Source organism: Nocardia sp., from assembly GCF_025465275.1.
Classification (GTDB): domain Bacteria; phylum Actinomycetota; class Actinomycetes; order Mycobacteriales; family Mycobacteriaceae; genus Nocardia.
In genome coordinates, this window is sequence record NZ_JAODNK010000137.1 from 1 (window position 1) to 57,671 (window position 57,671).

The window sequence follows — 57,671 nt, forward strand, 5'->3', positions numbered from 1 at the left end:
GGGACCTCGTTCCCAGAGCCGGCGCCCGGCTAGCTCTCGATCCAGGAGGCGCAATTGAGTAGGCAAAGTCTGACGAAGGCTCATGCGAAGATCACCGAACTATCGTGGGATCCGACCTTCGCAACGCCGGCCACTCGTTTCGGTACCGATTACACCTTCGAGAAAGCTCCCAAGAAGGATCCGCTCAAGCAGATCATGCGGTCCTACTTTCCCATGGAGGAGGAGAAGGACAATCGCGTATACGGCGCGATGGACGGCGCCATCCGCGGCAATATGTTCCGTCAGGTACAGCAGCGGTGGCTCGAATGGCAGAAGCTGTTCCTGTCGATCATTCCGTTCCCGGAGATCTCGGCCGCACGCGCGATGCCGATGGCCATCGACGCCGTGCCCAACCCGGAGATCCACAACGGGCTGGCGGTACAGATGATCGACGAGGTTCGTCACTCCACGATCCAGATGAACCTCAAAAAGCTGTACATGAACAACTACATCGACCCAGCCGGGTTCGATATGACGGAGAAGGCGTTCGCGAACAACTACGCGGGCACCATCGGCCGGCAGTTCGGTGAAGGGTTCATCACCGGTGACGCGATCACCGCGGCCAATATCTACCTGACCGTGGTAGCCGAAACCGCTTTCACCAACACGCTTTTCGTGGCCATGCCCGATGAGGCCGCCGCCAATGGCGACTACCTGCTGCCTACCGTGTTCCACTCGGTGCAGTCCGATGAGTCCCGCCACATCTCCAACGGGTACTCCATCCTGCTGATGGCACTCGCCGACGAACGCAATCGCCCACTGCTCGAACGCGATCTGCGCTACGCATGGTGGAACAACCACTGCGTGGTCGACGCCGCGATCGGCACCTTCATCGAGTACGGCACCAAGGACCGCCGCAAGGACCGGGAGAGCTACGCCGAGATGTGGCGGCGGTGGATCTACGACGACTACTACCGCAGCTACCTCATCCCGCTCGAAAAGTACGGTCTGACAATTCCGCACGATCTGGTCGAGGAAGCGTGGAAGCGCATCACCGACAAAGGCTATGTGCACGAAGTCGCGCGGTTCTTCGCCACCGGCTGGCCGGTGAACTACTGGCGGATCGATGCGATGACCGACAAGGACTTCGAGTGGTTCGAGCACAAGTACCCGGGCTGGTACTCGAAGTACGGCAAGTGGTGGGAGGAGTACAACCGTCTCGCCTACCCCGGCCGGAACAAGCCGATCGCCTTCGAGGAGGTCGGGTACCAGTACCCGCACCGGTGCTGGACCTGCATGGTGCCGGCCCTCATTCGCGAGGACATGGTCGTGGAGAAGGTCGACAACCAGTGGCGGACCTACTGCTCGGAAACCTGCTACTGGACCGACGCCGTCGCCTTCCGCAGTGAGTACCAGGGCCGCCCGACCCCGAATATGGGGCGGCTCACCGGATTCCGCGAATGGGAAACCCTGCACCATGGTAAAGACCTCGCGGACATCGTCTCCGATCTCGGATACATCCGCGACGACGGCAAAACCCTTGTGGGCCAGCCGCACCTGGATCTGGACAACCCGAAAAAGCTGTGGACCCTCGACGACGTGCGGGGCAACACCTTCCAGAGCCCGAACGTGCTCTTGAACCAAATGTCCGACGCCGAACGCGAGGCGCACGTCGCCGCATACCGCGCGGGCATCGTCCCGGCCTGACCCCCCGCTCGGTGGGTGGCGCCGAACTCGACGCCACCCACCGCCTCACCACCGATTCCCGAGCCCAGGAGACACCCCCGTGGCCGACCAGCACCGTATCAATTTCGAGCCCGTCGACATCGAGATGGAAGTCGGCGAAGAGGAGAGCATCCTCGATGCCGCGTTCCGGCAAGGAATTCACCTCATGCACGGCTGCCGCGAGGGGCGGTGCTCGGCCTGCAAGTCCTATGTCCTCGACGGCGAAATCCAGATGGAGAACTACTCGACCTTCGCGTGCAATGACGCCGAGGTGGAGGAGGGATTCGTATTGCTCTGTCGCTCACATGCTTTCAGCGACTGCACCATCGAACTCCTCAACTTCGACGAGGACGAACTGCTCAGCGGTATCGCCCTGCAGGATGTGCGCACCCAGGTGGTCGCGATCGAGCCGATGACCAAGGACATCGTTTCGCTGCGGCTGCGCCCCGTCGAACCAGCGGCGTACGAGTTCAAACCGGGCCAATACTCCGATCTGCGGATCCCAGGAACCGAGGAACACCGGTCCTTCTCCATGGCGACGACACAATCGACGCCGGAGCAGCTCGAATTCCTCATCAAGAAATACCCGGGCGGCCAGTTCGCCGGGTTGCTCGAGGACGGGATCTCCGTGGGCGACGAGATCGGTTTGACCGGTCCGTACGGGTCTTTCACCCTCAAGGAGGGCCACGTCCTGCCGTTGGTCTTCATCGGCGGCGGCGCGGGGATGGCCCCGATTCTCTCGCTGCTGCGGCATATGAGTGAGACGGGCAATACCCGGCAGGTGCATTTCTATTACGGAGCCCGCACCCCGCGGGACCTGTTCTACCTCGACGAGATCCTCGAGCTCGGCGCGCAACTGACGAACTTCACGTTCGTGGCGTGCCTCTCGGAATCGATGGACCCGCACCAGGTTTCGGGCTCGATCGTCGTCGAGGAAGGGAATGTCACCGATGTCGTCGCTCGCCGCGAACCGGCTATCGACAAAGCCGAGATCTACCTGTGCGGACCACCGCCCATGGTCGACGCCGCCCTCGAACTGCTCGAGGCCGGCGACACCCCGAAGGACCAGATCTTCTACGACAAGTTCACCAGCCCCGCCTTCGACAAGAACTGAGAAACGAGATGACCCCAACCACCGGGAACAAGCACCGCAGCTTCCCCAAGATCGAGTTCACCGACTCCGAGGCCGGAGCGCTGGAATTCCCCAGCTCCCGTAGCCGCACGTACAACTACTACAAGCCGGCCAAACGGCGCTCGACGATGTACGAGGACGTGACGGTCGACGTACAACCGGACCCCGAGCGGCACCTGACGCAGGGCTGGCTCTACGGCTTCGGCGACGGCCCCGGTGGCTACCCGCAGGAGTGGACCGCCGCGAAATCATCGAACTGGCACACCTTTCGCGACCCGAACGAGGAGTGGGACCAGACCATCTACCGCAATAACTCCAAGGTCGTCCACCAGGTCGATCTGTGCCTGTCGAACGCCAAGCGAGCGCGCGTCTACGATGCCTGGAACACCCCGTGGCTCACGTTCATCGCTCGAAACCTGGGTGCGTGGATGCATGCGGAAAATGGCCTGGCACTGCATGTCTTCACCTCTATCCAGCGTTCCTGCCCCACGAACATGATCAATACCGCGGTGGCGGTGAACGCCGCTCACAAGATGCGGTTCGCGCAGGACCTGGCGCTGTTCAACCTGGACCTGTCCGAGGCCAATGCCGACTTCGACGGCGCGGTGCATCAGGAAGTCTGGCAGTCCGCGCCCGAGTGGCAGCCCACTCGCGAAGTGGTCGAGCGGCTGACCGCGGTGCCGGACTGGTGTGAGCTGCTGTTCGCCTCGAACATCGTCTTCGAGCAACTGGTCGGTTCGCTGTTCCGCAGCGAACTGGTCATGCAGATCGCCGCCGGGAACGGCGACTACATCACGCCCACGATCGTGGGCACCGGCGAGCACGACTACGACCGCGATCTCGCCTACTCCCGCAACCTGTTCCGATTGCTGACCCGCGACCCCGAGTACGCCGAGTCGAACAAGGAACTGCTGGGCGCCTGGTTGCAGACCTGGGTGCCGCGCTGCCTCGATGCGGCCCGCGCGCTGCAGCCGATCTGGTCGCAGCCGGCCGATAAGGCAGTCACTTTCGCGACCAGTCTCGAAACCGCGAAGGACAAGTTCGGTTTCCTGCTCGAAGACCTCGGGCTGGACATCCCCAAGGAGTTGGACCAGTGAGCAGCATGCAATTCGGATCGTCCACGGAGTTCTCGAACATGTGCGGCGTCACCCTGATGAACACCCCCATCGGACGCGTCGTCGCGGAGGTGATGGGCGCGAAGGACGGTGTGGAGCTGACGGAGTATCCATCGATGATCCGCGTCGACGGCCTGCGCCTGCTCGACTTCGACTACGCCGAACTCAGTGACGCCCTGGGCGAGGAATTCGACGGCTCCACCTTCGAGGAGATCAGCTCCACGCACTACGGGCGCATGGTCCATCTCGACGAGAAGACACTGCTTTTCGCCAGCCCCGAGGACGCCGCCGAGTACATCGGATTCGACCTCACCGTTCACTGAAACAGATCGAATATCGGGAGTATCCACATGTACGAGAAGAACGGCGAAAAGTACTTCATCGTGGACGGCCATGTCGCCCTCTGGGATGGGCGCGCGTCGAATCACAAGAATGTGCACGGAAAGCAGTTCATCGACTGCTTCTACGACTACCACAAGAACCTCAGCCCCGAAGAATACCTGTGGGACTACGACACCTACACGTATTACGGCGGCGACCGTCTCGAGCGCGACCTCTTCGTGGAGGGTTACGTCGACCACGCGATTTTCCAGCCTGCCCTGCTGAGTGACTTCTACCGCAACGGATTCGGGCAGACCGAGGAAGCACTGGCGCTGGTCCGCAGAAACCCCGGCAAGCTCACCTACAACCATGCCTACGATCCTCGCTACGAGCAGGCCGGCCTCGAACAACTCCGCAGGGATGCGGAGGAGATGAATCTGCAGGGCGTCAAGCTCTACACCGCCGAATGGCACGGCGATTCCCGCGGATACAAGCTCGACGACAAGTGGTCACGTCGCTACCTGGAGGAATGTATCGCGTTGGGCATCACCAACATTCACGTCCATAAAGGTCCGACCATCCGACCGTTGGACCGTGATGCGTTCGACGTTTCGGACATCGACAAGGTGGCCACCGACTATCTCGACCTGCGTTTTGTCGTCGAGCATGTGGGCCTGCCCCGGCTGGAAGACTTCTGCTGGATCGCCACCCAGGAGTCGAACGTGTACGGCGGACTGGCCGTGGCCTTGCCGTTCATCCATACGCGGCCACGGTATTTCGCGCAGATCATCGGTGAACTCCTCTACTGGATCGGCGAGGACAAGATCCTGTTCGGCAGCGACTACGCGCTCTGGACACCGAAGTGGCTGATCGAGAAGTTCGTCGATTTCCAGATCCCCGAGGACATGCTCACCGACTACAACCCGATCACCGTCGAGCAGAAGAAGAAGATCCTCGGACTCAATACGGCGGCCCTCTACGACATCGAGGTCCCCGCAGACCTGCGACTGGCCGGGCAGGACGTCGCAGCCGCGGCCCGGGAGACCGTGTCGTCATGACCACCATCGCGCTCTGCACGGAAGAGGAAGTGCTCGAAGCCCTTTCGACGGTCATGGACCCCGAGTTGGACGAGGCGATCACCGAACTGGGCTTCGTGCGATCGGTGCTCCTCGACGACGACGGAGTCACCGTCCACCTGCGTCTGCCCACCGCATTCTGCTCGCCCAATTTCGCCTACCTGATGGCTTCCGATGCTCTGGATGCCCTTCGCCTGGTGGACGGAGCCGGTGCGATACGGGTCCTGCTGGACGACCACCACGACAGCGACAAGATCAATGCGGGTCTGGCCGCCGATGCGGGATATGTCGGAACGTTCGGCGCCGAGGCGGAGCAGAGCCTGGACGAACTGCGCGGCATATTTCGAGCGAAGGCGCACGCGGCGGCGATGGAACGCTGCGTCGCGGCGTATCTGAAGCGAACCGGCCTGGGCGCGAACGAGATCTACAAGCTCACGCTGAGCGACCTGGCTCCGGGCAGGGACAAAGCCGCGCTGCTGCGCCGCCGGATGAGCGTAGGGCTGAGCACCTGCCCGGCCAGCCAGGTGTTCGTCGACGACCAAGGGCAGCGAATACCACCCGAATCGGTGCCGATTCGGCTGCGCTTCGCCAAGTCTGTGCGCATCTCGATGGAAGGCAACGCCCACTTCTGTCGCGGTCTGCTCGCCACCCGCTACGCCGACAGCGAATCCGACGGCGCCACACCGCGAATCACCGATCTCAGAACAATCAGGAGCCACCGATGAAGGCCGTGCAGGTTGTGGGCTACCACACCAAGCTGCAGCTCACCGATATCCCCGAACCCACCATCGCCGGACCGCTCGATGTGATCGTGCGCATCGGCGGTGCCGGCGTGTGCCGCACCGATCTGCACATTCTCGAGGGGCAGTGGGCAGCGAAAAGCGGTGTCGCACTGCCGTACACGATCGGCCACGAGAATGCCGGATGGGTCCACGCCGTCGGTGACGCCGTCACGAACGTCGCGGTCGGCGACAAGGTGATCCTGCATCCGCTGATCACCTGTGGACTCTGCCGCGCCTGCCGCTTCGGCGACGATGTCCATTGTGAGAACAGCGAATTCCCCGGTATCGACGTCAACGGCGGCTATGCCGAGTACCTGCGCACCACCGCCCGCAGCGTGGTCCGGATCGACGACTCGCTCGAGCCGGCGGACGTCGCCGCTCTCGCGGACGCGGGCCTGACGGCGTACCACGCGGTCGCCAAGGTGGCCGAGACAACTCGGCCCGGCGATGTGTGCGTGGTGATCGGCGCCGGCGGGCTCGGGCACATCGGCATCCAAGTGCTCAAAGCGATCTCCGGAGTCACCGTGGTCGTGCTCGATCGCAATCCGGCCGCAGTCGATCTCGCGGTACAGATCGGCGCTGATCTCGGCATCGTCGCCGACGGTACGCACATCCAGCAGGTGCTGGAGCTGACCGGCGGGCACGGCGCCGAGGCGGTAGTCGACTTCGTCGGCGAGGGCGGCGCGACCCGGGAAGGAATCGCAATGCTGCGGCGGGCCGGAAACTATTACGTCGTCGGGTACGGCGAGAACATCGATATCCCGACCATCGACGTGATCTCCACGGAAATCAATTTCATCGGAAATCTCGTCGGCTCCTACAACGACCTGCAGGAGCTCATGACCCTTGCCGCCCAGGGCAGAGTCACGCTGCACACGACCGAATATCGGCTCGAGAACTTCCAGCAGGCACTGGACGATCTCGATGCCGGGCGGGTGCGCGGCCGGGCGATTCTCGTCCCCTAGACCCAATTCTCCGCAGAAAGCACGAAAGGAAGCATCAGCCATGGCAAAAGAGCTGCGCTACAACAAGGACGCACGATCCCGGCTCGAGCAGGGCGTGAACGCCCTCGCTGACGCGGTCAAGGTGACGCTGGGTCCCAAGGGACGCAATGCGGTGCTCGAAAAGCTCACCGGCCCACCAACTATCACCAATGACGGCGTCACCATCGCCCGCGAAATCCAGCTGCGCGAGCCCTTCGCCAATATGGGAGCGCAACTGGTCAAGGAAGTGGCGATGAAGACCAATGGCGTGGTTGGTGACGGCACCACCACCGCCACGGTGCTCGCCCAGGCCATGGTCCGCGAGGGACTGCGGGCCGTCGAGGCCGGCGCCAATCCGATGCGGGTGCGCCGCGGCATCGAGCGCGCCGTGTCCACCGTCGTCGATTCACTCCGCGATCAGGTCTCCGAAGTCGATGGCCAGGGCGATCTGCAGCGAATCGCGACACTCGCCGCGAGCGACGACGAAACGATCGGACAGGCTGTCGCACAGGCCGTCGACTACGTCGGCAAGTCGGGCATCGTCACCACCGAGGAGAGCGAATCCCTAGGGCTGTCGGTCAATATCGTCGACGGCATCGAGTTCGACCACGGCTACACCTCCGGGTACATGATCACCGATCCGGAGCGGATGGAAGCGGTGCACATCAACCCGCTGATTCTGCTGACCAACAAGAAGATCAACCAGGTACAGGACATCATGCCCAGCATCGAGGCTGCCAAACGGGCCGACCGGCCGCTGGTCGTCCTGGCCGAAGACGTCGACGGACCGGCGCTGCAACTGCTGGTCGGCGGCAATATGCACAAGACGATGCCCTCGGTGGTCGTTCGCGCGCCCGGCTTCGGACACCGCCGGGTAGCGGAACTCGAGGACCTGGCGACAGCGCTGGGCGGACACGTTATCGCGAAGGACACCGGCCTCGAACTGTCCGAAGTGACTGCGGCACATCTCGGTTCGTGCGACCGCATCACCGTGACCGAGAACGAGACGACCATCATCGGCGGCCACGGCGACCAGCGCCTGCTCGACGCCCGCATCGCACAACTCGAAGGACAATTCGAGCGTTCGAAGATCGACGCCGACCGCGACAGCCTCGAACTGCGTATCGCCCGGCTCACCGGTCGCGTTGCCGTCATCCGGGTCGGCGGCGCCACGAGCGTGGAACTCAAGGAACGCATGCTGCGAGTCGAGGATGCCCTCGCCGCGACTCGCGCCGCACTGGAGGCGGGCGTTGTCGCAGGCGGCGGCACCGCCCTCGCCCAGTCACATCGAGTGCTGACGGACCTCGACCTCACCGGTGACGAGGCAATCGGCTGCGATGTCGTACGTCGCGCCCTCGCCGAACCGCTGCGCTGGATCGCGATCAACGCCGGGTTCGACGGCGACGAGGTCGTCGAGGTGGTCGCCGGTCTGCCGCTCGGCCACGGGTTCAACGCACTCACCGGCGCATACGGCGATATGTTCGACGACGGCGTGATCGACCCGTTCAAGGTGACACGCGCCGCGTTCGAAAGCGCGGCTTCGATTGCGGCACTGCTCATTACAACCGAGACCGCGGTGGTGGAGGAAGTCATCGGCAACCCCGGTGCCATTATCGCCCCCGGATTCGGCGACCTCGCCGAAGGCATGATCCGTCCCTCGAACATCTACTGAAAAGGAGCCATTGTGCCTATGCACGTGCCTATGAAGTGTCTCGAATTGAGACGGATCTCAGATTGAGACGACGTACCCTGGTCCATGTATTCGATAGAAGAGCAGGGCGTAACCATGGCTGCCAGGGACATGCAGAAAGCACGTGAACGGTTCCTCGTCGATCACGATGTCGAGAACTCCGTCCGAGAGCCCATCGCGTATTCGTGGCAGCGGTCGAAAATGCTCAAGATCCGCCCGGATCAGCTCGAACTCCCGTTTGTGCGCGAGCCGGATCCGGACTCTCCGCTCGTGACGGCCGCCGCCCCGGTATTACAACAACTGGCCGAAGGGCTGGCGGACGAGCCTGTCAGTGTCATCCTCACCTCGGCCGACGGAGTCGTGCTGACCAGGATCGCGTCGAGCCACCGGCTCAACCGAACGCTCGACCAGGTCAATCTCGCGCCCGGCTACAGCTATTCGGAAGAATTCGTCGGCACCAACGGCATAGGCACTGCTCTCGAAACCCGCCAGCCCACCCTCGTCAGGGGTGCGGAACACTATGCCGATTGCCTGGGCGGCCTCGCCTGTGCGGGTGTCCCGATCACGCACCCGGTGAGCGGCGCCCTGGTCGGTGCGCTCGACCTCACCGGCTGGGTAGAGGACGGGGGGCCATTGCTGATCACCTTGGCCAAGTCCGCCACGGCTCAGATCGAAGGCCGTCTTCTCGCACAGTCCAGTGCCGAACAGATCGCATTATTGAACGCCTATCTGAAGGCCTGCCGCCGGTCACCGCAATCGGGAGTGCTGGCTCTCGGGGATGACGTCGTTCTGCTCAACCGGCGACTACGGCTGGCGCTGGACGCCCAAGATCAAGCCGCGCTGCTCGCACACGCCGTCGACCTGAGTTACGAGGCTGCTGCGAATCGGCACATCGTCGTCCTGCCCAGTGGGCAAACGGCCCGCCTGTCGTCGGTGGATGACTTCGGGTTCGGAGCTCGAAGCAAAATGGCCATGTTCCATGTACATTTCCTCGATATCCCCGCACCGTCCACAGTCTCGGCGATCGAAAGATCCAGCACCCTTCCCGGTATTACCGGTCGCAGCGCGTCATGGCGTATCAGTTGCCAGCACATCGCCCGTTGCACACGCGAACAACAATGGGTCACCGTTTCCGGGGAGCCCGGAAGTGGTCGGGCCGCCGTCCTCAAAGCGGCCGCCTCCGAATACATTCCCGGCCCCACCCGCGTATTCTCAGCGCCCGAACTGGCAAACAACAGCACCGAATTACAGTCTCTCGAACAAGAACTCGAACAAGAACGCTTCAGCGTCATCCTCCGCGACATCGATCTCATTGCCGAGCCGTACCAGCGGACCATCGCCGACCTGATCCAAGGGCGCGAGCACACGGGATGGATCGGAGCGACCATCGGCAGCGCCGACCACAGCACCGATGTCGACGCACTGGTTCTGCCGCACTTCAGCCATACGGTGCCGGTGCCCGCACTGCGCCACCGCATCGAGGACCTGCACGATCTGGTACCCCTGCTGCTGCGTCAACTCGGCCGCGGTGCGGAGCTGACCCTGTCACCGGCCGCAATGCGCCAACTCAGCAAATACAATTGGCCGGGAAATGTCGCCCAGCTCCGGCAGATTCTGCAGCAGGTGGTGCACCGGCAGCGTTCCGGCGTCATCGGGGTCGAGCAACTTCCGGCGGTGTGCCGCGCTCTGAGCCGGCACACACTCACACAGATCGAAGCCCTGGAACGAGATGCCATCGTGCGCAGTCTCGAAGAGCATCACGGCAACAAGAAATCGGCGGCAACAGCCCTCGGTCTCTCGCGCGCCACGATCTACCGCAAGATCAAAGAATTCGGCATCGACGTCTGAGCCGATTCATCACCGCTTCCGCACATAGCGATTGCTTACAGACCGATCAGTCTCGTCGGTGTCGGAAAATGAGACGGCCGCCACGGTCGACCCCGGGGACCATTGAGTCAGAGAAAGAGATGCATTCCCGATTCGTCTCTCCCGAGGTGAGGGCACTCGACGTCCTCGCTACCCGGCAACGGCGCCGGCAGTGGCTCACAACGGCGTGGACCTCTCAGTGAACGAAATCGCGATTTCATCTATGTTACCAATTGACCGAATCCATAGGGGTTGATTGTTAACGAGCCGACCGAAGGCCCAGGACAACGGTTTCACCGCAGCGACTTCACCCCGCTTCGTCATCGGATACTGCGGCCGTATTCGACCGACTTCCCTTGTCGCACAAACTGGTGTCCATCGGCGCCCCAGCGCTAGGGCGTCTTCCGGCCGTACAGGTCGGCGACGAACGCGATGTCCGCCTCCGCGCGACGGGATGCCGCCGCCTCGTAGAGTTGCCGGATCACTTCCGCCGACGGCAGTTCGACGCCGACGGCGCGTGCTGTTTCGATCGCCAACCCAGCATCTTTCGCCCCGAGAACCGTCGTCCACCACCCGTCCGGCGAGCTGGTCAGCACACCCTCGAAGCGGTTCCGCAATCCGGGTGCCACCACCGGGCTGGCGCCGAGCAGATCCCGCAATTGATCGTCCCCGAGTCCCCCCGATCGGCCGACGGCGAACGCCTCGGCCAACGCGACCACTCCCGACAGCAACAACAGATTGTTCGTCAGTTTGGCGGTGAGCGCCAGCGGCGCCGTGTCGTACTGCCGGACAGTCGCGGACAGCGCATCGATCATCGGACCGAGCTGCTCGATCCGGTCTGGTGCACCACCAACGAGCAACGCCGCCTGCCCAGCACTCACGGCGGCAGGACTACCCAGGACCGGCATGGCGACGAACCGATCCGCAAAGCTCTCGCTCAGCTCACCGGTGAGCGCAGGCGACACCGTCGAGCAGTCGACATAAGCGGTCTCGGAGCCCATCATCGGACGCAACTCCCCCAATGCCACCGCCCGGACCGCGGTGTCGTCCGCCAACATGGTGACGACCACATCCACACCGTCCACAGCGGCGGCAATGCTTTGCGCCTCCACGGCGCCCGCAGCCACGAGTTCTCCAGCCCGGCCCTTCGTCCGGTTCCACACCCGCACCTGGTGCCCGCCGTCCAGCAGACGCCCGGTCAGCGCCCGCCCCATCTTTCCCATGCCCAACACCGCGATATCCATCCCGGCCTCCTCGGCTCTCGAGTTCGTTGTGACAAGACGTCTCCGTCAACGGATTCCATTCTCACCACAACCTTCTCGCACTCCCGACAGCCCGTCATTACCGCTAGCCGGACAATCTCGACTCCCCTCAGCGGATTGCGAGTTTCCGCAACCGACGGTTCGGACATGCCCACCCGTCGCTGATCGGAATGTGTAGGGCCACACAGAATTCTGGCGTCGCCGGCGCGGGCCGAGGCCCGCCGCGTGGCGGCCGTTTCTCGCGAGTCCTGGCGCTCAGTACCTCACGTGCACTGCTATTACGCCGTCGGCCAGCGCCTCGACGCGGATCTGAGTCAGGTCGCGCACGTGAGCGGTCGGGGCGAGGGCGGCCGCGCGCTGACCGACACCGATGACACGCATACGGGCTGCCTTTCCGGCGGCTATACCGGCCTCCGAGTCCTCGAAAACCAGGCAGTCTTCGGGCGAAAGACCGAGCTCGGCGGCGGCCTTCAGAAAGCCCTCCGGGTCGGGCTTGCTGAAGGTGACCGATTCGGAGGTGACGCGGATCGCGGGTATGGGCAGACCGGCCGCGCCCATGCGGGAATCGGTGAGTGCGCTGTTGGCGGAGGTCACCAAGGCGTGCGGGAGGTGCGCGATGGCCGCCATGAACGATGGCGCACCCGCGACCGGCACCACACCCTCCACACTGGTGATTTCCTCCGCGAGCATGCGGGCATTGTCGGCGAGGTTCAGCTCCACGGGACGTTCCGGGAGGAGTTCGGCCATGGTCGCCCAGCCCTGACGCCCGTGCGCCACCGCCAGCACGTCGTCGGCGAGCAAGTTGTGCGCGGTGGCCCAGGACCGCCATAGGCGCTCCACGACAGCGTCGGAGTTCACGAGGGTGCTATCCATATCGAGCAGCAACCCGCGGGCGATGAGCGTGGCGTCAACTGTCATGTACTGGTTATAACCACGATTCACACTGTCGCGCAACAAGCCCTGAAACCAGTCAGATCCCACGACAGCGGGATACGCGACCTCACCGGTCTGGAATCCCAACGAGCGACGGCGTCACCCCCGAACAACATGATTCGTAGAGGTTTCTTGGAAGGGTGGCTGCAATTCAGTGCTCGGGATCGGCAGCGGGCAGGCGCAGAGTGAATGCGGCCCCGTGACCAGGCTCGCCATCCACGATGATGCTGCCGTGATGGGCCTCGACGACCTCCCGGACCAGCGCGAGACCGATGCCGTACGGCCGGGCTCCGGCACTGTGCCCGTCACCGTGTGCGAAACGGCGGAACAACCGCTCGGCACGGCGCGGATCGAGTCCCGCGCCGGTGTCGGAAACCGTGACCTCGATGTTGGCATCGGAACGGGCTACACCCAAGGTGACTGTGCCGCCAGGACTTTCGTGATTGAGCGCATTGTCGGTCAGGGCAAAGAGCGCCCGACGCAGCGCAGGCCGGACTCCGACGACGAGCGCGGGCTCCGACGAGATGACGACCTCGACCGCGATATCACGGGAGTTCGCGTGCGCGACAACACTTTCCCGAACTTCCCGGCACAGCTCGGCCAGGTCGACCCGTTCGGTCCGGGCCGGCTCACGCTCGGCGGCAGCGACAGTCAGCAGATCGTCGACGATATCGGAGAGCGCACGGGTATCGGCGACCAAGCCGTGCAACTGGTCGGCGACCACGGCGTCGAGATCCTCGCGTTCCGCTCGGCGGGCGAGCAGTTGTGCTCGCGTGTGCAACACAGTCAGCGGCGCGCGTAATTCGTGCGACGCATCGGCGACGAAACGCCGTTGTAGTTCCAACGCGGCGACCAACGGCCGGATCGCGCGCCGGGAGAGCAGCACCGACACGGCGCCCGCCGATACCAGGCCGGCAACCTCCGCGATCAGCAGCGCCTCGAGCAACCGGTCCCGGCTGCGCTGCCACGGTGTCAGATCCGCCAGCACAGCAACCCTGCGATTGTGGCGTTGGACCACCACCAGCGCTCGATAGTCCACGTCCTTCGCACGCAGGTCGTGATAGCCGGTGGAGCCGGTCACCAAGGCCGTCATCGGGGCTGGCGCGTGTGCGCTGAGGAGAATCGAACCGTCCGGTCGTGCGATGGCGAGCGACATCCCTGGTGGAGGGTCGTCCACATCGTCGACCTGCGCGGCCACCTCGGACAACTGTGCATCGATCTGACGGGACTGGATGTGCGAGTCGACCACGTAGAAGACGACACCGACGAGCAGCAGCACCGCGCCCAGCGCGAGCGTTGTCTGCACCGCCGCCATGCGCGTGGTGCGCCGCAGCATCACGGCCTCGGGCGATAGTGCGACGGGCAGGCGGCGGCCTGTCCTCATCGGGTGCCCAGCCGATATCCGACGCCGCGCACGGTATCGACCGCAGTGCGGCCGAGTTTGCGCCGCAGGTAATGCACATACGTGTCGACGGTGCCGCCTGTGTCGGCCCGATCGAACACCAACTCCAGCAACTGCTGACGCGTGAACACCTGCCGCGGCGACCGGGCCAGCACCGTCAGCAACGCGCATTCACGCTCGGACAGCGCCACCTCGTCTGTACGTCCGCCCGGATCGACCACGGTCCGAGACGCCGGCACCAGTAGCCGTGCGCCGACCGGCAGCGCGGCCACGGCGGTCAGATGCCGGCGATGCAGCGCCCGCACCCGGGCCAGCAGCTCGGGAATCTCGAACGGCTTCACCAGATAGTCCTCGGCGCCGGCGTCCAGACCCTCGACCCGATCGGCCAATGTGCCACGTGCGGTGAGCACCAGCGCCGGTGTATTGACGGCGCGCCCACGCAAGGCCCGCAACAGGTCCAAGCCCTCCAGCACCGGTATCCCCCGGTCGATGATCAAGACCTCGAATTCGAGGGTCAACGCCGCATGCAGTCCGCGCTGACCGTCGGGGGCGATCGTGACCTGATAGCCCTCCTCGATCAGCAGCGCCGAGAGCATCTCGGCCAACTGGCGATCGTCCTCGACCAGCAGCACCCGCGGCGCGGTGGTCTCCGAGGTCGTCATGGGAACCAGCCTGCCACTCCCGGCCCGAATCGGGCGACCCGCAGCTACCTCGCAGCCGAATTCTCAGAGCGCTCCAAGAACCATCGCGGATGCTGAAGCCATCGGCCACCGCAGACAACTCGTCCGAGCATCGAGGAACAGGTAGACATGGCCCAACTACATCCGCACCGGCGATCCGGCCGCACCGCGACGCTGGCATTGGCCGCGATCAGCATCGCGGGCACGCTCGGCGTCTCCGTGCTCGCCTACAGCAGCACGCACAGTTCCGCCGCACCTGCGACCTCGGACACCGGTTCCACCGCGCCGTCCGATTCGAGCAACGCACCCGACTCCGGTACCGCACCACAGGTCAGCAGCGGGTCCGGGTCGTCGCACGCGCGGTCGCACGGATCGTGATGACAACCCGAACGGGCGAACTCCGCACCGGCGAAGCTACTTTCGCCGACTGGTCGGTGTGGGGAACCACAGCACGGTTGGTGGTGACAGACCCGGATTCGCTGCCCGCCGCGCGAAAGCTGGTGTGCGAGCATCTGATTGCCGTAGACCTTGCCTGCAGCCGGTTTCGTGCCGACTCGGAGATCTCACAGCTCGCCGCCCACGGCGGCGGCCGGTTCCCGGTCAGCGAGCTGTGCGCCGAATACCTGCGTGCCGCACTGACAGTCGCGGCGCAGACCGCTGGGGACGTGGACCCGACGGTCGGCGCGGCGCTGGTGGAGCTCGGCTACGACCGCGATTGGGAACTCATCGCCGGCTCCGACACCGGTGCGCCGGTGCCGCTGACCATCACTCGCCGAGCCGACTGGACACAGGTGACGCTCAACGAGCGAATAGTCACAATGCCCGCCGGTGTACAGCTCGATCTGGGCGCTACCGCCAAAGCGGTTGCGGCGGACCGGTGTGCGCGTCTGGTCACCGAGCAGCTCGGCTGCGGAGTGCTGGTCGGCCTGGGCGGCGACATCGCCACCGCGGGACCCGCGCCGGCGAGCGGGTGGCAGATCCTGGTTCAGGACGACGCGGGCGAACCGGCCTGCCAGGTGCGACTGCCGGCCGGGGCGGCCCTGGCCACCTCCAGCACACTGCGCCGGCGGTGGTGGCGCGGCGGCCTCCCGGTGCACCACATCGTGGACCCGCGCACCGGTGTGGCAGCCGAAACCTGCTGGCGCACTGTGACGGTCGCCGCCGAAACCTGCCTGACCGCCAATGCGGCCAGCACCGCGAGCATTGTTCGCGGACGCGATGCACTGGGCGGCCTGCGCCGATCCGGACTGCCCGCGCGGCTGGTGGACCGAACAGGGCGAGTCGTCACTCTCGGCGCGTGGCCCACTGAACCGGAAGATCGGAGTATCTGATGGGGCAGACCGGGATAGACCAGGCGCTGTGGGCATTCGGACGCGGTACCGGAATCATCGCGCTCATCCTGCTCACCGTGTCGGTGGCGCTGGGCGTCGCCGCGCGCTCGGGTCGAGCCGTGCTGCTGCCGCGTGCCGGGCTCGCCGAATTCCATCGCGGCGCGGCGCTGACCGCGGCCGTGCTCGTTGTCATCCATGTGTCGAGCCTGCTGATCGACCCGTACGCACAACTGCGCCTGCTGGATGTCCTGGTGCCCTTCGCTGGGCAGCGCCGGGCGATCTGGCTGGGGCTGGGCACCGTCGCGGTGGATCTGCTCGTCGCGATCACGGTCACCGCACTTCTACGACATCGATTGGGCCCCAATGTCTTCCGAATGGTGCACTACGCAGCCTATGCGCTATGGCCGATCGCGTTCGCACATGCGCTCGGCACCGGCACCGACGCCGGCCGGCCGTGGATGCTGTTGATCGCCGCCGCCTGTCTGCTCACCGTCATCGCCGCGGTGATCTGGCGTCTCGGCCGCGAATTCGATGTGTACCACCGCATACCCGAACGGAGCTTCCGATGAACAGCGCCCGCACCGCTGCCCCACCACGCGGCGTACGCCGCCTGCTGGTCGCGGCGAGCCCCGATCTGAATGCCCACCTCGCCGCCTACGGACCGCTCCCGGCCGGTCAGGCCGCCACACTCATCGACACCGTGGCCGCCGCCGGATTGCGGGGTCGCGGCGGCGCGGCATTCCCGACCGCGCGCAAGCTGGCCGCGGTCGCCGCCGGCTCCCGCCCGATCGTCATCGCCAATGGCGCCGAGGGCGAACCCGAGAGCAGCAAGGACGCCGTCTTGCTCACCCGCGCACCGCATCTGGTGCTCGACGGTCTGGCGGCCGCCGCGGACGCGGTCGGGGCCCGCGAATGCCATCTGTACGCCCCGGAGCCGGCGCTCGTCTCGGTGCGCCGCGCACTCGCCGAACGCCGGGCAGCCGGGTACGACCGGCATCGCGTCGAACTCACCACTGCCGCAGGACATTTCCTCGACGGCGAGAAGACCGCGGTGATCAATCGGATCGCCGGGCGGGCGGCCCTGCCCAGCGATCACATGGTGAGTACCTCGCGGGCCGGACTGCGCGGTCGCCCGACCCTGGTCCACAATATCGAGACGCTCGCGCACATTGCGCTGATCGCCCGGTACGGCGCCCGCTGGTTTCGTGAGATCGGCACCGCCGACGAACCCGGCAGCATGCTCGTCACCCTGTCCGGCGCCGGCGTCCTCGAAGTACCGCTGGGCATGCCACTACTGGACCTGATCGCCTACGCCGGGTACACCGATCCGATCACCGTGCGCGCGGTGCTGATCGGCGGATACCACGGCGCGTGGATTCCCGCCGGAGCACTCCGGGGTACCACGCTATCGGCCGCCGCACTGCGTCCGCTGCACGCTTCGCCGGGAGCGGGCATCATCCGAGTGCTGCCCACCACCGAATGCGGGTTGCGCGTCGCCGCCGAGATCACGTCCTACCTGGCCGACCAGAGCGCGGGTCAGTGCGGGCCGTGCCGGTTCGGATTGCCGGCCTTGGCAACAACTCTCGCCGACCTGGCGGCAGGGCGGCCCACCGATGTTCACGAGATCGCCCGGCTCGCGGGCCTCGTCGACGGCCGCGGCGCATGCCACCATCCCGACGGCACCGCACGTTTCGTCCGCTCCACCCTCGCGGTCTTCGCCGACGACGTCCGCGCGCATCAGCACGGCACCTGCCGAATCGCCTATGCCGCAACGAGAATCCTGGTGCCCCGATGAACCACCCCGACTCCGGTCACCGCGACTCGGAACTGCACATCGACTGGACCCGCTGTGCGGGGCGCGGCTTGTGCAGCGACCTGCTCCCCGAAACTCTGTCCCGCGATGACTGGGGCTACCCGATCGCGCGCGACGGCCGCCGCCGGCCCCGCCTGGCACCGGCACAGACCGCCGCCGCCCGTGATGCCGTCGACCTGTGCCCCCGTCTAGCCCTTCGCTTGCTTCCGCCACATCGCGATTGAAGCTCACATCGGTCGGCGGATCTATCGGTGGGTCATCGCCTGGTAAAGCCACTCGAACCGGGGTACTTGCTCGGGGGTCACGGTACCGACCACGTCTACCCCCGCCTCGATGAACGTCCTGACAGCACGGGCAATGTGGTCGGCCGAAGTCACGACGACAGCGTCTCGTGCGCCGATCTCGCGAATGATCGCTGCCGAATTGTCGGCGTTGTCCACGGTTGATTGAGCGTCCTGCTCCAGATGGATTCGATTTGCCGAAATGCCATGCAAGACAAACCAATCCCCCATCGCCTGCGCTTCGGTGACACCGTTGCGCGCATTGCCGCCCGTGAGGATGACAGGTGAGGAAGGTGCCAGCAGTGCTTGGACGCATCCGGCTTGTAGCCGCTCGACGAGTTCCGGCCGCATCGCGCCGTCAGGCAGCAGACCGTAGCCCAGCACGACGATCGCGGTGGCAGGACCGCGAGGAGCGGGTAGCGGTCCGGACGGGAATTGGTCGGCCCAATCGGACGACCCGGATGCCGAGCCCGACGACGATCCTGCCGATCCTGACGACGATCCGGCCGACCCCGAGTCCGCGCTCGCGATCCCGGTGGGCAGGCTGATCAGAGTGACGGCTGTCGCGATCACTCCCAGCCACACGACGGAATGCCTCATTCGGTCCCCTTGCGCTAACGGTCGGATGGCTGGAGCCGAGCATTATCGCTACATCGCCGCTATCGTATGCGCTGTGAAAAAAAGCGCGAAGAGGACACGCAGAACGGCTGCTGGAGTTCCGCCGTTCTAATCACTGTGTACGTCAGAATCATTCAGGACAATACGATGTATACCGCTGGCGCCGCCCTGGCCTTGCTTATAAACCGCCTTGGTTATGTGGGATGGCAGTGTTCCCGGCGACCACGAAACCGTCTCGGCGAGCGCGGTATTCGCGGCGCCAGCGGATGAAACCGAGCAACACCAGCAGAAAGAAGACTCCGTAAACGGCGCCCGAGGCGTACAGCCCGGATTTCAGCGCCAGCGGCACACCGACCAGGTCGACCAGCATCCAGATGATCCAGAAGTCCACCAGCGCCCGGCTCTGCGCGAAGGTCGCAATGGCGCTGCCGACGAAGACATACGCATTGGCCCACGGCGACCACGCGATGTGCAACCACGAAAGATGCGCGAACAGTTCCGCCACCAGTACCGTTCCGGCCACGAGCAGTCCCAGCAGGGTCAGCCGCTCCCGGCGGGAACCCGGCCGCACCAGCAACTCCCGATGGTCCCGGGTCCCGCGGGTCCACGCCAGCCAGCCGTAACAGGCCAGCACGAGGAACAGCAACTGCTTGAGCACATTGCCGGGCACGTGCGCGTGCAGGGATGCCGACAACAGCAACAGCGCACCCGCCAATTGCACGGGCCAGGTCCACACCGTCTTGCGTATGGCCAGCCACACCACCGCCAGCGACAGCACGTTCCCGATCGCGTCGGTCCAGAGCACATGCTCCCCGAACAACTCGAAGGCGGCGTTCACGCCGCACCACACCGATCGGTCATCCCGAATTCCTCGGACTTCGCAGGCATCCGGACCTCCTTCACGGCTTGTGAATCAGCGCTGCCGAATTCCGGAGCGTACACACCTGTCGGCGACAACCGCGCCCCCACCACCGCGTATTCCATCACGATCGCCTGGTTTTCGATCCGGTCGGATTGCCCGGACCGACAAACTCCGAACGTGGCGAACTGGTCTCGGTCTGCGCGCTTGTCGAGAGTGGCTCGTGACCACAGTCATTCAGGGCCTACCCGGTCGTAGAAACGTCAACCGCTTCGACGCAGGCGTTGTCCTTCGTCGGCACTCGAAGCGAGGCTCACCGACCACACGGGAACGAAAGCGACGTCGTAATCCGCCATCGAGAGTCCGGAGTCGAGGTTGAGGCGGTGTTCTATGGCCCGGTCGAAGCGTCGATGCATCTCGGTGAACGCCTGCCACGCGTCTTGTTCCCGGGGGGTCAGCCAGCGCACATCGTCGTTCACGGTGCCGAAAGCTTCATCGTCAATGTCACTTCGTCGCCCCCGGCTTCCCAGAAGGTGGGCAGAATGCGGAACCGTTTCACCTGCTCGACGGCGGAGAGCTTGGCATTGCCCGCGGCGATTCCGGTGGCGATCTGTTTGACGGTGACCGGGTCGATGGACAACGCCGCTGCCGACGCATCGCTCAGATTGCGCTGTGCCGCATAGGGACCCGCGCTCTCGGCATCGAGCACGACCAGTGCCGTGTTGTACGCTCGGCCGTCGCCGATCGCCGCCATCACACCGATGAGTGGGGTCGCCGCCTTGATGGTGTTCTCGATATTGGTCGGCGACATGTTCTTGCCGGAGGCGTTGATGATCAGTTCCTTCTTGCGATCCACGACACGCAGGAAGCCCTCGTCTGCGATCGTCACGACATCGCCGGTGTGCAGCCAACCGTCGGCATCGACCGCCTCCGCGGTCTTCGCAGGCTCGTCGCGGTAGCCTTTCATCACCAGCGGACCGCGCACCAGCAACTCACCGTCGGCAGCAAGGCGTGCCTCCATGCCCGGCAGCAGCTTTCCGACGGTGCCGAGTTTCGCGTCGGCCGGATGGCTGACGCTGCAGATGCAGGTGAGCTCGGACATGCCCCAGATCTCGGCGATCGGAATACCCAGTCCGGCAAAGAATCCCAGGGTTTCCGGCGGGATCGGCGCGGCGCCCGACATGGCCCACCGCAGTTGGTCGAAGCCGAGTTTCGCGCGCAGCTTCGACAGCACCAGCTCATCGGCCTTGGCCCAGTCGGCAGCGACCTCGGCCGGCACCGGCTGGCCGGCAAGCTGATATCCGCTGCGCGCGGCGGCGACCGACAGCGCCCACTGCATCCCCTGCCGGCGGCTCTCGTCGGGTTCGCTGGCGACGACGAATTCGATTGCCGCCTTGAGCTTTTCCCATACCCGAGGCACCGCGCCCCAGATGGTCGGGCGGACATCGGCCAGGGCGGGGCCGATCTGTCTCGGATCCGCGACGACGGTCACCTGGGTGCCGAAAACCTCTTGCATATACAACGCGGTCAGTCGATCGGCGATGTGCGCCGAGGGCATGAACGAGGTGATGCGGTCACCGAATCGGAAGTCCAGCACTCCGGCGACCGTGTACGCCTCGAACAGCAGGTTCGCGTGGGTGGTCTCCACACCCTTCGGATTGCCGGTGGTACCGGAGGTGTAGATCAAGGTCGCGGTGTCTTCGGGCCGCACCGCCCGCCAGGTCGTGTCGAAGTCGAAATCGGCTGCGCCGCCTGCGATCAGCTCGGCCACCGACAGGGTTCCCGCCGGTGCGTCGTCGACACACACGATGTGGTCGAGTTCGACGCCACTCGCAATGATCCGCTCGACATACCCGGGTTCGCATATCACCACGCGCGCACCGGCATTGCCGAGTATGTACGCGAGCTGTTCGGCGGAGGAGGTGTTGTACACCGAGAACGAGGTAGCGCCGATGTGCTGAGCGCCGACTTCCAAGGGGTAGAAGTCGATTCGGTTCGCCATCATCAACGCGACGGTGTCGCCGGGACGCACACCCAGCGCGGCCAGCCCGGCCGCGACCTCGCGTACCTGCTCCGAATATTGCCGCCAAGTCAGTGTTTGCGTGCCGCCGGGAGTACGCAACGCCACGGCATCGGGATCGACGGCGGCGATGTGCTGGAACGCTGCGCACAGCGTCTCGAAGCGAGGAGTGGTCAGGATAGGACAGCCTTTCGAGTGTTCACGATGCTTCAGACCGCGACGGCGGAGGCGGCGTCGAGATTCGCGGTGATGAATCGGGCCGCGGCGCGGTACGCCGTGCGCGATTCGGGAACCAGCGCGGGCGTGGCCTGGGCAATGACTTGCCGCGCGGCCCACAGGCCGTACCGATTGCCCGGCGCCATACTGGTGACGGGGCGCACCGTGTACTCCGCCACCTGGCGAAACACCCTGGCACGCACCGAACCTCGATCGGTGGTCACGGCAGTTCCCTGGCGTCACGCCGCTCGATCGCGCGGGCGCGATCCTCGACCAGGTGGACCAGCTCGTGGATGCGGGAATCTCGGGCCAGCCGGCTGTCCAGCGCGACATTCACCAGCCCGCGCAGTAGGGAATAGGGCTCCCAGCCGATCGGTGCGATGGTGCGGGGCGCCCGGCGAGCAATGCCGTCGGCGATCGTCGCGGCCGCCTCGTGCGCGGTGATCCGCACACTGAGCGGCCAGGGCAGCATGTCGCCCAGTCGCCGGCCCAGTTCGTCATTGTCGAGAGTGTCGTGGGTCATCGCCGTTTCCACGACGCCGAAGTAGGCGACACCAGCGCTCGCCCCGTGTGCGGCCAACTCGACCCGCAATGCGCGTCCGAGTTGCTCGACCGCCGCCTTGCTGATCATGTACGGCGAACCACCCACACCGGGCGCGAACGCAGCAGCCGAAGACACCACGACCACATGGCCTTTCGCCGCGACCACATGGTCGAGCGCGGGGTGCACGGTATTGAAGACACCGGTGAGATTGACACCGATCACCCGATCGAAATCGCGTCCCTCGATGACACGCAATGTCGCAGGCTTCGGCACAATCCCCGCATTCGCGACGACGACATCGAGCCGGCCGAACTGCTCCACCACTCGCGCGGTCGCCCGCGCCATCGCTTCGCGATCGGCGACATCGGCGCCGATCGCCATGGCGCGTTTGCCGAGCGCATCGGCCGCGGCACATGCGGCCTGCTCGTCGATATCGGCCAATGCGACCGACGCGCCGCGCGCGTACAGGATCTTCGCCAGCTCCGCACCGATGCCCTGCCCGGCCCCGGTGATCAGCACCGCCTTGCCGCGCACATCGAAGGATCGCCCGGCGATCCAGCCGAGCGGATTGAGTGCTCCGATGCCCATCAGGCGTTCACCTCGTACGAGTCGATATCGAATTGGCTGGTGCGGCGGCGGTATTCGAAACTCCAGTTCGGATACAGGCCCGCATTGTGGCCGTCTGCGGTCGTGTAATAGCTCTGGCACCCGCCGGTGAGCCACACCGTCGAGCGGCTGCGCTGCTCCATCTCGTCGAGGAACGCCTCCTGCACCTCGGGCCGCACCTCGACGCGCTGCGCGCCACGGGACCGCATCGTCTCGAGTGCGTCCACAATGTAGGTGATCTGCGACTCGATCATAAAGATCGCCGACTGGTTTCCCGCCGCACCGAACGGCCCCAGGGTGCAGAAGAAGTTCGGGAAGCCCGCGAGCGCGGCACCCAGATAGCTTTGCGGCCGTTTCGAATACACCTCGGCCGCCGTGCGGCCGTCACAGCCGACGAATCGCTCGAATGCGCCCGGGACCGATTCGAAACCCGTTCCGTAGATGATGGTGTCGACCGGATGCTCGACGCCGTCGCGGGTCACGATGGAATGCGGCCGCACCTCCGCGATCCCGGCCGTGACGACCTCGACATTGTCCTGATCGAGGGCGGGAAGATAGGCGTCGGAGAAGATAGCCCGCTTGCAACCGATCATGTAGTCGGGCGTCAGCTTCTTACGCAGCTCCGGATCGCGGACCTGACGGCGCAACTGCATCTTGCCCAGCAACTCGTACGGGTGCCGGAACCGGTTGTCGACGAATCCGATGAGACCGAATCCCTCGATCAGTGTGTAGTAGCTGCCACGAATTGCCTTGCCTACCAGCGGGACCCGACGCAATAGGGATCGCTCCAGCACGGAAGTCGTGCGATCCATTCGCGGCACGATCCAGGGCGCCGACCGCTGGAACAGGGTGAGGTTACCGACCTTCGGCTGGATCTCGGGCACGATCTGCACCGCCGAAGCGCCGGTGCCGATCACCGCGACCCGCTCCCCCGTCAGGTCGTGCTCGTGATCCCAGTGCAGCGAATGAAATGCCTTGCCCTCGAAGGTCTCCAGGCCCGGCAGCGACGGATACTTGGCGGCGTTGAAGATGCCGGTCGCGGAGAGCAGGAAGTCCGCGGTGAGGGTGCCGCCCGCGGTCTCGATCCGCCAGATCGACTTCCGCTCGTCCCAGGTCGCGTTCACTACCTCTGCGCCGTAACGGATCTGGCGAGCCACATCGTGCTCGGTCGCCACCGAGCGAAGGTATTCGAGGATCTCCTGCTGCTTGCCGTAGGTACGCGACCAGTTCGGGTTCGGCGCGAACGAATAGCTGTAGAGATGCGACGGAACATCGCACGCGCAGCCCGGATAGGTGTTCGCCTGCCAGGTGCCGCCCAGGTCGTCGGCGCGTTCCAGGATCACCAGATCCTCGAACCCCGCCTCGCGCAACTTGATCGCGAGCCCGATACCGGCGAATCCGGAGCCGACGATGACGATGTGTTTGTGCTCGGTCTGTCCGGCCATGGCTATTGGATCCTTCCGTGCAGCACCGAGACCAACGTGTCGACAACCGCGTCGACGGTGGCGCTGCGCTTGAATGTGGTGAGCGCCAGCGGAGATGGAAAGCGTTGCTCCGTAGTCGCTTTGGCGTAGGTGAATTCGCGGAGTCCGTCGGGTCCGTGCACCCGGCCGAAACCGGAGCCGCCGACGCCCCCGAGCGGCAGTGTCGGGATGGTCGCGTGCGCGACAAAGGCATTGATCGAGGTGCCGCCCGCGCGGATCCGGTCGGCGATCTGCCTGCCGTGCCGGCGTGAGAACACGGTGCAGGTCGCCCGTCGCGGGATCGCGAACCTCGAAGGTCGCTTCCGTGTCCGCCACGCGAACGTCGGTCGGTACGGTCATTACTTGTCCTCCCCGTGGAGGATCGGGGCCGATCCGCCGAAAATGTGGCCGTAGCTAGGTGCCATGGACGACATTGTCCTTCCTTGGTTTTCGGTCAGAGGTCGAGCACGAGCGACTCGCCGGCCGCGCGGGATACGCAGGTGAGCATGTAGTCCTCACGCTCGGACTCGAGCAGGGTCCGGTCGCGGTGATCGACCCCTCCGGCGAGCACCGCGACCTTGCAGGTACCGCAGAAGCCCTGCTGGCAGGAATAGACGACGCCGGGAATCTCACGTCGAATCGCCGCGAGAGCGGGCTCGTCCGCGCCGACCCGGATTGTCGTCCCGGTACGGGCCAGCCGGAGGTCGAACTCTTTCCCGTCGACAACCGGCAGCGCCGAAAAGCGTTCGGTGTGTAGCGATCCCGTCGGGTTGACCACGAACATCGTCCGCTGCGCCGCCCCGAGAACCGGCGGCGGACCGCATACATACACGGCCGCACCGGGTTCCGCACGGCCGATCAAATCCGCGACCTGCGGCACACCGAATTCGTCGTCCGGACGGATCTCGAGCTCGCCCCCGGCGCACTCGCGTAATTCGTCCAGGAACGGCATAGTTTCGCGCGACCGGCCGAGATAAACCATCTTCCAACGAGCTCCGGCCGCATCTGCGGCTTTCACCATCGGCAAGATGGGCGTGATCCCGATACCGCCCGCAACGAAGAGATATGAGGGCGCGTGGATAAAGGTGAATGCGTTGCGCGGCCCGCGAATTCGGAGCGGATCGCCTGCGCGCAGGGCCTCGTGGACCTCGCGCGATCCGCCACCGCCGGCGTGGATCTGCCGGACGGCTATCCGGTACCGCATCCGGTCCGCCGGATCACCACACAGCGAGTACTGCCGCTGACGGCCGGAGGGCAGGAAAACATCCAGATGCGATCCCGGCGTCCACGCCGGCAGCCGCTGCCCGTCGCGGGCGACGAGGCTCAGGCTCACTACATCCTCAGCCTCCGCACGGACCGACTCGACGACGAGATCCAAGTCGAATCCCGTGCGCCGCAACGGATTCGATCGCGACAACAACTGCGCGGACTTCCTCTCGGCGAACACCTGCCTGTAGGCATCCATCACCGCACCGAGTACCCGCAGGCTCACTGGTGGCACGAATTCCTGCGCCGCCATGCCGTCCTCCACCACAGCGGTTCCCATCAGTGTCCGGCCGCGCGAGCTGCGGGCGACTGCGCCAGATACCGCACCGCCGCGTCCATCGGTCCCAGATGTGAGGGATGAAAGCCCGGGCGCAGATAGCGCGGGATCTCGGTGAAGAACACCGAAGCATTCGGGATGACTCCGCGCACAGTCGCATTCACGAACTGCAGCGGCCAGAACCTGCCCTTATCCGGTTCGGGATCCTTGCGATACAGATGGGCCGTCGACACGATGAACAAGGGCAGCAGCGCGGCACTGGCGAGCAGCGCGGTGCGGGCCTTACGTGCATAACTGCCGTCGACATACATATAGGCGTCGTAGACCACGCTGCGGTGCTCGACCTCTTCGGCGCCGTGCCAGCGCACCAGATCCAGCATCGTCGGATGCATACCCTTTTCCTCGAGGATGTCGGCCTGCAGCAGCCACTCCCCGAGCACGGCGGTGTAGTGCTCCATGCCGGCGAACAAGCCGAGGCGCTCCTTGAGCCACTCTTCCTTCGCGCGACCGGTCAGGCCATGATCACCCAGGACCCGATCCACCAGCCAGGTCACCTTGGCCACGTACGACTCGACATCCAGCCCGATCGACTGCAAATGCCGGCGCGCACCCTCGTGGCTGCTGGCGTGCATCGACTCCTGGCCGATGAAGCCCGCGACTTCCTCGCGCAGCCGCTCGTCCTCGATCAAGGGCAACGCCTCGGCCAGGCAATTGGCCATGGCCCGCTCGCCCTCGGGAAGCACCAGGTGCATCACATTGACGATGTGGGTGGCCAGCACCTCGCCGGGGATGTAGTGCATCGGCACCGACTCGAAGTCGAAATGGACGTCGCGAGCATTGATCGCATGCGCTTCGTCGCCGTAGTGGTGCCTCGTCGCACCAGCCTTGTCAGCCATAAATTCGACCGTACAGCGCAACAAATAACATTGCAATGTTGCTAGCAACAAAAGTGGACGAAATGTTGCAGAGCGCGCGCTCTCTGCTAACGTCGAGGTGTGACCACCACGTCGACGACCGCGAAAAACATGCTCGGAACAGCCGATTCTCTCGAATCGCGCATCCTCGACGCTGCGTTGGTCCAGTTCGAACAGGTCGGCATCAAGAAGACGACCATCGAGGACATCGCCCGCCAGGCCGGCGTCGACCGCGTCACCGTCTACCGCCGTGTCGGCTCCCGCGACGACGTCGTACAGGCCGTCACGACCCGCGAAGTCGCACATGTACTCGCCGAGCTCGCCGCGATCCCCGAACGGCACAACAACCTCGACGACCTCGTCGCCGACATCCTCGTCACCGTCACCACCCGCTGGCGCACCCATCCGCTGGTCAATCGGATGCTTACCCTGGAACCCGAACGGGTCCTGCCCCAGCTCACCACCGACGGCGGACCCATCTTCGCCATGTCGGCCGCGGCAACAACCGCCGCGCTCCGGCAAGCAGTCGAGAACGGTCTCCTCCCGAACTCCCCCGACCTGTTCATCCGCGCCGAAATCGTCTGCCGATTCGCACACTCACTCATGCTGCAACCCGACGGAGCCATCCCGCTCCACTCGACCGAGGAACTCGACGCCTTCGCACGAAAGTACCTCGTACCGATCATCACCGGCTGAGCCCCGGCCGACCTGCCACCGGACGTCGAAACGCTGTCACCTCCGACTGTTCCGGCGCGCAACCATGTCGAAGGCGATCTCCAGTTCATGGCAGTGGTGGCGGCGTTACTGGCCGGCGGGACATACCCTCCGCAACAGAATCTCGGCGCGTGACGGGGCGTGCACACCGCGGTCACCGAAACACGTCAGCGGTGTCGAGACCGGCCAGGGCGCCGATCTGATCGGCCAGCCCGTCGAGAAGTGCCGCACGTGAGATGGGTTCTCGGCTGAGCACATAGCGGACCGGAATAGCCAGGCACAGCTGGGTTGCCAGCCAGTATCCCGCCTCCAGCTCGGCCCGCGAAGCGGGGTACCGAGCAGGAGGAAGGCCGTGCGCATGTGGTCCCGCAGACGTTGCTCGATGGCCCGCGTGGACTCGGGCCGGACCAGCAGTGGCGCCTCGACGACCACCACCTCGAGTAGTCGGCGGTTCGCTTCGAGCACGCTGAGCATGGTCTCGGCAGCCTTCAGGAAACTTCTCGATCGGCCCGTTCGAGGCGGGCGGTCGTATTCGAGAGGGCGTCGCCCAGCAGCACGAGGAACCGATCGAGGACACAGCGGACCACACCGTCCTTGTCACTGAAGTAGTAGTACAGCGGGCCGGGGCTGATCCCCGCCTTCCTTCCCGTCCGGACCGGTACCTTTGAGATGCCCTGTTACGTACCACCATTCCATCTGCTTGCTGTGGCTTGATTCATTGGCAGCGACGAACTGGGCCGGCGTCACCGCTCCTGCTTGCCCGGACAGGCTGATCGACAACATGACCGTGATTGCCGCGACCAGTATCGCGCGCAGACCACGGCGACGCGGGTGACGTCTGGAATTGGAACTGAACACTTGAACCTCCTTTGACGAGCCCATGCAAAATATGGGCCGCGGAGGTTCGACTTCAATTCGCGTTTTCCGATCATCGAAGACTCGGGTCACACATCCGTAAAGCCCTGGTGGGCAGCACAAATCTTCACCGGGTGCGCTCTGACGACAATGATCGGTCGGACACTGCTCGGGTTCTCGTTCACACGAGCGCCCGTGGCAAAGCTGAAGCCGGTCATGAACCTCCGACCGCCTTCAGCAGCCGCCCACCGCGGCTTCGCGGATTCGACAATAATCTCGACCCATCCGCGACACCGGCGGCGACGAATAGGAGGAGCACTAGACCACTGCCGTTGCGCCCCACCAGGAAAGGAGCACGGTCACACACACGTGCGCGAGGTGCGTGTAATCCGCAGTGTTGTAATACCTTTCGACGTCAGAGGTGGTGGCATTCACGTGCCGACCGGCTCGGCGCAGTGGTCGGGTCCGGCAGATGTGGTCAAGTGGCCAATTGCCGGATGCGCAACTGACTAGTACAGAAGCAATTGCTTGGTGATGGGGATGCTCAATGTATCGCCGAAGTTCTGGTCGCCGAGGCCCACCACGGGAGGGACTTCGAGCGCCGCTCGGTCGATCGGATCTACGCGGGGGATGTCCTGCGCACGGAGCGTATCCGCACCGCTGCCGCGGTGACTTTCTGCAGGCCGCGCGTAACGCGTATCGCCTGAATATCGTTAATCCAGTGTAGCTAAAGCTGCTGACTCGGGAGGTCGAAGGTCGATGAGTTATGAACAAATATCAGGGCATCCGTCGACTCTGGCGGACATCCTTGTGAGTCGCGCCGCCGAACAACCCGGGCGAATCGGCTACACGTTTGTCGACGGTCGCGGTCACCGCGAAGTCGAGGACTATGCACTCCTTCTGAACAATGCGGTCGGCTTGGCGACTCGGTTGCAGGAAATCAGTGCGCCGGGTGATCGAATCCTGTTGCTCTGTCCACCGGGACTCGACATGATTCATGCATTCTTCGCCTGTCTGCTGATCCGGCGCGTCGCCGTGCCACTGTATGTGCCTACCTCACAACGACATTCCGATACCGTCGCGGCGATCACGCGGGATAGTGGTGCTGTTGCCGTCATTGCGCCGCAGTCGGCCGCGTCGGTGGCACGCGACCTGCTCGGCTGGCCCGACGAGAAGATCCTCGACAGCGCGGCCACCCAAGGCGGTAGTTCCCTGCAGCTGCTCGACAGACCTCTCCCCTCGGAAAACGACATAGCGCACCTGCAGTACACCTCGGGTTCCACCGGATACCCGAAGGGTGTTGTGGTGCGCCACCGCAACCTCATGCACAACCTCGAGTGTCTGCAGCGCAGCCTCGGGTACACCGGGAGTAGCTCGGCCGTCCATTGGCTGCCGCCATCTCATGACATGGGTTTGATCCTGGGAATTCTTTCGCCGCTCTTCGTCGGGTACCCCGTGACGCTCATGTCGCCGCTGACGTTCTTGCGTAATCCTCTCAGCTGGTTGCAGGAGATATCAGAGAACACGAATACCACTGCGGGTGGGCCGAATCTGGCATATGGAATTTGCGCCGAGCGAGTGTCCCGCACGGAGGCCGAGCAGCTGGATCTGTCGCACTGGGATATCGCCTTCGTCGGAGCCGAACCGGTCAATCCGACCATTCTGAGAGCATTTGCCGATAAATTCGCCGGGAGCGGATTTCGCCCGGAAAGTTTCATTCCCGGCTACGGACTCGCCGAGGCTACTTTGTATGTGAGTGGTGGACCTGCCGGCTCAGGCCTGCGCACATGCTCGTTCGCGAACGAGGAACTCGAAAAGGGCTTCGTCATGGAAAAGCCGAATGGTCGAGAACTGGTCGACTACGGTCCGGTCCGGGCGGGGGCCGCGGCGATGGTCGATCCCAGGACACTGCAACGATCGGATCCTGGGCGGGTCGGCGAAATCTGGCTGTCCGGAGAGAGTGTCACGTCGGGCTACTGGAACAAGCCCGAGGAGAGCGAGCGAACATTCTCGGCAGAGATCGCGGATGAGGGCGGAACACCCTATCTGCGCACCGGCGATCTCGGATTCATGGTCGACGGTCATCTCTTTGTCTGCGGGCGTCTCAAAGAAGTCATGATCATCAACGGGCGAAACCTGTTCCCGCAGGATATCGAGTGGAGTATCGAATCCAGTCATCCGAGCCTGCACCGTGGTGGCTGTGCCGCAGTGTCGATCGAAATACACGGCGAAGAACGTCTGATCGTCATTCAAGAGATCGATGATGAAATCGCGGCCGACAGTGTCACCGCCCTGGAGGAGTCGATCAAATCGGCAGTCAGTCGTGACCACGGCGTATCGCTGTATCGAGTGATATTCGTCGGCAAGGGCAAGGTGCTGAAAACGACCAGTGGCAAGATCCGCCGATCGTACCTGCGCCATTTGTACGCCGACGAGATCGAATCGAGGGCCATATGAGTGAGCCGCAGAGCGACGCCGAGACCACGGTGTTCTTCCTGGACTGGGCGAAGCAGCGCCTGGGACTGGATTCCGTCGACCCTCGGACGCCGCTCACCGCACTGGGCCTCGACTCGATCAAAGCCGCCGAGCTGTTGACGATCCTCGAGGACCGATTCGACATCGAGATTTCCGCCGAGGACATCTACGGCGGCATATGCATCACCGATTTGGTCGAGGAAGTCGCCAAACACCGTGACCCCGGCGCCGGGGTCCAGGTCGCCGACGCGGTGACCGGCTCGAGCCCGCAGTCTCGCCAGGCCGGCGCCGGCATCGAATTCAGCCTGTTCTTCTTTGCCAGCGATGCGCAGCAACACGGTGCGCATCGCTACCAGCTGCTGTTCGACAGCGCTCGCTTCGCCGACGCGCACGGCTTCCGCTCGATCTGGTTGCCGGAACGCCATTTTCACAAGTTCGGCGGACTGTACCCGAATCCCGCCGTCCTGGGGGCGGCGCTGGCGGCGATCACGGAGCGGGTGCGGATCAGGGCGGGCAGTGTGGTGCTGCCGCTGCACAACCCGGTGCGGGTCGCCGAGGACTGGTCGGTGGTCGACAATCTGTCGGACGGCCGGGTCGATATCGCGTTCGCCACGGGCTGGAACCCCGACGATTTCGTGCTGGCGCCGGACAATTACCGCGCGCGGGTCGACGTCACGCGATCCGGTATGCGGAGTGTTCAGCAGCTGTGGCGTGGTGAGTCGATCTCGCTGCCGAACGGAGTCGGTGAATCGCGGTCGGTGTGCATCTTCCCCACCCCGATCCAGCCGGACCTCGCCACCTGGGTCACCTGCAGCGGAGGTGTGGAGCGCTTCGAGATGGCGGGTGAGCTGGGCACGAATGTGCTGACCGCCTTGCTCTTTCAGAGCGTGGACGAACTGGCGGAGAAGATCACCGCCTATCGCAAGGCGCGAGCCCAGCACGGCCACGACGCCGACGCCGGAAAAGTCACGGTCATGCTGCACACCTTCGTCGGGGACGACGACACCGCCGTCCGGCAGACGGTGCAGGGACCGTTCAAGAGCTACCTCGCGGATTCCGTCGATCTGTGGCGCCGTGGCGCGGAGGCCCTCGAGGACCTGGACGACAGGTCGCGAAACAAGGTGCTGGACTTCGCCTTCGAACGCTACTACCGAACCAGCGGACTGTTCGGCACCCCGGATTCGGCGCTGCCCATGGTCGAAAGCCTGCAGCGAGCGGGCGCCGACGAGATCGCCTGCCTCATCGACTTCGGAGTGGCCGCGCCGACCGTGCTCACCGGTCTCGAATCGCTGGCCACCCTCGCGAAACAAACACGCTCTCTGTGAGCTTCGGATCTTCAGGAGGCGGGATGCACGACCACCGATCACCACTGCATGCCCGTGACGGTCATCCAGCAACATATCCGCTGACCGCGGCACAGCGTGCGATTCAATTGCTGCAGCAGTTGGCCGGCGCCACACCGGTATCGAACGCGTTGTACCTGGAGCTCGCCGGTGACCTCGACACCACGCAGCTGATCGCGTCGTTCGGGCAGGCGCTCGACGAATTCGAAGTCAGCCGCGTGCGCATCGTCGAGGTGGACGGACAGCCGAGGCAGGTGGTGGACGACACTGCCAATGGCGCGGTGCAGCGCCTGGATTACACGTCAGCGCCCGATCCTGTTGCCGCGGCGCTGGACTGGATGCGCAGCGACTACCGCGCACCCATCGACCTGCCGCACGGCCCGGTGGTGCTGGGCGCGCTGGTGCGTGTCGCCGAGCGGCGGTGGTTCTGGTACCTGCGTGCCCATCACATTGTGATGGACGGCATCGCCGCACTGAATATCCTCACGCGCAGCGCACAGCTCTACACCGCCGCGGTGGAGGGCAAGGAGCCTGGGCGACAAGCGATTCGATCGCTGGGCGACATCGTCGCCGCGGACGAGCAGTATCGGACCTCGCACCGCTTCCACGACGATCACGTGTTCTGGTCGAAGTATGTGGCAGAGCTCCCCCAGCCGGTGACGCTGACCGATCGGGTCGCGCTCGCCGAAGAGCACCCCCTCTCGGTGAGTGCTCTGCTGTCCACCCACACCGACAACGCGCTCCGTACGGCCGTCGCGACACGATCGGCCGGACCGGCAGTCTTCGTCCTCGCCGCGTTCGGTCTATATCTGGCACGCATGACCGGCTCCGACGATGTGGTGCTGAGCTTGCCGGTGTCCGCGCGGGTCACGGCGGCGATGAGTCGCTCCGGCGGGATGACCGCCAATATTGTGCCGTTCCGCATCACCGTCACCCCCGGCCTCACCGTCGGGTCGCTCCTCGAGCAGACGCAGCGCACGCTGATGGATGTTCTTCGCGGGCAACGGTACCGGCACGAAGACATGCTCGAAGACTCGGAATCGGCTGCTGCCCGCCATCTTCCGCAGGCCGCCGGGCCGATGGTCGACCTGATGATTCTCGATACGAAGATCGTCCTCGGCGGAATCACCGGCCGGTTGCAGGTATTGACCCCGGGATTGGTTCCCGATATTTCGGTGAACGTCTATCCGGCCGTCGGTGGCGAGAGTACCCGGGTCGATTTCTTCGCCAACCCGAGCGTGTACACCCCCGACCAGGTGGCCTACCACCACCGGCGTTTCGCACAGTTCCTCGACAGCTTCCTGCACTGCGTGCTCACGGATTCCGGGATTCGGGTGCGCTCCGTGGAACTGCTCGAGCCCGACGAGCATCGGCTGTTACAGGAGTCGGGTACCGGTGGTCCGGGGCCCGCACAAATCACGTTGCCCGACATGCTGTCTCGGGCAGCGGCGGCGCACGCGGATCGGCTCGCGGTCCACGACGCCGGGCACACCTGGACCTACCGGGAGCTCGATGAGTGGTCGAATCGGTGTGCGCGCACGTTGATCGACTGCGGCGCCGGCCCGGAAACCACGGTGGCGGTGGCGGTGCCACGCTCGGCGGCGTGGGTGTGCGCGGTATGGGCGGTCGCCAAGACCGGTGCCGCGTTCGTGACGGTGGATCTCGCCCAACCGGTCGAACGGAATCGGTTCATACTCGCCGATTGTCCCGCGACCATCCTGCTGATCAGCAGTGAAACCACCACGGATGCAAACGGGTTGGATGGGCCAGGGGTTCGAGTGGTCGATATCGACCGGCTCGAACCGCGCGAGGACAGCGCTGCCCCGATCACCGACGCGGATCGCCGCGGTGCGGTACGGATCGGCAATACCGCGTACATCGTGTACACGTCGGGATCGACGGGCACACCGAAAGGCGTTGCCGTCACCCATGCCGGGCTTTCCGGTGTCTCGGATACCCTGGCGCGGCAGTATCAACTCGACAGCAACTCTCGTGTATTGGCTGTTGCTGCACGCACTTTCGATGCGGCTGTCTTCGAGCTGTTGTCGGCAATACCGGTCGGGGCGGCGCTGATCGTCGCTCCCGGTGATGTTTTCGCCGGTGCACCGCTGGCGGAGTTGATGTGTGCCCAGGGTGTGACGCATGCGTGTTTGACTCCAGCTGTCGCCGCCACACTCGATACGCGGCAACTCGACGATGTGCACGTGCTCATGGTTGCCGGCGAAGCGTGTCCGCCTGCGCTGGTGCAGCAATGGTCGGGTAGCGACGCGGCCGGTGTTCGCATGCTGTACAACCTGTACGGGCCGAGCGAGGCCACGATCTGGGTCACCAGCGCAGCCTTGCGCCCGGGCGACACTGTGTCGCTGGGTACTCCGATACCGGGAGTCCGGCTGTCGGTGCTGGATAAGTGGCTGCGACCGGCGCCCATCGGTGTGTCGGGCGAGTTGTATGTGGCCGGTCCCGGTGTGGCACGCGGATACCTCGGCCGGGCCGGATTGGGCGCGGCATCGTTCGTGGCCGATCCGGACGGTCCGGCAGGTGCGCGCATGTACCGCACCGGAGACGTGGTGCGCTGGGAGCCCCGTGGGGCCGACGGCGCGATGCTGACTTTCGTCGGCCGCGCCGATTCCCAGATCAAGATTCGTGGCCAGCGCCTCGAACTCGGCGAGATCGAAGCCGCGCTGACCGGCCTGGACGAGGTTCAGCACGCCATCGTCACCACCATCGGCGGAAATGCTGACGACGCCGACACGGCATGGGTGGCGGCCTATCTCACCGCGACACCGGGTCACGCCATCGATGCGCGTACCGTCCGGCAGGCGGTCGCGCGACGGCTGCCGTCGTACATGGTCCCCGAAACCATTACGGTTCTCGACGAATTGCCGATGACCGCGACCGGGAAGGTGGATCGGCGCGCATTGCCGGCGCCCCAGCGACCGGTGGCGACTTACCGTGCCGCATCGTCCCCGTTCGAAGAGATTGTCGCCGCCGCGTTCGCCGAGGTACTCCATATAGAGCGCGTCGGTGTCGACGACGATTTCTTCGCCCGTGGCGGGCATTCGATTTCGGCGACGCGGGTGGCCGCACAACTGGCCGAGGTGTCAGGCCGCGAGGTCGGCGTACGTGACATATTCGACGCCCCCACTGCCGCCGGACTGGCTCGGGTGCTCGCCGAACGCGAGATCGATCCGGGGCGGGTCCGATCGCAGCTGGTCGTTCGGGAGCGGCCCGCACGAATACCGTTGTCGTTCGCGCAATTACGAATGTGGTTCATCAACCGGTTCGAGCCCGAATCACCGACCTACAATATTCCGCTGGTATTCCGTCTGGCCGGATCGCTGGATACCGAGGCTTTGACCGCGGCCCTCGGCTCGGTGGTCGCGCGCCATGAGGTGCTGCGCACACGCTATCCGGAGCTGGACGGGGTGCCACGTCAGGAGGTTGTGACAAGCACGGCCGCCGCTCCGGTGCTGGAGGTGACCGATGTCGACCCGGCGCGGTTGCACGATGCGGTGGCGGAGCGGGTCCGGCGCGGATTCGACCTGCTGGTGGATATGCCGCTGCGGGCTACGGTCCTGCGGTGCAGTCGGTTCGAGCACGTGCTGGTGTTGGTAGTGCATCACATCGCCGCGGACGGTGTGTCGATGGCGCCGTTGCTGCGAGACCTGTCGACGGCATACGCCGCATATTCGGCAGGCCGGGAGCCGGGCTGGGGCACGCTGCCGGTGCAGTACCCGGATTACGCCTTGTGGCAGCGTGAACTGCTGGGCTCTGAGTCCGATGCCGAGAGTGCGTTCGCGGCTCAATGTCGTTACTGGGAAGGGGAATTGGCCGACGCACCGCAACCGATATCGCTGCCGGCCGACCGGCCGCGCCCACCGATGGTGAGCAATCGCGGTGACGTCCTGGAATTCACCATCGACGCACCGCTGCGCGAGGCGCTGTATCGGCTCGCCCGGGAGCACCGGGTCAGTGTGTCGATGGTGGTGCAGGCGGCGCTGGTGGTGCTGCTGTCGCGGCTGGGAGCCGGAACGGACGTCTCGATCGGCGGTCCGGTTGCGGGGCGCACCGATGAGGCACTGCGGGAGTTGGTCGGCTTCTTCGTCAATACTTGGGTATTGCGGGTGGATCTGTCCGGTAACCCGCCTTTCGAGCAGGTGCTCGACCAGGTGCGCGGTAAAGCCTTGACCGCCTATGAGAATCAGGACGCTCCATTCGAGCGGCTGGTGGAACTGATCAATCCGGCCAGATCGACGGCTTACCACCCGCTGTTCCAGGTGTCGCTCGAAGTGCAGAACGGTGGCCTGCCCGCACTGGAACTGCCCGATCTGGTTGCCGAATTCCTGGCTTTCTCCACCGGAAGCGCCAAGAACGATCTGCATTTCGATCTGATCGAGACCCTGGGCACCACGGAAACTCCTGCGGTGCTGGCCGGCCGGATCGAATACGCCACCGATCTGTTCGACCGAACCACGGTGACCGGCATCGCCGACCGCTACCTCCGTGTCCTGCGCGCGGTGAGCGCCGACCCGTCGACTGCGATCGCCGATATCGGCCTCTTGGCCGATGTGGAACGCGAACAACTTCTGACGCAATGGAACTCGCGGTTCCCGAGCACAGACCCGGAGGCCACGATCACGGCAGCGTTCCTCGAACGCGTCGATTCGACACCGGCCGCGGTCGCACTGCGGTTCGGTGACGCCGAACTGACCTACGCGGAATTGGCTGTGCGGGTCGATGTTTTGGCGCGAGTGCTGGTGGGCCAGGGTGTCGGCCGGGGTTCAGTGGTCGCTGTGGCAATGCCACGGTCGATGGATCTGGTCACCGCGGTATTGGCGGTGGTGACGGCCGGTGGTGCGTATCTGCCGATCGATCCCGAATACCCCAGCAGTCGTATCGAATTCATTCTGGCCGACGCTGATCCGCTGCTCGTATTGACGACGGTTTCCACCGCGGCAGGCTTGCCTCTGGGTGAGCGGGCCTCGTTGTGCCTGGATGTTGTCGATCTCGAGAGTGAGTCGTCCAGTCAGGATTTGCCGTGCTTGTCGCCCAGCGATGCGGCGTACGTGATTTACACATCGGGTTCGACGGGACACCCGAAAGGTGTTGTGGTCGAACACCGCGGTGTGGTGAACATGGCGATGTACGGGTGGCCCGGCGGACCGGGCGAGCGGGTGCTGCTGCATTCGTCGATGGCGTTCGACGCCTCGGCGTACGAACTGTGGCCCGCGCTGCTGGCGGGTTCGACGATCGGCATCGCACCGCCCGGCCGATCGGATATCGCGGAGCTGAGCCGGACCATATCTCGGCATGCCGTGACGGCGCTGTATGTGACGACCCCGCTGTTCGAGATACTGGCGAACTCAGGCCCGGAACTGACACTCGATTCGGTCCGCCGAGTGGTCACCGCCGGTGATGCGCTGAGGTCGGTCGCGGTCGCCCGCTTCCGCGACAGGTGGCCGGGAATCGGCGTGGCCAATGCCTATGGGCCGACCGAGAATACGGTGTGCGTATCGGCCTATGAGATCCCCGATTCGCCGGAGTGGAGCAATGCGGGCAGCGTGCCGATCGGCACCCCCGTGGGGAATATGCGTGTCTTCGTGCTGGATTCGCGATTGCGGCCGGTGCCGGCAGGCGTGGCGGGCGAATTATATGTGGCCGGAGTGCAATTGGCACGTGGGTATCGGGATCGATCGGGCTTGACCGCAGAGCGGTTCTCGGCCTGTCCGTTCGGAGCCGGTGAGCGCATGTACCGCACCGGTGACGTGGTGCGCTGGCTGAAACGTTCGAACGAAGGCAACGGTGTCCTGGAATTCGTCACTCGCGCCGATGAACAGGTCAAGGTGCGCGGGTACCGGATCGAACCCGGTGAGGTCGAAACCGTCTTGACCACACACCCGCTGGTCTCACAGTCGGTGGTGATCGCTCGCGAGATCGATTCCGCGACTGCGGATTCCGTGAGCGTAGCGGACAAGCGGCTGATCGGGTACGTCGTGCTCGATCGTTCGGACGAGGTGCCGGACGAGGCCGTTCTCACCGGCGAGATTCGACGCTTCGTCGCGGATCGGCTGCCGGAGTACATGGTGCCGTCGGCCATCGTCATACTCGGCAAGCTGCCGTTGACACCCAATGGCAAGGTGGATCGACGCGCGCTGCCCGCGCCGACCTTCGCCGTTGCGGACTCTCGCACCGCGTCGACGCCGGCCGAGGAGATCGCCGTCACCGTCTTCGCCGAGGTGCTCGGTATGGCTCGAGTCGGCGTCGACGACGACTTCTTCGCACTCGGCGGGCATTCGTTGTCGGCGATGCGGGTGGCATCGCGAATGACCGCGGTGCTGGGTACCGAGGTGGGTGTGCGGGAGGTGTTCGAGTCCCCCACTCCCGCACGGCTGGCGCACACACTTGCCGAACGAGGAGCAGACCTCGATCCGGCACGACCGGGGTTGACGGTCCGAGAGCGGCCGGAGCGCATGCCGCTGTCGTTCGCCCAGTCGCGACTGTGGTTCATCAACCGCTTCGAAATGGACTCACCGGCCTACAACATTCCGATGGTGCTGCACTTGCGCGGGCCGTTGGATCAGGAGGCGTTGTCCGCGGCATTGACGGATGTGGTGGCGCGACACGAGAGCCTGCGCACCGTGTTCCCGGATGAGGACGGGGTGCCGTACCAGCGGATCCTGCCGGTCGGCCTGGCCGCGACAACGATCGAGACGAGCACGGTCGATCCCGGTGAGCTCGAACAGACCGTGGCGGTTCTCGTGCGCCGGGGATTCGATGTCTCGACAGAGCTGCCGTTGCGAGTGACGTTGTTGCACACCGGTTTCAACGACCACATAGCGGTGCTGGTATTGCACCATATCGCCGCGGACGGTTGGTCGATAGCGCCGTTCGTGCAGGACCTCACGGCTGCGTACACCGCGCGTCAGCAGGGACAATCGCCGCAGTGGGCGCCATTGCCGGTGCAGTATGCGGACTTCACGCTCTGGCAGCGTGAGACATTGGGCGCGGAGTCCGACCCGGACAGTGTGCTGGCAACCCAATTCCGTTATTGGGAAAACGAATTGGTGGATGCCCCGCAGCCGATAACGCTGCCGTTGGACCGTCCGCGTCCGCCGATTGCCAGTAATCGCGGCGAGGTGATCGAGTTCGCCTTCGAGCCCGCACTGTGCGAGCGACTGTATCGACTCGCCCACGATCGCCAGGTGACGGTGTCGATGCTGTTGCAGTCGACGCTGGCCGTGTTGTTGTCGCAGGTCGGCGCCGGCGAGGATATCTGCATCGGTGGTCCGGTCGCCGGGCGCACCCAAGAGGCGACGCACGATTTGATCGGCTTCTTCGTCAATACCTGGGTATTGCGGGTGGATCTGTCCGGTAACCCCCGTTTCGAGCAGGTGCTCGATCAGGTCCGCCGAAAGGCCTTGACCGCCTACGAGAACCAGGACGCTCCGTTCGAGCGGCTGGTCGAATTGCTGCAACCGACGCGTTCTCCGGCGTATCACTCGCTGTTTCAGGTGTCGTTTGCGCTGCAGAACAACCTGTTGCCAGATCTGCGGCTCCCGGAGTTGGAAGTCGACATCGTTCCGGCGATCACCACCGGTACCGCCAAATTCGACCTGCACGTCGATGTGGTCGAACGAGTGAATCCGGCCGACAACGCCGCTGCCCCCACGCTGGCGGGCCGGATCGAATACGCCACCGATCTGTTCGATCGGGCCACCGTGGACGACCTCGCCACACGTTATCTGCGACTGCTGGACACCGTCACCACGGACCCGGGAATCCCCATCGGACGGATGGATATTCTCGCGCCCGAGGAACGCGACCGGTTGCTGCGAATCTGGAACAGCACGGCGGCGCCGGTGCCGGACGCGACCTCGCTCGCGCACCTGTTCGCTCGACAGGTAGCGGCCACGCCGGAGGCAGTTGCTGTCGCGCACGCGGACGGCGACAGCACCTATCGCGAATTGGCTGCGCGGGTGGATGTTTTGGCGCGGGTGTTGATCGGCCGGGGTGTTCGCCGTGGTTCGGTGGTGGCTGTGGCGATGCCACGCTCGGCGGATCTGGTGACTGCCGTGTTGGCGGTTGTGGTGGCCGGTGGTGCGTATTTGCCGATCGATCCCGAATACCCGAGTGACCGTATCGAGTTCATTCTCGGTGATGCTGATCCGGCACTGGTGTTGACGACGGTTTCTACCGCGGCGGGTTTGCCTCTGGATGGACGCGCGTCGTTGTGCCTGGATGTTGCGGATCTCGAGGGTGAGTCGTCCGGAAGTGATTTGCCGTCGTTGTCGCCGAGCGATGCGGCGTATGTGATCTACACGTCCGGTTCGACGGGCCGCCCGAAAGGTGTTGTGGTCGAACACCACGGCGTCGTGAACATGGCAGTGCACGGTTGGCCCGGTGGGCCGGGCGAACGAGTGCTGTTGCATTCCTCGATGGCGTTCGACGCGTCGGCGTACGAGCTGTGGCCCGCGCTGCTGGCAGGATCGACAATCGTCATCGCACCGCCCGATCGGCTCGATCTTTCCGTCCTGATGCGCACGGTATCCCGTCATCGCGTCACGACGATATTCGTGGCAACCGCGCTCTTCGAGCTGCTCGCGACCGCAGGACCCGAGCTCGATACCGATCCGGTGCGCCAGGTTGTCACCGGCGGCGACGCCTTGAGTTCGGCTGCGGTAGCGCGATTCCGGGATCGCTGGCCCGGTGTCGATATCGCCAATGCCTATGGGCCGACCGAGAACACCGTATGCGTGACGACCCATGAGATCCTCGCGTCAAGGCCCTGGGCTACCGATGCGCGAGTACCGATCGGTACTCCGGTGGCGAATGTGCGGGTATTCATCCTGGATTCGCGTTTGCGGCCGGTACCAGTGGGCGTGGCGGGCGAACTATATGTCGCCGGAACACAATTGGCGCGAGGCTATGCGGGGCGGCTCGGATTGACCGCGCAGCGGTTCGTGGCGTGCCCGTTCGGCGCCGCCGAGCGGATGTACCGGACCGGAGATGTGGTGCGGTGGCTGAAAGGTTCGAACGAAGGCACCGGGGTGCTCGAATTCGCGGGCCGGGCCGACGACCAGGTCAAGGTGCGCGGGTATCGGATCGAGCCCGGCGAGGTCGAGGCGGCATTGGTATCGCATCCGGCGGTATCGCGCGCGGTGGTCGTCGCCCGCGCTCTGACATCCGCCCCCGCCGACGCTGTGGTCGACAAGCAACTGGTCGCCTACATTGTTCGCGATCGTGAAACGACGGTCGGCGACGACAGCGACCGCGCGGCCGAGCTGGTCGGTCATTGGCGAGAGGTCTACGACAACCTGTACGCCGGCAAGGAAAGCTACCTCGGCAACGGCCGCGAATTCGCCGAGCCGATGGCCTTGGATGCCGATTTCGGGGGCTGGAACAGTAGCTACTCCGGAGAGCCGATTCCCCTGGGGCACATGCGGGAATGGCGGGACGCGGTCGTGGACCGGGTTCTCGGTCTGCGGCCGGCACGGGTGCTGGAAATCGGTGTCGGATCGGGATTGGTCATGTCGCGGCTGGCACCGCAGTGCGCCGAGTACTGGTGCACCGATTTCTCGGAAGCGACTATCGGGAATCTCCGATCGCGGCTGCTCGAATCGGCGGTGGACTGGGCGGACCGAGTGCTTTTGCGCGTGCAGTCCGCCGACGATGTCTCGGGCTTGCCGCCGGACCGATTCGATGTGGTGGTGCTGAACTCGGTCGCACAGTACTTCCCGAACGCCGCCTACCTGATCGACGTCATCGACAAGGTCATGGGGCTGCTGGCGCCCGGTGGCGCGTTCTTCCTCGGCGATATCCGCAACCTGACACTGCTGCGGGAATTCGCCACCGGCACACAGCTGGCCGGCGGCGGGGACGAGGACACGGTAGCGGCGGTGCGGGAGCGCGCGCGGCGCGCACTGACGGCCGAACAGGAATTGCTGGTCGCCCCCGAATTCTTCCTCGCATTGCGGGACAAAGTCGCCGCCGTGGCCGCGGTGGATATCGAATTGAAGTACGCGCCGGTCGACAACGAGTTGACGCGATACCGCTACGACGTGGTACTGCGCAAAGCCCCGGCGCAGGTTCGGTCGCTTGCCGAACTGCCGCACCGTGATTGGGCCGAATTCGGTGATCTGCGAGGACTGCACGCTCGGCTCGTCGCCGAGCAGCCCGAAAGTCTGCGAATCATCGGAATACCGCAGGCCGGAACGATTCTGGACGTTGCCGCCACTCGAATGGTCGACACTGCGGGCGAGCACGTGCGCGTTGCCGATCTCGACCTGGGCGACACCACCGCGACGGTGCTGCCGCACGAGATTCGGGCGCTCGGCACGGAATTGGGCTTCTCGGTCGCAGTCACCTGGTCACCGACGCCCGGCCGGATGGACGCGGTCCTCGTCCGGGGTGCGGACGAGACCACGGTGTTCGACGACATCTATCGGAGCGCGGGGCCACTGGATTCGCTGGGCGCCTATGTGAACGATCCCGGTCTCGGCGATCTGGTGGCCGAGCTCCGGCAATTCGCGGCAGATCGATTGCCGGAGTTCATGATACCGGCGGCCATCGTCATACTCGACGAGCTGCCGCTGATGCCCAATGGCAAGGTGGACCGTCGCGCCCTGCCTGCCCCGCAGCTGATCACCTCGACCTATCGGGCTCCGTCGACACCGCTGGAAGAGATCGTCGTCTCGGTATTCGCGGAAGTACTCGGGGCCGACCGGGTCGGCGCCGATGATGATTTCTTCGCGCTGGGCGGGCATTCACTGTCGGCGACGCGGGTGGCGTCCCGCGTGGCGACGGCTACGGGTATCACCGTCGAAGTGCGCGACGTGTTCGACGCACCCACTGCTACCCGATTGGCCGGAGTACTGGCGGCGCGGTCCATTCAGACCGCGGAACAGCCGAGCGTGGTGTTGGCACCACAGGACCGGCCGGCACGAATACCGCTGTCGTACGCGCAGTCTCGAATGTGGTTCATCAACCGATTCGAGCCGGACTCCCCCGCGTACAACATCGCCATGGTGCTCCGTTTGCGCGGACAACTGGATTCGGCGGCATTGACCGCCGCGATCGGTGATGTCGTGGCCCGGCACGAGAGTTTGCGCACGGTATTTCCCGACGAGAACGGGATACCGTGCCAGCGGATCTTGCCTGTCGATGGCGTGGAGGTCGCGACGGAGGCTGTCGATTCGATCGAGCTCACCCACCGGGTGACGAATATCGTGCGTCAGGGTTTCGATGTGTCCGCCCGGCCGCCGTGGCGAGTCACGGTGCTGCGCAGTGGATCCGATGACCATCTGCTGGTCGTGGTGCTCCACCATATTGTCGCCGACGGGCTGTCGATAGCGCCGTTGGTCCGTGATCTGGCGCTGGCCTACACCGCGCGCCGGGCGGGGCGGGCGCCACAGTGGGTGCCGTTGCCGGTGCAGTACGCCGATTACACCTTGTGGCAACGCGAGGTGCTCGGTGCGGAGTCAGATCCGCAGAGCGTCCTCGCGGGTCAGCTCGCTTACTGGACAGGGCATTTGGCGGGGTTGCCGGATCGGCTGGAGTTGCCTGCCGATCGGCCGCGGCCGATGGTGGCGTCGCAGCGTGGCGGTACCTATTCGTTCACCCTGGATGCCGCCACGGTGGCCGGGTTGAGCGCGGTGGCGCGCACCCACCGGGTGACGGTGTTCATGGTGGTGCACGCCGCATTGGCGTTGTTGTTGTCGCGATTGTCGGGCAGCGCCGATGTCGCGGTGGGTACTCCGATCGCGGGTCGCGGCGCGGCGGCGCTGGACGAGTTGGTCGGCATGTTCGTCAACACGCTGGTATTGCGTACCCGGGTCGACGAGGCCGGTTCGTTCACCGACCTGCTCGACCAGTGCCGTCAGGTGGACCTGGCCGCGTTCGCGCACGCCGACATTCCGTTCGAACGAGTCGTCGAGGCCATCGACCCACCCCGCAGCCAGGCGCATCATCCGTTGTTCCAGGTGATGCTCGCTTTCCAGAACCTCGACCTGGACCCGGCGCTGGCACAGCTGCCCGGGCTCGACGTCGAACCACTGCAGAGTCTCGATATCGGGGTCGAACGATTCGATCTCACCATTTCCGTCGCCGACATCCCGGACAGCGCAACCGCTGAGGTCGATGGTGGTGTACCGATCACCATCGGCTTCGCGCTCGACCTGTTCGATCGGCCGACGATCGCCGCATTCGCGGACCGCCTGCGGCGCACCGTGCGTGCCGTGGTGGCCGATCCGGCGATCGGCCTGCGTGGCCTGGATCTGCTCGCATCGGGCGAGCGAATGCTGTTGCGCCAGTGGAGCGATGGCGGTGCCGGGCCGGAGCCGGTCGTGCTGGCCGAGATACTCGCGCACGCCGCAGTGGAATTCCCGGCGCGGCCCGCGCTCGTGGACGCGGGGCACGAGTGGACGTATCGGGATCTCGACGAATGGTCGAATCGGTGTGCGCGGGCGCTGAGCGAAAACAAGGTCGGCCCGGAAACCGTAGTGGCGATTGCCATTCCTCGTTCGGCGGCCTGGGTGCGAGCGGTGTGGGCGGTCGCGAAGACCGGGGCCGCATTCGTCTCCCTCGATCCGGCACAGCCGCGGGAGCGCAATCGCGGCATCCTCGCCGATTGTGCGGCCACCGTACTGCTCACCGCCGGCGCAGGTGCTCGAGCGACAAGCGGGGAATGGGAAGTACCCGGGATTGCCGGGTTCGATCTGGACGGGTTCGACCTGTCCGCATGGAATGCTGCCCCGATCGGGGACGGTGACCGACTCGGCTCCCTGCGGCCGGACAATACCGCGTACGTCGTCTACACCTCGGGGTCGACCGGTACGCCGAAGGGGGTAGCGGTCACCCATGCCGGGCTCTCCGCAATCGCCACCGCTCAGCACCGAGACCAGCGGACGAATACCGAATCGCGGGTATTGGCCGTTGCCTCACGCACTTTCGATGCGGCGATCCTCGAACTGCTGCTCGCTGTACCCGCCGGCGCCGCGCTGATCATCGCTCCCGGCGAGATTGTCGCCGGGCCGCCGTTGGCTGAATTGCTGCGCGCGCAACGCATCACCCACGCCTTCCTGTCGCCGATGGTCGCGCTGTCGATCGAGCCCGACGGGCTCGACGACCTTCGAGTCCTGTCGACCGGCGCCGAAGCATGCCCTCCCGCGCTGGTGGCGCGATGGTCGGGAACCGACGCCGCCGGTGTCCGGAGCGTGCACAATATGTACGGACCCAGCGAGGCCACGGTCTGGGTGGCCGGCGCGGAACTGGCTGCCGGAGCACCGGTATCGGTAGGCAGCCCGATTCCCGGTATCCGTGCGGTGGTGGTGGATGCCTGGCTGAATCCGGTGCCACCGGGTGTGGTCGGCGAGCTGTACGTAGCCGGTCCCGGCGTCGCACGCGGATACCTCAACCGCGCCGGGATGACATCGGCGGCGTTCGTGGCCGATCCGTTCGGGCCTGCCGGATCCCGCATGTACCGCACCGGCGATCTGGTGCGATGGCTGCCGGATGGCCCCGAGGGCGGGGTACTGGCGGTCGTCGGCCGTGCCGATCAACAGATCAAGATTCGCGGCCAGCGCCTGGAACTCGGCGAAATCGAAACCGTACTCACCGAACTCGACGAAGTCCGGCGTGCCGTCGTCATTCACGTCACCAACGGTGCGACCGGCGACACCGCGCGGCTGGCCGCTTACATCACCCCGGCACCAGGCCATCGCCCTGACCCGATCGCCGTCCGGCAGGCTGCGGCGCGGCGACTGCCGTCGTACATGGTCCCCGACATCGTCACTGTCCTGGACGAACTGCCGCTGACCGCGAGCGGGAAAGTGGACCGGCGAGCGCTGCCGGAACCGCAATGGGTGACCGCGACGTACCGGGCACCCGCCACCGCCACCGAAGAAGTCGTGGCCGCGGTATTCGCGCAGGTCCTCGGAGTCGATCAGGTGGGAGCCGACGACGACTTCTTCGCCCTGGGCGGAGACAGCATCGTGTCGATCCAGTTGGTAGCTCGGGCGAAGGATCGCGGTGTGGTGTTCACGCCGCGGCAGGTGTTCGAGGCACGAACGGTTGCCGCGCTGGCGTGTCTGGCCGAATCGGTCGAGCCCGCAACGGTTCTCGCGGAGTTGCCCGGCGGAGGCATCGGTGAGCTGCCGCTGACACCGATCGTCCGGTGGATGGTGGGGCAGGGCGAGTTCCGGCGGTTGAATCAGACCCTGGTGCTCACAGCGCCGGTCGGATTGGATCGTGCCGGAGTACTGGCGATCATGACAGCGGTGATCGACCGGCACGACATGCTGCGGGCTCGGCTGTGGCACGATGGCCGGGACTGGCAGCTTGAGACGCGGCCGAGCGGAACGGTCGACGTCGAGTCGCTGGTGCATCCGGTCGTGATCGCCCCGGATATCGACCCGGAGCGCCGCCACCAGCTCGTGACGGCGGAGGTCGATGCGGCGCTGAATCGGCTGGATCCGGCCAACGGCGTTGTCTTGCAGGTGCTCTGGTGTGCTCCCACCGACGCGGCGCAGGCCGGGCAGCTGATCGTCATCGCGCATCACCTTGTGGTGGACGGCGTTTCGTGGCGCATCATGCTTCCCGACCTGATGTCGGCGTGGCAGCAGTACCGCGCCGGTGGTGTGGTGTCCATGCCACCGGTGGGGACGTCGATGCGGCGCTGGGCCCACGGCCTGGTCGAGGAGGCGCGGTCGCCGCGGCGGATGGCGGAACTGCCGCTGTGGCAACAGATCGTCGACGGGCCGGACCCGTTGCTCGGGTCACGTGCCGTGGACCCCGTTCGCGATGCCGCAGGAGGGATACGCCTCCGGCGCGTGCAGGTGTCGCCGGAGATCACCGAGGCCTTGCTGACTCGGGTGCCCGCGGCGTTCCACGGTGATGTCCAGGACGCACTGGTGGCCGCGCTGGCCATGGCAGTGCGGCGATGGCGAGCCGGGCGAGGAGTGCGGGAGTCCTCGACACTGTTGCGGCTGGAGGGGCACGGGCGAGAAGAACAGGTACTCGAAGGTGCGGACCTGACCGCGACGGTCGGCTGGTTCACGACGGTATATCCGGTTCGGATCGATATGGCGGGAATCGATCTCGATGATGCCTACACCGGTGGCTCGGCGATCGAGACCGCGATCAAGCGCACGAAGGAACATTTGCGCGCGATCCCGGACCACGGCATCGGCTATGGACTGCTGCGCGACCTCAACCCCGAGACGGCGCGGGCACTGCCTGCCGGGCTGCCCGCGCAGGTCGCCTTCAACTACCTCGGCCAACTGTCGCCGAACCGATCATCCGGCGGGACAACCACATCCGAGTTCGCCGTCACCGACGCACTCGGTGCTCCGATAGCCGATGAGGACCTGCACGTCCTGGCGACGGCCGTCGTCGATATCACGGCCGTTGTCACCGACGGACGCTTGTCGGCCACCTTCGGCTACCCCGAAGGCGTGCTCGACGAGGCGGAGGTCGGTGAGCTGGCCCAGCTGTGGGTCGACGCACTGCACGCCGTCGTCGCCCGGCAGCGCCACCCGCACTCCGGTGGGCATACGCCCTCCGACTTCCCGTTGGTGCGGGCAACACAATCCGATATCACGACCTGGGAGACGCGCTACCCGAGCCTGATCGACGTATGGCCGTTGTCGCCCTTGCAGACCGGTCTGCTGTTCCACGCCCGACTGGCCGAGTCGAGGGTGGACGTGTACGCGGTACAGCTCGCGATCACGCTGTCCGGCGTTGTGGACGCCGAACGACTGCGCCACGCGGCCGGATCTCTGTTGCAGCGGTATCCGAATCTGCGGGTGGCGTTCGGTGCCAATGCCGACGGCGAAGGCGTGCAGATCGTCGCCGACGATGTGGTCATGCCGTGGCGCGAAATCGACCTGCGCACCGTGGTGGATACGGAATCCGCACTGGCACAGGTGATCGACAGGGACAAGGCCGAGTCGTTCGATATCGAAACGGCGCCGCTGATGCGTTTCACACTGGTCGCGGCGGCCGAGGATCGGTTCACACTGCTGCTGTCGTACCACCACGTGCTGTTCGACGGCTGGTCGATGCCTTCGCTGCTGCGGACGTTGCTGGCGGTGTACGCGGCACCGAACAGCGCCGCGGTCGCGGAGTCGGCGGGTTCGTACCGCTCCTACCTCGACTGGCTCGGCCGGCAGGATTCGGACGCCTCGCTGCGGGTGTGGCAGGCCGCGCTCGACGGCGCCGAGGCGACGCTATTGGCTCCACACGCCGCAGCTGCGGAATCGGCAGCGCGAATGAGCTCTGTCGCAGTGGATTTCGACAACGGGTTCACCGACCGGTTGATCGCTGCGGCGTCGTCCGCCGGGGTCACGGCGAACACCGTGTTCCAGGTGGCGTGGGCACTTGTCGTGGGGTATCTGGCCGGGCGCGACGATGTCGTGTTCGGTGCGACGGTCTCTGGGCGGCCCGCGGAGCTGCCCGGTATCGAGTCCGCGGTCGGCCTGTTCATCAACACCATCCCGGTGCGGGTCCGCCACTCCCCTGGCGAGCCGATCTCAGCGGTGCTGAACCGGGTGCAGGCACAGCAGTCGGAACTGCTGAGTCATCATCACATCGGCCTGACCGATATCCATGCCGCACTGGATGTTTCGTCCATGTTCGACACAGTGCTGGTGTTCGAGTCCTATCCCGTCGACAAGGCCGCGCTCGCGGCACAGGCCGCGGCGCTCGATGGCATGGCCGTCGAGGATCTGCGGTCGAACGATTCCGCGCACTATCCCCTCGCATTGATTGTCGTCAAGGGGGAACCGTTCCGGGCCCAGTTGCAGTACCAGCCCGGGGTATTCGCTCATGAGTGGGTTCAGGCCTGTGCCGACCGGCTCACCCGCGTACTGGATGCGATGACCATCGATTCGTCGGTCACGGTGGAGTCGACCGACATGTTGTCCGCAGCCGAGCGGGCTCGGCTGGCGCCGGTGCGGGGCCTCCCGGCGGAGCCGCCACGACCGCTGGCGGACCTGCTCGTCGCGGGAGCTGCCATCAACCCGGCCGCACCCGCGGTGGTGTCGGGTGCGGTGACGCTGAGCTTCGGTGAGCTGGACAGTTACTCCAACCGGTTGGCGCGGTTGCTGATCGGACGCGGTATCGGGCCGGGCGATGCGGTCGCACTGGCCATGCCCCGGGGTATCGAGTTCCTCGCCGGATTGTGGGCGGTGACCAAGGCCGGTGCGGCCTTCGTGCCGATCGACCCGCGCCATCCGCTGGATCGGGTCGCTGTGATGATCGCCGATTCCGATGTGCGCCTCGCCTTGTCGGTGGCGGACACGGTGACCACGGTGCCGGGCACCATCGACCGGTTGATGCTCGATGGACCGGACCTGCCGGCGCGCCTCGCGGAGTTCTCCGCGACCGCGGTGACCGACGCCGTCCGGGTTCGCCCGCTGCACCCTGGACACACCGCCTACGTGGTCTATACCTCCGGGTCGACAGGCACCCCGAAGGGCGTTGTGGTCAGCCATGACGGCTTGTCGAACTTCACCGCCGAGCAGCGTGCGCGTTACGGCTTGGACGCCGGGTCCCGGGTATTGGCCGTATCGGCGCCAGGTTTCGATGCGGTGATGATGGAACTGCTGATGGCGCATCCGAACGGGGCCGCGCTCGTGGTATCTCCGCCGGACATATTCGGTGGTGCATCCCTCACGGAAATCATTCGGCAGCAACGGGTGTCACACGCCTTTGTGACGACGAGCGTGCTGGCGACCATGTCGCCCGCCGGGCTGGAGTCACTGCGGGTGCTCGTCACCGGTGGCGAGCGGGTGCCCGCCGAACTGGTGGCGGCCTGGGCGCCGGGCCGGGAACTGTACATCGCGTACGGACCGACCGAGACGGTCATCGTCACCCTCATCGGTGAGCCGATGGATCCCGATGAGCCGGTGACCCTCGGCGGGCCGATCCGCGGCATCGAGGCGGTCGTCCTGGACGCATTGCTGCGACCGGTGCCGGTCGGCGTGCGTGGTGAGCTGTATCTCGGCGGCATCCAGCAGGCGCGAGGTTACTCGAACCGGCCGGCGCTGACGGCCGCGTCCTTCATCCCGAATCCGTTCGGCCGCAGCGGTTCCCGCCTGTATCGGACCGGCGATCTCGTGTGCTGGAACGCACAGGGCAACCTGGAGTTCCTGGGACGCAACGACTTCCAGGTGAAAGTTCGCGGACAGCGGGTCGAGCTGGGTGAAATCGAAGCGGTGCTCGCCGCGCAGGAGGGGGTGCGGCAAGCCGTCGTGGTGCAGCACGCGACATCCCAGCGGCTCATCGGCTATCTCGTCGGTGCCGATGTCGACCCGCAGCAGGTGCTGGCCGCCGCTCGGCATCGACTGCCGGCGCACATGGTGCCCGATGCGTGCTCGGTCCTGCCCGAACTGCCGCTCACGGTGAGCGGCAAAGTGGATCGCGCGGCCTTACCGGAACCGGAACAACTCACGCGGGACTACCGCGAGCCGTCGACGCCGACCGAGCAGATGGTCGCGGACGTGTTCGCCGAACTGCTCGGGGTCGACCGGGTCGGCGCGGACGACGATTTCTTCGCGCTGGGCGGGCATTCGCTATCGGCGATGCGAGCGACGTCGCGGCTGTCCGCCGTAGCGGGTGTTCGTGTCGGGGTGCGGGATGTGTTCGAGGCGCCGACTCCCGCGCGATTGGCGCGGGTGCTGGACGTCGGCGCCGGTGGTTCGGCGGAGTCGGCGCTGGTGGTCCGGGAGCGACCCGAGCGGGTGCCGTTGTCGTTCGCGCAGCTGCGCATGTGGTTCATCAACCAATTCCATGGGGCGTCAGCGGCATACACCATTCCGCTGGTATTGCGATTGACCGGCGAGTTAGACACCGATGCCCTGATAGCGGCGATCGGCGATGTGGTCGCGCGGCACGAGAGCCTGCGCACGGTATTCCCCGATGAGGCAGGGACGCCGTTCCAGCAGGTGCTACCCGCCGACCGGGCTGCGGTCATCGTCGAGGTGCGGTCGGTGGATCCGGCACAGCTCGACGCTGCCGTCGCCGAGTCGACTCGGCACGGGTTCGACCTGTCGACCGAGCTTCCATTGCGGGTTACGTTGCTGGACAGCGGTTCCGGTGAGCACGTATTGATCATGGTGATTCATCACATTGCCGCCGACGGGTGGTCGATCGCGCCGCTCGCGCGGGACTTGTCGACCGCCTACGCGGCGCGGCGGTCGGGACGGTCCCCGGAATGGGCTCCGTTGCCGGTGCAGTACGCGGACTACACGCTGTGGCAGCGCGCGGTGCTGGGTGCGGAGTCCGACCCCGAGTCGACGTTGATGCGTCAGCTCGCCTATTGGACAACGCATTTGGCGGGGACACCGGATCGATTGGAGTTGCCTGCCGATCGACCGCGACCGACGGTCGCCTCGCAGGCCGGAGCCGGCTATTCGTTCGTGCTGGCTGCCGGATTGTTCGACAGGATAGGCGAACTGGCGAATGCCAGTGGAACGACGGTATTCATGGTCGTCCACTCGGCAGTGGCACTGTTGCTGTCGCGGTTGTCCGGAACCACGGATATCGCTGTCGGAACGCCGATCGCGGGCCGCGGTGCGGCGGCATTGGACGAATTGGTCGGCATGTTCGTCAACACGCTGGTGCTGCGGACGCGGATCGACGAGGCCGGATCGTTCACGGATCTGCTCGGCCAGGTTCGACGGGTGGATCTCGATGCCTTTGCCAATGCGGACATTCCGTTCGAGCGAGTGGTGGAGGCCATCGATCTGCCCCGGACCCAGGCACACCATCCGCTGTTCCAGGTGATGCTGGCATTCCAGAATCTCGACCTGGATCCGGCCTCCGCGCAGCTGCCGGGGATTCGGGTCACGCCGATACACCTCGGTGCCACCGTCGAACGATTCGATCTGTCCATTACCGTCGCCGACCTTCCGGACTCGAATGGCGATATCCCGGTCACCATCGGTTATGCCACGGAATTGTTCGATCGGTCGACGGTCACTGAGATGGCTCACCGGCTGGAGCGAATCCTGCTCTCCGTGGTGACCGATCCCGCGGCCGGATTGCGTGAGCTGGATGTGCTCGATTCGCGTGAGCGGAAGTCGTTGCGGGAGTGGGGTGATGGCGGCGCCGGACCGACGCCGATCACGCTGAACGAGATGCTTTCCCTGGTGGCCGCGCAGTTCCCGGACCAGCTCGCGGTCGTCGATGCGACGCATCGCCTGACCTATCGGGAACTGGATCGCTGGTCGAATCGATGCGCGCGGATGCTGATCGACCAGGGTGCCGGTCCGGAAACGGTGGTGGCGCTCGCGCTCCCGCGCTCAGCGGCCTGGGTGCGGGCGGTCTGGGCGGTCGCGAAGACCGGTGCCGCCTTCGTGTCCGTCGATCCGGCGCACCTGCCGGAGCGGAACCGCTTCGTCCTCACCGACGTCGCCGCAAAGGTCGTGCTCGCCGATGCTGGAGAGTGGAACGGTGCCGGAATTCCGGTCATCGATCCGGACCGGCTCGACCTACTCGGGTACAGCGACACGCCGGTGACCGATGGCGATCGACGCGGTGCCGTGCGGTCGAGCAATACCGCCTACGTCGTGTACACCTCGGGCACGACCGGTACGCCGAAGGGTGTCGCCGTCACCAACGCCGGGTTGGCCGCTGTCACGAGTGCGCAGTGCCGGCAGTTCGAGCTCAGCGCCGATTCCCGCGTATTGGTTGTTGCCGCACGCACTTTCGATGCGGCTGTGTTCGAGTTGTTGTCGGTGGTTTCGGTCGGTGCGGCGCTCGTTGTCGCTGCCGCTGACGTTTTCGCCGGTGCGCCGCTGGCGGAGTTGATCCATGCCGAGGGGGTCACCCATGCTTGTTTGACTCCGGCTGTGGCGGCCACGATGGATGCCGGGCGGCTGAACAGTCTGCGCGTAATGATGGTGGCCGGTGAAGCGTGTCCGACAGCGCTGGTGCGGCAATGGTCCGGTACCGACGCCGCCGGTGTGCGCAGGTTGTACAACCTGTACGGGCCGAGCGAGTCCACGATCTGGGTCACTGCGGCCGAATTGAATGTGGACGAACCGGTGTCGCTGGGTGGGCCGATTCCAGGAGTCCGGTTGGCGGTGCTGGATGCATGGCTGCGTCCGGTACCGGCGGGCGTGGTCGGGGAGTTGTATACCGCCGGTCCCGGTGTGGCGCGCGGATATCTCGATCGGGCGGCATTGACGGCCGCATCGTTTGTCGCCGATCCCTTCGGGCCGGCCGGGTCGAAGATGTATCGCACGGGAGATCTGGTGCGGTGGATGCCAATTGGCGAGCGTCGTACTTTGATGTTCGCCGGCCGCGCCGATCGTCAGATCAAGATCCGTGCCCAGCGCCTCGAACTCGGCGAAATAGAAACCGCATTGGCCTACCTGGACGAGGTACGGGACGCGGTAGTCATCACGCACACCGCAGGCGGTGACCATGAGCCGAGCGAGACAGTGCGATTGGCCGCCTACATCACCGCGGCACCCGGTCACCTGCCCGACCCGATCACGGTCCGGCAGGCAATCGCGCAACGACTGCCGTCGTTCATGGTCCCCGACACCGTCACCGTGCTCGAGGAACTGCCGCTGACCTCGAGCGGCAAGGTGGATCGGCGCGCATTGCCCGCCCCGGACTGGGTTGCTGTGATGTATCGGGCCGCCTCGACGCCGCTCGAGGAAATCGTGGTCTCGGTGTTCTCGGAGGTGCTGGGAGTAGAGCGGGTGGGGGTCGACGACGACTTCTTCGCGCTCGGCGGGCATTCGTTGTCGGCGACACGGGTGGCGTCACAGGTGGCCACGGCGGCCGGCGCCGATCTGGGCGTGCGGGAGGTGTTCGACGCGCCGACCGCGGCCCAGCTGGCGCGGATACTCACCGAGCGCTCGACCGGCGTCGAAGACCCGGTGTGGTCGAGGCTGGTGGTTCGCGAGCGACCCGAATACCCGCCGCTGTCGTTCGCGCAGTGGCGAATGTGGTTCATCAACCGGCTCGAACCGGACTCACCCGCCTACAACATTCCACTCGTGCTGCGGTTGACCGGCGAGTTGGATATCGAGGCGATGACCGCTGCCCTCGGTGATGTGGTGGCGCGCCACGAAACCCTGCGCACGGTGTTCCCGGACCGGGACGGGAATCCGTACCAGCGAATCGTGCCGGTAGCCGAGGCCACCACGACCGTCGAGGTACGGACTGTCGATACGGCCGACATCGAGCAGGTGGTGCTGCCGCTGGTGCGGCGCGGGTTCGATCTGCCGAGTGCGCCGCCATTGCGGGTTACCTTGCTGGACAGCGGTTCCGATGGGTACGTACTCGTGCTGGTCATGCATCACATCGCGGCCGATGGCTGGTCCTTGGCACCGTTGGCGCAGGATTTGTCGCTGGCCTATACGGCGCGCATGGCGGGGAAAGATCCGGAGTGGGCCGGGCCGTTGCCGGTGCAGTACGCGGACTACACGCTGTGGCAGCGTGAGGTGCTGGGGGCGGAGTCCGATCCGGACAGCGTGTCGGCGCGTCAGGTCGGGTATTGGACCGGGCAGTTGGCGGGCTTGCCGGATCGGCTGGAGTTGCCCGCCGACCGGACACGGCCCGCGGTGGCCTCACACCGCGGTGACACGTATTCGTTTGCGGTGGACGCGGATACGGCGGCCGGGCTGCACCGAGTCGCGCGCACACACCACGCGACCGTTCTCATGGTGATGCACGCGGCATTGGCGGTAGCGCTGTCGCGGGTGTCGGGCAGTAGCGATATCGCGGTGGGCACTCCGATCGCGGGGCGGGGCGCCGCGGCATTGGACGGTCTGGTCGGCATGTTCGTCAACACATTGGTGTTGCGTACCCAGGTCGATGAGGCCGCTTCGTTCAGCGATCTGCTCGATGAATGCCGGCGTATCGATCTGGAGGCGTTCGCCCACGCCGATATTCCGTTCGAGCGGGTGGTGGAAGTGGTCGATCCGCCACGAACCCAGGCGTATCACCCGCTGTTCCAGGTGATGCTGACTTTCCAGAACCTCGACCTCGATCCGACAGACGCCCTGTTGCCAGGGATTCGGTGCACACCAATGGATCTCGGAACCGGGGTCGAACGATTCGATCTCACCGTCACCGTTTCCGATACCCCTGACACCGACGGCGGCCTGATGGTCGGGATGAGCTTCGCCCTCGATCTTTTCGATCGGTCGACGATTGCCGCGCTGACACGGCGGTTGCAGCGAATCATCGGTGCGGTGGTCGCCGATCCCGCAGTGGGATTGCGTGACATCGATGTGCTCGATTCCACTGAGCGACTGTCGCTGTCGCAGTGGGGTGATGGCGGCGCCGGACCGGAGCGGGTCACGCTGACCGAGATGCTGGGTCGAGTCGCCGTCGAGCACGCGGATCGGCTCGCGGTCGTCGATTCCAGATGCGAGTGGACGTATCGGGAGCTGGATGAGTGGTCGAATCAGTGCGCACGGATACTGATCGAGTCGGGCGCCGGACCGGAATCGGTTGTTGCGGTGGCGATTCCGCGATCCGCGGAGTGGGTGCGCGCGGTGTGGGCCGTCGCCAAGACCGGCGCCGCATTCCTGTCCATCGATCCCGGCCAGCCGGCCGAGCGCAACCGGTTCATCCTCGCCGATTGCGCTGCCGCCGTCGTGCTCACCAACGGCGAAATCACCTCGCGGGCAACCGGATCGGATACCGCTGGTGCAGACCTGGCCGAGTGCGGCAGTGCCGGAATTCGGGTGCTCGACCTGCACCGGCTCGACCTTTCCCCGTACAGCGCCGCTCCGGTCGGCGATATCGACCGGCGCGGGGCGGTACGGTCGGTCAATACCGCCTATGTCGTCTACACCTCGGGATCGACCGGTGCGCCCAAGGGCGTGGCCGTCACTCATGCGGGATTGGCCGCCGTCGCCGCTATCCAGTATTCACGCTGCCGGCTGACCCCCGACTCCCGCGTATTGGCCGGTGCCGCACGCACTTTCGACGCGGCAATGCTGGAGCTGCTGTTGGCCGTACCGGCCGGTGCGGCATTGGTTGTCGCCCCGGACGATGTCTTCGCCGGAGAACCGCTCGCGGAGTTGATGCGCGGCGAGCGCATTACGCACGCTTTCATGGCGCCGGCGGTCGCCCTCTCGGTCGATCCCGCCGGGCTCGATGACCTGCGGGTGGTACTGAGCGGTGGCGAGGCATGTACGCCGGAGTTGGTGCGGCGCTGGTCGGGCACGGACACCGCCGGTGTCCGCAGGCTGCACAATGTGTACGGGCCGAGCGAGTGCACGATGTGGATTGCCGGCACGTTCCTGGATGGCGGTGATCCGGTGTCGCTGGGTGCTCCGATTCCGGAAGTTCGTCTGGTGGTGCTGGATTCGTCATTGCGGCCGGTGCCGCCCGGCACAATCGGAGAGTTGTACGTGGCCGGTCCGAGTGTGGCGCGCGGATATATCGACCGGGCAGGGTTCTCCGCCGCGTCGTTCGTGGCCGATCCCTTCGGATCGCCGGGGTCGCGGATGTATCGCACCGGAGACCTGGTGCGGTGGATGTCCAGCGGCGACGGCGATGCGGTATTGATGTTCGTGGGCCGCGCCGATTTCCAGGTCAAGATTCGAGGCCAACGGCTCGAACTCGGCGAAATCGAAGCTGCGCTGGCAGGTTTGGACGAGGTACAACATGCGGTCGCCATCGTTCACACCTCCGGTTCCGATGTCGGCGGCGCACGATTGGCCGCCTACGTCACCGCTGCTCCATGGCGCAGCCTCGATTCGGCGGCGATCCGGCAGGCGGTGGCGCAGCGGTTGCCGTCGTTCATGGTCCCCGACACCGTCACCGTGCTGGATGCGTTGCCGCTAACCGTGAATGGGAAGGTCGATCGGCGCGCACTGCCTGCGCCGGAGTGGATGGTCGCGACATATCGGGCGCCCTCGACACCGCTCGAGGAAATCGTGGTCGCGGTGTTCTCGGAGGTGCTGGGGGTAGAGCGGGTAGGGGTCGACGACGACTTCTTCACCTTGGGCGGAACCTCGGTGGTCGCCATGCAGCTGGTGTCCCAGCTGCGTGCACGCACCGAGACAACCGTTCCCTACCGGCTGCTCTTCTCCGATTCGACACCGGCATCACTCGCGCGGAACCTGGCGAAACCGCAGTCCGAGATGGGCGTATCCCTC

Annotated in this window: 33 protein-coding genes (1 of these 33 running past the window's edge); 18 read left to right on the top strand and 15 right to left on the bottom strand. The window is 65.3% G+C overall.

Annotated elements, in window-relative coordinates:
* Positions 1-54: 54 nt before the first annotated feature.
* From JWN03_RS29725 to JWN03_RS29765, 9 genes are all read left to right on the top strand, one after another.
* Complete coding sequence (locus JWN03_RS29725; protein WP_297621949.1) at positions 55-1,686, top strand: methane monooxygenase; 1,632 nt, start codon at positions 55-57, stop codon at positions 1,684-1,686.
* A gap of 79 nt (positions 1,687-1,765) precedes the next feature.
* The gene (locus JWN03_RS29730) at positions 1,766-2,818 is read left to right on the top strand and encodes a 2Fe-2S iron-sulfur cluster-binding protein (protein WP_297621951.1); all 1,053 of its coding nucleotides are present in this window, start codon (positions 1,766-1,768) and stop codon (positions 2,816-2,818) included.
* 8 nt (positions 2,819-2,826) lie between these two features.
* Complete coding sequence (locus JWN03_RS29735; RefSeq protein ID WP_297621953.1) at positions 2,827-3,933, top strand: aromatic/alkene monooxygenase hydroxylase subunit beta; 1,107 nt, start codon at positions 2,827-2,829, stop codon at positions 3,931-3,933.
* Between the two features lie 5 nt (positions 3,934-3,938).
* A complete protein-coding gene (gene mimD, locus JWN03_RS29740; RefSeq protein ID WP_297622121.1) occupies positions 3,939-4,274 on the top strand; it encodes a propane 2-monooxygenase effector subunit MimD in 336 nt (111 codons plus the stop codon).
* 27 nt (positions 4,275-4,301) lie between these two features.
* Positions 4,302-5,330, top strand: coding sequence for an amidohydrolase family protein (locus tag JWN03_RS29745; RefSeq protein WP_297621955.1), 1,029 nt, complete (start codon positions 4,302-4,304; stop codon positions 5,328-5,330).
* Positions 5,327-6,073: an iron-sulfur cluster assembly protein gene (locus tag JWN03_RS29750; RefSeq protein ID WP_297621957.1), complete on the top strand. Its 747-nt coding sequence runs from the start codon at positions 5,327-5,329 to the stop codon at positions 6,071-6,073. The genes JWN03_RS29745 and JWN03_RS29750 overlap by 4 nt, the downstream gene beginning before the upstream one ends.
* Positions 6,070-7,095: an NAD(P)-dependent alcohol dehydrogenase gene (locus JWN03_RS29755; protein ID WP_297621959.1), complete on the top strand. Its 1,026-nt coding sequence runs from the start codon at positions 6,070-6,072 to the stop codon at positions 7,093-7,095. Before JWN03_RS29750 ends, JWN03_RS29755 begins: the two co-directional genes overlap by 4 nt.
* A 40-nt stretch (positions 7,096-7,135) precedes the next feature.
* Positions 7,136-8,785 (top strand): chaperonin GroEL, encoded by a 1,650-nt coding sequence (gene groL / locus JWN03_RS29760; RefSeq protein ID WP_297621960.1) that lies wholly within the window; start codon positions 7,136-7,138, stop codon positions 8,783-8,785.
* Positions 8,786-8,899: 114 nt separating this feature from the next.
* Entirely contained in the window at positions 8,900-10,651 is a 1,752-nt protein-coding gene (locus JWN03_RS29765) for a sigma-54-dependent Fis family transcriptional regulator (RefSeq protein WP_297621962.1), read from the top strand.
* 410 nt (positions 10,652-11,061) lie between these two features.
* Here the strand turns inward: JWN03_RS29765 and JWN03_RS29770 are convergent, their stop codons facing one another.
* From JWN03_RS29770 to JWN03_RS29785, 4 genes are all read right to left on the bottom strand, one after another.
* Positions 11,062-11,913 (bottom strand): NAD(P)-dependent oxidoreductase, encoded by an 852-nt coding sequence (locus JWN03_RS29770; RefSeq protein WP_297621964.1) that lies wholly within the window; start codon positions 11,911-11,913, stop codon positions 11,062-11,064.
* Between the two features lie 273 nt (positions 11,914-12,186).
* Positions 12,187-12,849, bottom strand: coding sequence for an HAD-IA family hydrolase (locus JWN03_RS29775; protein ID WP_297621966.1), 663 nt, complete (start codon positions 12,847-12,849; stop codon positions 12,187-12,189).
* Between the two features lie 166 nt (positions 12,850-13,015).
* Positions 13,016-14,248 (bottom strand): sensor histidine kinase, encoded by a 1,233-nt coding sequence (locus JWN03_RS29780; RefSeq protein ID WP_297621967.1) that lies wholly within the window; start codon positions 14,246-14,248, stop codon positions 13,016-13,018.
* Positions 14,245-14,928 (bottom strand): response regulator transcription factor, encoded by a 684-nt coding sequence (locus tag JWN03_RS29785; protein ID WP_297621968.1) that lies wholly within the window; start codon positions 14,926-14,928, stop codon positions 14,245-14,247. The genes JWN03_RS29780 and JWN03_RS29785 overlap by 4 nt, the downstream gene beginning before the upstream one ends.
* Before the next feature lie 147 nt (positions 14,929-15,075).
* Between JWN03_RS29785 and JWN03_RS29790 the strand changes: the two genes are divergently transcribed.
* Genes JWN03_RS29790 through JWN03_RS29810 form a run of 5 tightly spaced genes read left to right on the top strand, consistent with a single transcriptional unit; the run spans position 15,076 to position 18,314 of the window.
* On the top strand, positions 15,076-15,324 hold the full coding sequence (locus tag JWN03_RS29790; protein WP_297621970.1) for a hypothetical protein: 249 nt from the start codon (positions 15,076-15,078) through the stop codon (positions 15,322-15,324).
* Positions 15,324-16,277 (top strand): FAD:protein FMN transferase, encoded by a 954-nt coding sequence (locus JWN03_RS29795; protein WP_297621972.1) that lies wholly within the window; start codon positions 15,324-15,326, stop codon positions 16,275-16,277. Before JWN03_RS29790 ends, JWN03_RS29795 begins: the two co-directional genes overlap by 1 nt.
* Complete coding sequence (locus JWN03_RS29800) at positions 16,277-16,846, top strand: ferric reductase-like transmembrane domain-containing protein (protein ID WP_297621974.1); 570 nt, start codon at positions 16,277-16,279, stop codon at positions 16,844-16,846. The genes JWN03_RS29795 and JWN03_RS29800 overlap by 1 nt, the downstream gene beginning before the upstream one ends.
* A complete protein-coding gene (locus JWN03_RS29805) occupies positions 16,843-18,072 on the top strand; it encodes an NADH-ubiquinone oxidoreductase-F iron-sulfur binding region domain-containing protein (RefSeq protein ID WP_297621976.1) in 1,230 nt (409 codons plus the stop codon). Before JWN03_RS29800 ends, JWN03_RS29805 begins: the two co-directional genes overlap by 4 nt.
* Positions 18,069-18,314: a ferredoxin gene (locus tag JWN03_RS29810; protein WP_297621977.1), complete on the top strand. Its 246-nt coding sequence runs from the start codon at positions 18,069-18,071 to the stop codon at positions 18,312-18,314. The genes JWN03_RS29805 and JWN03_RS29810 overlap by 4 nt, the downstream gene beginning before the upstream one ends.
* A gap of 21 nt (positions 18,315-18,335) precedes the next feature.
* On the opposite strand, the gene JWN03_RS29815 is transcribed toward JWN03_RS29810, so the two are convergent.
* From JWN03_RS29815 to JWN03_RS29860, 10 genes are all read right to left on the bottom strand, one after another.
* A complete protein-coding gene (locus JWN03_RS29815) occupies positions 18,336-18,755 on the bottom strand; it encodes a YdcF family protein (protein ID WP_297621979.1) in 420 nt (139 codons plus the stop codon).
* A gap of 412 nt (positions 18,756-19,167) precedes the next feature.
* Complete coding sequence (gene pnuC / locus JWN03_RS29820; RefSeq protein ID WP_297621980.1) at positions 19,168-19,827, bottom strand: nicotinamide riboside transporter PnuC; 660 nt, start codon at positions 19,825-19,827, stop codon at positions 19,168-19,170.
* Between the two features lie 284 nt (positions 19,828-20,111).
* On the bottom strand, positions 20,112-20,327 hold the full coding sequence (locus JWN03_RS29825) for a hypothetical protein (RefSeq protein ID WP_297621982.1): 216 nt from the start codon (positions 20,325-20,327) through the stop codon (positions 20,112-20,114).
* Positions 20,324-22,048, bottom strand: a complete 1,725-nt coding sequence (gene fadD11 / locus JWN03_RS29830) for a fatty acid--CoA ligase FadD11 (RefSeq protein ID WP_297622123.1) — start codon at positions 22,046-22,048, stop codon at positions 20,324-20,326. The genes JWN03_RS29825 and fadD11 overlap by 4 nt, the downstream gene beginning before the upstream one ends.
* 29 nt (positions 22,049-22,077) lie before the next feature.
* A complete protein-coding gene (locus JWN03_RS29835; protein ID WP_297621984.1) occupies positions 22,078-22,308 on the bottom strand; it encodes a hypothetical protein in 231 nt (76 codons plus the stop codon).
* Positions 22,305-23,216 carry a short-chain dehydrogenase/reductase gene (locus JWN03_RS29840; RefSeq protein ID WP_297621986.1) on the bottom strand — a complete coding sequence of 304 codons (912 nt, stop codon included), beginning with the start codon at positions 23,214-23,216 and terminating at the stop codon, positions 22,305-22,307. The genes JWN03_RS29835 and JWN03_RS29840 overlap by 4 nt, the downstream gene beginning before the upstream one ends.
* Positions 23,216-24,679: a flavin-containing monooxygenase gene (locus tag JWN03_RS29845; RefSeq protein ID WP_297621988.1), complete on the bottom strand. Its 1,464-nt coding sequence runs from the start codon at positions 24,677-24,679 to the stop codon at positions 23,216-23,218. Before JWN03_RS29845 ends, JWN03_RS29840 begins: the two co-directional genes overlap by 1 nt.
* A 2-nt stretch (positions 24,680-24,681) precedes the next feature.
* Complete coding sequence (locus JWN03_RS29850) at positions 24,682-24,975, bottom strand: aldehyde dehydrogenase family protein (protein ID WP_297621990.1); 294 nt, start codon at positions 24,973-24,975, stop codon at positions 24,682-24,684.
* 176 nt (positions 24,976-25,151) lie between these two features.
* Positions 25,152-26,243 (bottom strand): PDR/VanB family oxidoreductase, encoded by a 1,092-nt coding sequence (locus JWN03_RS29855; RefSeq protein ID WP_441343083.1) that lies wholly within the window; start codon positions 26,241-26,243, stop codon positions 25,152-25,154.
* Positions 26,243-27,136, bottom strand: a complete 894-nt coding sequence (locus JWN03_RS29860; protein ID WP_297621992.1) for a metal-dependent hydrolase — start codon at positions 27,134-27,136, stop codon at positions 26,243-26,245. The genes JWN03_RS29855 and JWN03_RS29860 overlap by 1 nt, the downstream gene beginning before the upstream one ends.
* A gap of 99 nt (positions 27,137-27,235) precedes the next feature.
* Here JWN03_RS29860 and JWN03_RS29865 point away from each other — a divergent pair, with 99 nt between their 5' ends.
* Complete coding sequence (locus tag JWN03_RS29865) at positions 27,236-27,850, top strand: TetR/AcrR family transcriptional regulator (protein WP_297621994.1); 615 nt, start codon at positions 27,236-27,238, stop codon at positions 27,848-27,850.
* 615 nt (positions 27,851-28,465) lie between these two features.
* Here the strand turns inward: JWN03_RS29865 and JWN03_RS29870 are convergent.
* Positions 28,466-28,726 (bottom strand): hypothetical protein, encoded by a 261-nt coding sequence (locus tag JWN03_RS29870; RefSeq protein WP_297621996.1) that lies wholly within the window; start codon positions 28,724-28,726, stop codon positions 28,466-28,468.
* A gap of 756 nt (positions 28,727-29,482) precedes the next feature.
* On the opposite strand from JWN03_RS29870, the gene JWN03_RS29875 reads away from it, so the two are divergent.
* The 3 genes in view from JWN03_RS29875 to JWN03_RS29885 are tightly spaced (at most 23 nt apart) and all read left to right on the top strand, a layout consistent with a single transcriptional unit that may run on beyond the window.
* The gene (locus JWN03_RS29875; RefSeq protein WP_297621998.1) at positions 29,483-31,180 is read left to right on the top strand and encodes a fatty acyl-AMP ligase; all 1,698 of its coding nucleotides are present in this window, start codon (positions 29,483-29,485) and stop codon (positions 31,178-31,180) included.
* Entirely contained in the window at positions 31,177-32,523 is a 1,347-nt protein-coding gene (locus JWN03_RS29880) for a MupA/Atu3671 family FMN-dependent luciferase-like monooxygenase (protein WP_297622000.1), read from the top strand. Before JWN03_RS29875 ends, JWN03_RS29880 begins: the two co-directional genes overlap by 4 nt.
* A gap of 23 nt (positions 32,524-32,546) precedes the next feature.
* Positions 32,547-57,671, top strand: the 5' portion of a protein-coding gene (locus JWN03_RS29885; protein WP_297622002.1) for a non-ribosomal peptide synthetase. The gene runs 789 nt beyond the window's last position; the window shows 25,125 of its 25,914 coding nt (coding positions 1-25,125); the start codon lies at positions 32,547-32,549; the stop codon falls past the right edge of the window.

Bases quoted from the DNA above. Each gene is read 5' to 3' on its own strand.
- JWN03_RS29765 (WP_297621962.1), top strand. From the start codon at position 8,900: ATGGCTGCCAGGGACATGCAGAAAGCACGTGAACGGTTCCTCGTCGAT.
- JWN03_RS29775 (WP_297621966.1), bottom strand. From the start codon at position 12,849: ATGACAGTTGACGCCACGCTCATCGCCCGCGGGTTGCTGCTCGATATG.
- JWN03_RS29785 (WP_297621968.1), bottom strand. From the start codon at position 14,928: ATGACGACCTCGGAGACCACCGCGCCGCGGGTGCTGCTGGTCGAGGAC.
- JWN03_RS29805 (WP_297621976.1), top strand. From the start codon at position 16,843: ATGAACAGCGCCCGCACCGCTGCCCCACCACGCGGCGTACGCCGCCTG.
- JWN03_RS29860 (WP_297621992.1), bottom strand. From the start codon at position 27,136: ATGGCTGACAAGGCTGGTGCGACGAGGCACCACTACGGCGACGAAGCG.
- JWN03_RS29875 (WP_297621998.1), top strand. From the start codon at position 29,483: ATGAGTTATGAACAAATATCAGGGCATCCGTCGACTCTGGCGGACATC.
- JWN03_RS29745 (WP_297621955.1), top strand. From the start codon at position 4,302: ATGTACGAGAAGAACGGCGAAAAGTACTTCATCGTGGACGGCCATGTC.
- JWN03_RS29855 (WP_441343083.1), bottom strand. From the start codon at position 26,243: ATGGGAACCGCTGTGGTGGAGGACGGCATGGCGGCGCAGGAATTCGTG.
- JWN03_RS29880 (WP_297622000.1), top strand. From the start codon at position 31,177: ATGAGTGAGCCGCAGAGCGACGCCGAGACCACGGTGTTCTTCCTGGAC.
- groL (WP_297621960.1), top strand. From the start codon at position 7,136: ATGGCAAAAGAGCTGCGCTACAACAAGGACGCACGATCCCGGCTCGAG.
- mimD (WP_297622121.1), top strand. From the start codon at position 3,939: ATGCAATTCGGATCGTCCACGGAGTTCTCGAACATGTGCGGCGTCACC.
- JWN03_RS29780 (WP_297621967.1), bottom strand. From the start codon at position 14,248: ATGAGGACAGGCCGCCGCCTGCCCGTCGCACTATCGCCCGAGGCCGTG.
- JWN03_RS29840 (WP_297621986.1), bottom strand. From the start codon at position 23,216: ATGGGCATCGGAGCACTCAATCCGCTCGGCTGGATCGCCGGGCGATCC.
- JWN03_RS29795 (WP_297621972.1), top strand. From the start codon at position 15,324: ATGACAACCCGAACGGGCGAACTCCGCACCGGCGAAGCTACTTTCGCC.
- JWN03_RS29790 (WP_297621970.1), top strand. From the start codon at position 15,076: ATGGCCCAACTACATCCGCACCGGCGATCCGGCCGCACCGCGACGCTG.
- JWN03_RS29755 (WP_297621959.1), top strand. From the start codon at position 6,070: ATGAAGGCCGTGCAGGTTGTGGGCTACCACACCAAGCTGCAGCTCACC.
- JWN03_RS29800 (WP_297621974.1), top strand. From the start codon at position 16,277: ATGGGGCAGACCGGGATAGACCAGGCGCTGTGGGCATTCGGACGCGGT.
- JWN03_RS29750 (WP_297621957.1), top strand. From the start codon at position 5,327: ATGACCACCATCGCGCTCTGCACGGAAGAGGAAGTGCTCGAAGCCCTT.
- JWN03_RS29845 (WP_297621988.1), bottom strand. From the start codon at position 24,679: ATGGCCGGACAGACCGAGCACAAACACATCGTCATCGTCGGCTCCGGA.
- JWN03_RS29735 (WP_297621953.1), top strand. From the start codon at position 2,827: ATGACCCCAACCACCGGGAACAAGCACCGCAGCTTCCCCAAGATCGAG.
- JWN03_RS29770 (WP_297621964.1), bottom strand. From the start codon at position 11,913: ATGGATATCGCGGTGTTGGGCATGGGAAAGATGGGGCGGGCGCTGACC.
- JWN03_RS29810 (WP_297621977.1), top strand. From the start codon at position 18,069: ATGAACCACCCCGACTCCGGTCACCGCGACTCGGAACTGCACATCGAC.